57 protein-coding genes (1 of these 57 running past the window's edge) are annotated in these 56,987 nt (G+C 61.4%); 25 read left to right on the forward strand and 32 right to left on the reverse strand.

Features of this window, described 5'->3' with window-relative positions:
• Positions 1–239 precede the first annotated feature (239 nt).
• From PUN71_RS23205 to PUN71_RS15295, 3 genes are read right to left on the reverse strand one after another with little or no spacing between them, the layout of a single operon-like run.
• On the reverse strand, positions 240–707 hold the full coding sequence (locus PUN71_RS23205; protein ID WP_502860813.1) for a ubiquitination-like system serine protease family protein: 468 nt from the start codon (positions 705–707) through the stop codon (positions 240–242).
• Entirely contained in the window at positions 704–1,981 is a 1,278-nt protein-coding gene (locus PUN71_RS15290) for a ThiF family adenylyltransferase (protein WP_277799087.1), read from the reverse strand. Before PUN71_RS15290 ends, PUN71_RS23205 begins: the two co-directional genes overlap by 4 nt.
• Positions 1,956–2,258, reverse strand: a complete 303-nt coding sequence (locus PUN71_RS15295) for a multiubiquitin domain-containing protein (protein ID WP_277799088.1) — start codon at positions 2,256–2,258, stop codon at positions 1,956–1,958. The genes PUN71_RS15290 and PUN71_RS15295 overlap by 26 nt, the downstream gene beginning before the upstream one ends.
• A 197-nt stretch (positions 2,259–2,455) precedes the next feature.
• Here PUN71_RS15295 and PUN71_RS15300 point away from each other — a divergent pair, with 197 nt between their 5' ends.
• Complete coding sequence (locus PUN71_RS15300) at positions 2,456–2,824, forward strand: helix-turn-helix domain-containing protein (protein ID WP_277799089.1); 369 nt, start codon at positions 2,456–2,458, stop codon at positions 2,822–2,824.
• 370 nt (positions 2,825–3,194) lie between these two features.
• Positions 3,195–4,691, forward strand: coding sequence for a hypothetical protein (locus PUN71_RS15305; protein WP_277799090.1), 1,497 nt, complete (start codon positions 3,195–3,197; stop codon positions 4,689–4,691).
• Positions 4,692–4,899: 208 nt separating this feature from the next.
• Here PUN71_RS15305 and PUN71_RS15310 read toward each other — a convergent pair whose 3' ends face one another.
• Both PUN71_RS15310 and PUN71_RS15315 read right to left on the reverse strand, forming a co-directional pair.
• Positions 4,900–5,586, reverse strand: a complete 687-nt coding sequence (locus PUN71_RS15310; protein ID WP_277799091.1) for a hypothetical protein — start codon at positions 5,584–5,586, stop codon at positions 4,900–4,902.
• A gap of 101 nt (positions 5,587–5,687) precedes the next feature.
• Entirely contained in the window at positions 5,688–6,737 is a 1,050-nt protein-coding gene (locus PUN71_RS15315) for a PDDEXK nuclease domain-containing protein (RefSeq protein WP_277799092.1), read from the reverse strand.
• 418 nt (positions 6,738–7,155) lie between these two features.
• Here PUN71_RS15315 and PUN71_RS15320 point away from each other — a divergent pair, with 418 nt between their 5' ends.
• The gene (locus PUN71_RS15320; RefSeq protein ID WP_277799093.1) at positions 7,156–7,833 is read left to right on the forward strand and encodes a helicase associated domain-containing protein; all 678 of its coding nucleotides are present in this window, start codon (positions 7,156–7,158) and stop codon (positions 7,831–7,833) included.
• 3 nt (positions 7,834–7,836) lie between these two features.
• Here PUN71_RS15320 and PUN71_RS15325 read toward each other — a convergent pair whose 3' ends face one another.
• Together PUN71_RS15325 and mobF are read right to left on the reverse strand one after the other, a co-directional pair.
• A complete protein-coding gene (locus tag PUN71_RS15325) occupies positions 7,837–8,328 on the reverse strand; it encodes a hypothetical protein (RefSeq protein WP_277799094.1) in 492 nt (163 codons plus the stop codon).
• Positions 8,325–12,800 carry a MobF family relaxase gene (mobF, locus tag PUN71_RS15330; RefSeq protein WP_277799095.1) on the reverse strand — a complete coding sequence of 1,492 codons (4,476 nt, stop codon included), beginning with the start codon at positions 12,798–12,800 and terminating at the stop codon, positions 8,325–8,327. Before mobF ends, PUN71_RS15325 begins: the two co-directional genes overlap by 4 nt.
• 412 nt (positions 12,801–13,212) lie before the next feature.
• On the opposite strand from mobF, the gene PUN71_RS15335 reads away from it, so the two are divergent.
• Complete coding sequence (locus PUN71_RS15335) at positions 13,213–13,635, forward strand: hypothetical protein (RefSeq protein WP_277799096.1); 423 nt, start codon at positions 13,213–13,215, stop codon at positions 13,633–13,635.
• 63 nt (positions 13,636–13,698) lie between these two features.
• Here PUN71_RS15335 and PUN71_RS15340 read toward each other — a convergent pair whose 3' ends face one another.
• The 8 genes from PUN71_RS15340 to PUN71_RS15375 all read right to left on the reverse strand — a co-directional run bounded on the left by PUN71_RS15340 (position 13,699) and on the right by PUN71_RS15375 (position 17,217).
• Entirely contained in the window at positions 13,699–14,175 is a 477-nt protein-coding gene (locus tag PUN71_RS15340; protein WP_277799097.1) for a hypothetical protein, read from the reverse strand.
• 3 nt (positions 14,176–14,178) lie between these two features.
• Positions 14,179–14,466, reverse strand: a complete 288-nt coding sequence (locus PUN71_RS15345; protein ID WP_277799098.1) for a hypothetical protein — start codon at positions 14,464–14,466, stop codon at positions 14,179–14,181.
• A gap of 252 nt (positions 14,467–14,718) precedes the next feature.
• Entirely contained in the window at positions 14,719–15,006 is a 288-nt protein-coding gene (locus PUN71_RS15350; protein WP_277799100.1) for a helix-turn-helix domain-containing protein, read from the reverse strand.
• Positions 15,007–15,008: 2 nt separating this feature from the next.
• Positions 15,009–15,275 carry a ParB family protein gene (locus PUN71_RS15355; protein ID WP_277799101.1) on the reverse strand — a complete coding sequence of 89 codons (267 nt, stop codon included), beginning with the start codon at positions 15,273–15,275 and terminating at the stop codon, positions 15,009–15,011.
• A 14-nt stretch (positions 15,276–15,289) separates the two neighbouring features.
• A complete protein-coding gene (locus PUN71_RS15360) occupies positions 15,290–15,739 on the reverse strand; it encodes a P-loop NTPase family protein (RefSeq protein WP_277799102.1) in 450 nt (149 codons plus the stop codon).
• 29 nt (positions 15,740–15,768) lie between these two features.
• Entirely contained in the window at positions 15,769–15,969 is a 201-nt protein-coding gene (locus PUN71_RS15365; RefSeq protein WP_166843124.1) for a hypothetical protein, read from the reverse strand.
• Positions 15,970–16,045: 76 nt separating this feature from the next.
• Positions 16,046–16,945: a single-stranded DNA-binding protein gene (locus PUN71_RS15370; protein ID WP_277799103.1), complete on the reverse strand. Its 900-nt coding sequence runs from the start codon at positions 16,943–16,945 to the stop codon at positions 16,046–16,048.
• A 5-nt stretch (positions 16,946–16,950) separates the two neighbouring features.
• Positions 16,951–17,217 carry a glutaredoxin family protein gene (locus PUN71_RS15375; protein WP_277799104.1) on the reverse strand — a complete coding sequence of 89 codons (267 nt, stop codon included), beginning with the start codon at positions 17,215–17,217 and terminating at the stop codon, positions 16,951–16,953.
• 197 nt (positions 17,218–17,414) lie between these two features.
• On the opposite strand from PUN71_RS15375, the gene PUN71_RS15380 reads away from it, so the two are divergent.
• Positions 17,415–17,810 carry a DUF7793 family protein gene (locus PUN71_RS15380; RefSeq protein ID WP_277799105.1) on the forward strand — a complete coding sequence of 132 codons (396 nt, stop codon included), beginning with the start codon at positions 17,415–17,417 and terminating at the stop codon, positions 17,808–17,810.
• 409 nt (positions 17,811–18,219) lie between these two features.
• Positions 18,220–18,447, forward strand: coding sequence for a DUF2188 domain-containing protein (locus PUN71_RS15385; protein WP_277799106.1), 228 nt, complete (start codon positions 18,220–18,222; stop codon positions 18,445–18,447).
• 331 nt (positions 18,448–18,778) lie between these two features.
• On the opposite strand, the gene PUN71_RS15390 is transcribed toward PUN71_RS15385, so the two are convergent.
• The gene (locus tag PUN71_RS15390) at positions 18,779–20,125 is read right to left on the reverse strand and encodes a ParB/RepB/Spo0J family partition protein (protein WP_277799107.1); all 1,347 of its coding nucleotides are present in this window, start codon (positions 20,123–20,125) and stop codon (positions 18,779–18,781) included.
• Between the two features lie 463 nt (positions 20,126–20,588).
• On the opposite strand from PUN71_RS15390, the gene PUN71_RS15395 reads away from it, so the two are divergent.
• From PUN71_RS15395 to PUN71_RS15410, 4 genes are all read left to right on the forward strand, one after another.
• Positions 20,589–21,011: a hypothetical protein gene (locus PUN71_RS15395; protein WP_277799108.1), complete on the forward strand. Its 423-nt coding sequence runs from the start codon at positions 20,589–20,591 to the stop codon at positions 21,009–21,011.
• Between the two features lie 435 nt (positions 21,012–21,446).
• Complete coding sequence (locus tag PUN71_RS15400) at positions 21,447–21,779, forward strand: hypothetical protein (protein ID WP_277799109.1); 333 nt, start codon at positions 21,447–21,449, stop codon at positions 21,777–21,779.
• Positions 21,760–22,086, forward strand: a complete 327-nt coding sequence (locus tag PUN71_RS15405; protein ID WP_277799110.1) for a hypothetical protein — start codon at positions 21,760–21,762, stop codon at positions 22,084–22,086. The genes PUN71_RS15400 and PUN71_RS15405 overlap by 20 nt, the downstream gene beginning before the upstream one ends.
• 46 nt (positions 22,087–22,132) lie before the next feature.
• Complete coding sequence (locus PUN71_RS15410; protein WP_349361813.1) at positions 22,133–23,173, forward strand: ATP-dependent DNA ligase; 1,041 nt, start codon at positions 22,133–22,135, stop codon at positions 23,171–23,173.
• Here PUN71_RS15410 and PUN71_RS15415 read toward each other — a convergent pair.
• The 3 genes from PUN71_RS15415 to PUN71_RS15425 all read right to left on the reverse strand — a co-directional run bounded on the left by PUN71_RS15415 (position 23,143) and on the right by PUN71_RS15425 (position 24,874).
• Positions 23,143–23,718, reverse strand: a complete 576-nt coding sequence (locus PUN71_RS15415) for a hypothetical protein (RefSeq protein WP_277799112.1) — start codon at positions 23,716–23,718, stop codon at positions 23,143–23,145. The genes PUN71_RS15410 and PUN71_RS15415 overlap by 31 nt on opposite strands.
• 86 nt (positions 23,719–23,804) lie before the next feature.
• The gene (locus tag PUN71_RS15420) at positions 23,805–23,954 is read right to left on the reverse strand and encodes a hypothetical protein (protein ID WP_277799113.1); all 150 of its coding nucleotides are present in this window, start codon (positions 23,952–23,954) and stop codon (positions 23,805–23,807) included.
• 32 nt (positions 23,955–23,986) lie between these two features.
• Entirely contained in the window at positions 23,987–24,874 is an 888-nt protein-coding gene (locus tag PUN71_RS15425) for a hypothetical protein (protein ID WP_277799114.1), read from the reverse strand.
• Between the two features lie 149 nt (positions 24,875–25,023).
• Here PUN71_RS15425 and PUN71_RS15430 point away from each other — a divergent pair, with 149 nt between their 5' ends.
• Positions 25,024–28,326, forward strand: a complete 3,303-nt coding sequence (locus PUN71_RS15430; protein ID WP_277799115.1) for a type ISP restriction/modification enzyme — start codon at positions 25,024–25,026, stop codon at positions 28,324–28,326.
• 15 nt (positions 28,327–28,341) lie between these two features.
• Here PUN71_RS15430 and PUN71_RS15435 read toward each other — a convergent pair whose 3' ends face one another.
• From PUN71_RS15435 to PUN71_RS15460, 6 genes are all read right to left on the reverse strand, one after another.
• Entirely contained in the window at positions 28,342–28,932 is a 591-nt protein-coding gene (locus PUN71_RS15435) for a recombinase family protein (RefSeq protein ID WP_277799116.1), read from the reverse strand.
• 498 nt (positions 28,933–29,430) lie between these two features.
• Positions 29,431–30,201 (reverse strand): ParA family protein, encoded by a 771-nt coding sequence (locus PUN71_RS15440; protein WP_277799117.1) that lies wholly within the window; start codon positions 30,199–30,201, stop codon positions 29,431–29,433.
• A gap of 714 nt (positions 30,202–30,915) precedes the next feature.
• Positions 30,916–32,550: a hypothetical protein gene (locus tag PUN71_RS15445; RefSeq protein ID WP_277799118.1), complete on the reverse strand. Its 1,635-nt coding sequence runs from the start codon at positions 32,548–32,550 to the stop codon at positions 30,916–30,918.
• 351 nt (positions 32,551–32,901) lie between these two features.
• Positions 32,902–33,144: a hypothetical protein gene (locus PUN71_RS15450; protein ID WP_277799119.1), complete on the reverse strand. Its 243-nt coding sequence runs from the start codon at positions 33,142–33,144 to the stop codon at positions 32,902–32,904.
• Between the two features lie 102 nt (positions 33,145–33,246).
• A complete protein-coding gene (gene fabI / locus PUN71_RS15455) occupies positions 33,247–34,014 on the reverse strand; it encodes an enoyl-ACP reductase FabI (protein ID WP_277799120.1) in 768 nt (255 codons plus the stop codon).
• A complete protein-coding gene (locus PUN71_RS15460) occupies positions 34,015–35,109 on the reverse strand; it encodes a hypothetical protein (protein WP_277799121.1) in 1,095 nt (364 codons plus the stop codon).
• Between the two features lie 76 nt (positions 35,110–35,185).
• Here PUN71_RS15460 and PUN71_RS15465 point away from each other — a divergent pair, with 76 nt between their 5' ends.
• Both PUN71_RS15465 and PUN71_RS15470 read left to right on the forward strand, forming a co-directional pair.
• Positions 35,186–35,416 (forward strand): hypothetical protein, encoded by a 231-nt coding sequence (locus PUN71_RS15465; protein ID WP_277799122.1) that lies wholly within the window; start codon positions 35,186–35,188, stop codon positions 35,414–35,416.
• A 114-nt stretch (positions 35,417–35,530) separates the two neighbouring features.
• Positions 35,531–36,247, forward strand: a complete 717-nt coding sequence (locus tag PUN71_RS15470; protein ID WP_277799123.1) for an SDR family NAD(P)-dependent oxidoreductase — start codon at positions 35,531–35,533, stop codon at positions 36,245–36,247.
• Here PUN71_RS15470 and PUN71_RS15475 read toward each other — a convergent pair.
• Positions 36,244–36,660, reverse strand: coding sequence for an ArsR family transcriptional regulator (locus PUN71_RS15475; protein WP_277799124.1), 417 nt, complete (start codon positions 36,658–36,660; stop codon positions 36,244–36,246). The two genes, PUN71_RS15470 and PUN71_RS15475, sit on opposite strands and share 4 nt — an antisense overlap.
• 331 nt (positions 36,661–36,991) lie before the next feature.
• Here PUN71_RS15475 and PUN71_RS15480 point away from each other — a divergent pair, with 331 nt between their 5' ends.
• Genes PUN71_RS15480 through PUN71_RS15525 form a run of 10 tightly spaced genes read left to right on the forward strand, consistent with a single transcriptional unit; the run spans position 36,992 to position 47,842 of the window.
• Positions 36,992–38,074, forward strand: coding sequence for a MinD/ParA family ATP-binding protein (locus tag PUN71_RS15480; RefSeq protein ID WP_277799125.1), 1,083 nt, complete (start codon positions 36,992–36,994; stop codon positions 38,072–38,074).
• Positions 38,071–38,430, forward strand: a complete 360-nt coding sequence (locus PUN71_RS15485) for a hypothetical protein (RefSeq protein ID WP_277799126.1) — start codon at positions 38,071–38,073, stop codon at positions 38,428–38,430. Before PUN71_RS15480 ends, PUN71_RS15485 begins: the two co-directional genes overlap by 4 nt.
• Positions 38,430–39,098, forward strand: coding sequence for a hypothetical protein (locus PUN71_RS15490; RefSeq protein ID WP_277799127.1), 669 nt, complete (start codon positions 38,430–38,432; stop codon positions 39,096–39,098). The genes PUN71_RS15485 and PUN71_RS15490 overlap by 1 nt, the downstream gene beginning before the upstream one ends.
• Before the next feature lie 3 nt (positions 39,099–39,101).
• A complete protein-coding gene (locus PUN71_RS15495) occupies positions 39,102–40,580 on the forward strand; it encodes a hypothetical protein (RefSeq protein ID WP_277799128.1) in 1,479 nt (492 codons plus the stop codon).
• 3 nt (positions 40,581–40,583) lie between these two features.
• Complete coding sequence (locus tag PUN71_RS15500) at positions 40,584–42,203, forward strand: hypothetical protein (protein ID WP_277799129.1); 1,620 nt, start codon at positions 40,584–40,586, stop codon at positions 42,201–42,203.
• Positions 42,203–43,774, forward strand: a complete 1,572-nt coding sequence (locus PUN71_RS15505; protein WP_277799130.1) for a putative type IV secretion/conjugal transfer ATPase — start codon at positions 42,203–42,205, stop codon at positions 43,772–43,774. Before PUN71_RS15500 ends, PUN71_RS15505 begins: the two co-directional genes overlap by 1 nt.
• 13 nt (positions 43,775–43,787) lie before the next feature.
• The gene (locus tag PUN71_RS15510) at positions 43,788–45,611 is read left to right on the forward strand and encodes a type IV secretory system conjugative DNA transfer family protein (protein WP_277799131.1); all 1,824 of its coding nucleotides are present in this window, start codon (positions 43,788–43,790) and stop codon (positions 45,609–45,611) included.
• Positions 45,608–46,180, forward strand: coding sequence for a hypothetical protein (locus PUN71_RS15515; RefSeq protein WP_277799132.1), 573 nt, complete (start codon positions 45,608–45,610; stop codon positions 46,178–46,180). Before PUN71_RS15510 ends, PUN71_RS15515 begins: the two co-directional genes overlap by 4 nt.
• On the forward strand, positions 46,173–47,261 hold the full coding sequence (locus tag PUN71_RS15520; protein ID WP_277799133.1) for a peptidoglycan DD-metalloendopeptidase family protein: 1,089 nt from the start codon (positions 46,173–46,175) through the stop codon (positions 47,259–47,261). Before PUN71_RS15515 ends, PUN71_RS15520 begins: the two co-directional genes overlap by 8 nt.
• Positions 47,258–47,842, forward strand: coding sequence for a hypothetical protein (locus tag PUN71_RS15525; RefSeq protein WP_277799134.1), 585 nt, complete (start codon positions 47,258–47,260; stop codon positions 47,840–47,842). The genes PUN71_RS15520 and PUN71_RS15525 overlap by 4 nt, the downstream gene beginning before the upstream one ends.
• 97 nt (positions 47,843–47,939) lie before the next feature.
• Here the strand turns inward: PUN71_RS15525 and PUN71_RS15530 are convergent, their stop codons facing one another.
• Positions 47,940–49,100, reverse strand: coding sequence for a hypothetical protein (locus PUN71_RS15530; protein ID WP_277799135.1), 1,161 nt, complete (start codon positions 49,098–49,100; stop codon positions 47,940–47,942).
• A gap of 267 nt (positions 49,101–49,367) precedes the next feature.
• On the opposite strand from PUN71_RS15530, the gene PUN71_RS15535 reads away from it, so the two are divergent.
• Together PUN71_RS15535 and PUN71_RS15540 are read left to right on the forward strand one after the other, a co-directional pair.
• Positions 49,368–50,609: a UPF0158 family protein gene (locus PUN71_RS15535; protein ID WP_283532412.1), complete on the forward strand. Its 1,242-nt coding sequence runs from the start codon at positions 49,368–49,370 to the stop codon at positions 50,607–50,609.
• A 172-nt stretch (positions 50,610–50,781) separates the two neighbouring features.
• Entirely contained in the window at positions 50,782–51,573 is a 792-nt protein-coding gene (locus PUN71_RS15540; protein ID WP_277799137.1) for a hypothetical protein, read from the forward strand.
• A 376-nt stretch (positions 51,574–51,949) separates the two neighbouring features.
• On the opposite strand, the gene PUN71_RS15545 is transcribed toward PUN71_RS15540, so the two are convergent.
• The 5 genes from PUN71_RS15545 to PUN71_RS15565 form a co-directional block, all read right to left on the reverse strand.
• On the reverse strand, positions 51,950–52,540 hold the full coding sequence (locus PUN71_RS15545; RefSeq protein WP_277799138.1) for a TetR/AcrR family transcriptional regulator: 591 nt from the start codon (positions 52,538–52,540) through the stop codon (positions 51,950–51,952).
• Positions 52,541–52,862: 322 nt separating this feature from the next.
• On the reverse strand, positions 52,863–53,861 hold the full coding sequence (locus PUN71_RS15550; protein WP_277799139.1) for a hydroxyacid dehydrogenase: 999 nt from the start codon (positions 53,859–53,861) through the stop codon (positions 52,863–52,865).
• A complete protein-coding gene (locus PUN71_RS15555; protein WP_277799140.1) occupies positions 53,858–54,682 on the reverse strand; it encodes a sugar phosphate isomerase/epimerase family protein in 825 nt (274 codons plus the stop codon). The genes PUN71_RS15550 and PUN71_RS15555 overlap by 4 nt, the downstream gene beginning before the upstream one ends.
• Positions 54,660–55,658 (reverse strand): hypothetical protein, encoded by a 999-nt coding sequence (locus PUN71_RS15560; protein ID WP_277799141.1) that lies wholly within the window; start codon positions 55,656–55,658, stop codon positions 54,660–54,662. The genes PUN71_RS15555 and PUN71_RS15560 overlap by 23 nt, the downstream gene beginning before the upstream one ends.
• Before the next feature lie 638 nt (positions 55,659–56,296).
• Positions 56,297–56,987, reverse strand: partial view of an MFS transporter gene (locus PUN71_RS15565; protein ID WP_277799142.1) — the 3' portion only. 665 nt of this gene lie beyond the right edge of the window; the window shows 691 of its 1,356 coding nt (coding positions 666–1,356); its start codon lies off the right edge, out of view; its stop codon occupies positions 56,297–56,299.

Genomic DNA, 56,987 nt, shown 5'->3' on the forward strand with positions numbered 1-56,987 from the left:
AGGTTTTCCCTATGGCAGCGGGATGAGTACTGGCGGGAAAAGGGACGAGACCCTAAGCATCCGGACCGCTTCCCCTCGAGTGGTGCTGCCGAATAGTTCCAGATCGAATAATCACCGTTGCCAGTAGGCTCCAGGCGGGGCTCCCCGGCTCGCTTTTCCGGTTGGAATGAGGCCCTGTCAGGCATGGTGCTGTGAGCATGGCTCCAAAGCCAAGTTTCGGACCGCGAGGAGTCCAAGAGTCACCGCGGTGCGCTCGGGCTGTCCGACTGCCGTCCTCGACGTCTAGAACGCACCAGCGTACGCCGTAAGAACGCAATGATCCTGGCCACTATCGAGGGCCTTCGAACGGCTGTCGTCTCATTGGTCTCTAGCGCATTCTGAGCCTGAAGCGCGGCTTGATCACGGTATTGGGCACGACGCGTCTGCTCCTGTGTCATCGGCGCCGCCCACACCACTCGATCACCGCGGATGAAGTAGTGCGAGCGACACGGAATCTGCCCGTTTCCAATAGAAGGGTACAAACTGACGCGTCCATCGAAGGTCATCTTCCAGTCCGCCGGCCCCAGAGGCGTGACCACCCGGTTCCCGCAACCGCAGGGACACAAATGCGAAACAGTGGCATATGCCATCGAGATGTACAGACGGCCGGGAGCCAACAGAGCCGGGACAAACTCGACGAAGCAAACATTGAATTGGGCCACCTTCATGCGACTCTATCCTCGGATTCCGTCAACTCAGCATTGGCCTCAGGGATACCCAAGCCTGCGTGTCCATCTAGGCCTCCGGGAACGGTCGCAGCCACTTCAGACTGACCGAAGCGGTGGCCGAGGGCGTTGTCCTCAATGGAATAAAGAGTGTGAAGCTCTTTCTCGTCGTCGGCGTAAAACCCGAGGTGCTGCTTGAACTGGAGAACAGCCATGGCCGCTGCCATCATATTCAGTTCACTCACCTGGATGTTGGTGTTGTAATCGGCGTCGTCGTTCTCATCGTTCGCCAGAACCCCTGTGCGTTGGATGTGGTCGAAGTGCCCATCGTGACCAGTTGTCACGCGAATCAACCCGCCTATGCCGCCCGGCGTGATTCCCACACCGATCCCCGTGTCGATGAAGGGGAGGCCATGGGCTTCTAGTGTCTCAACTATGGCTGTCTTGTCAGGGCTGGGATCCATCGCCAGGAAGACGAAGTCCGCATCTAGGAGTTCCGACAGGTTCGAAGCCGTTACTGGGACTGGATGAGGGTGGATGTGTCGGCGCATCCGGCCGTAGATGCCTGCGAAGTAGTCCACCTTCTTCACCCTCGCGTCCAGATCGGCAATATCTGCTGCCCCCGGGGCGCGGAAGGCGTTGTGGGTGGCGAAGACGTCGCCGTCGTATACGTGCAGTTCCCGGATCGGAGTCTTTGCTAGAAGGTCGAGAAGGTAGCTCCCCGTCCCGCCAGCACCCACGATGACAACCTTGCCGACGGCCAGGCGCCGAGTGAACTCCGTGATGCGGGCGCGACTGGAAAAAGTGTCTAGGTATCTGAAGACGCTCTCCTCCTCGTCCGTGGTGATGGGCCGGAAAGTGAACGGGGTCACTTCCGGGTCGATCGCCTGCGCGGGGCCCGCCACTATCGTCGAGTACAACGAGACCTTCTCGTAAAAACTTGCATACCCTGAGGGCGGCTTGAGCGAGAAGGCGCAACTGGAGACCATATCGGGGGCAGGGGCAATGCCTTGGACCCCTCCGTTGATGCCGGCGAGGGGCTGTCCATCCCGATCGCAGGGCTGGCCGCCGTGGAACCACATCACGTGGCTCCCCGGCCCACCGTTGCCGTCCCGGTCAAGAGGGCACAGCAAGGAACCCCGCTGGACAGTCTTCTCGGCAGTAACGAAGGGCATGTCGTCGATGACGAGGTGGCCCGCGATGATCCGGACCGCATACCCCTCATTGACGAGTTGAGTCAGGTCAGCGTGTTCAAGAACGGTTCGCGAGGCGGACATTGAACCGCGTCCCCTTCTTCTTGATGGTCACACTGTCGCCCTCGAGCAAAGTGCCAGTGCCTCCGCGTGGTCCATCGGCATGAGTGTAGGTGATCGCGAACTGCGCTTCAGGGGCATGCCCTGGGAATGCCAGATCACCCACCTCGATGTAAGTCAGGGTGTCGTGATCGACCTCGGCCAGAGTGCCATTTACAACCACTTCGTACACCTTCTTAGACTTTTCTGCCCCAGTGATGGGGTTCGAGCCGGCGTGGCCACGAGCGATGGTCTCGTCCATTTGTCTTCCTCTCCTGGAACCCCGCTTCTCGGGATATCCATTGCGTTTCGCACTAAAGTGCTTGACGTTTACTACAGTAAACAGGTCCCGGCCGGCTTGTCAACTGCAGTGAACACGGCCTACTCTGGTGAAGTGACCACCACCTACTTTCATGCCGACATTTACGGCCCCCGAAATCGCCACAACGGGGACACGTAATGGCCGAGGCGACCACTCGAACCCTCGGCCGCGAGTTAGCGCAGCTCAGGACACTGCGCCAGCAGACACTCCGCACCGTCGCGGAGGCTGCCGAAATTTCAGGCGCGTACCTACTCAAACTCGAGAGGGACGACGTCCAGGCCCCGTCCCCGCATGTTCTCCGACGCCTCGCAGAACACTTCGGAGTGTCGTACCTCGCGCTAATGCAGCTGGCCGGCTACGAAGTCACCGACGAAGATCGGCAGGAGTCGAAGCCTGGCGTACTGGCCGATGCCCTTCTAGCCGAACCGCTCACTCCTAACGAAGAGCGGGCCGTCGCCGCGTTTTTGGCGACGTTACGCTCTCAGAGCCGACACTCCTCGGCCTAGCCGCTTGCCCCCATCCTCGAGAACACTTTCAGCGCCTACATCCGCTGTAGGCTGACCGAGGTAGCCACACTTCGACCAAATGGCTCAGAGTTACAATGAAGTTCTCGCCATACGGAAGGCCCGCCGTGTTGACAACGTCAGATTTCAAGCAAGAAGCCCAGATTCTGGGTACACCGACCAGCCGTAGTCTTGCCGAAATTCTCGGCACCACACCAGACGCCCTCGCTGCCGAACTCCGCCCCCGGCTAGATCGGATTAGGGACGCCGAGCGCGAGGCCGAACGGACGACAGCGGAGGTACGTCTCTATTAGCCCCACGAGATGGATCACCCTTCCGGTCGTCTCGCGCACATCCTTGGAAGATCGGATCCGTGACCCTTTCCCTCACTGAATGGTGCCCCTCCGGACAGCAGCCCACGGTCTACGACATGTCGGAGCCTGAACGATGGGACGCCCTACTCGCCGAATACGCCCACGAACGAGCTGCGGCTCCACTGCAGCGCGTTTTTGATATCGCGCGCGCGCACGGGGTCGTCTGCATCGTGAAAGAGCCCCGATACATCGACGCAGACTGGCGCAGCCAGGTCGCCCGCTTCTACAACGGGGCATTCCGGCGCTACCCATCGGTGTGCCATCGTTTGCACTTCTTCACGACACACGTCGACCCGAATCTTGGGGACCTCTCCGGGGTTCAGGAGGCCTACCGCGGTTATACGGTTCTCCGGCCTCTCGCGGTGGCCCCGGTAGGACGCACCATGATCGTGCCCCCACCCGAGTTGGCAGACGCCGTACGGTGTGAAGGCGAGGAGACCATCGACTTGTATGGATGGCCGCTCACGGTCCGCGCTATGCCCTTCATCAGTCAGGACACTCAACTCCTACGGTGCGCCCATGCCTCTGCGTGGATGGTCCTCCGTCACGCCACGATGGTCCACCAGCAGCCAACGCGCCTTCCAGCCGAGATCTACGACGCCGCTCTCGGCGGGGTCGTAGTTGGCCGTCAACTGCCGAGTGATGGCCTGTCGTCACACCAGCTGCTCTCGGCTCTGACCAGCTTGGGGCTTAGCCCGACGAGCAAGGCCCTCCCCGCCACGCCCGAAGCCCAGGCAGCCGCCGGTGGGCTTGGCCTGTTTGCTGTACTGTGCCGCTACATCAACTCGCAGCTGCCGCCGATCGTCATCTCGAACAGCCATGCGTGGACCATCGTGGCATATGAGCGCAAACCATCACCCGGCAATCCGGCCATAACACTGTGGCGACACGACGACGCGTCGGGTCCGTATCTCCGCGTAGAAGATCCTTGGCATGAACCTAGCCCGGCCCACAGTCCTTGGGCGGCCGCGCATCTTCCACTTCTTCCCAAGGCGTATATCGACGCCGAGCGGGCCGAAGCCGTCGGACGGACCTGGGTGAGCCAATTCGCACTCTCGCCCAGCTACGAGGGTTCCACACTTGCCGAAACGGACAGTCGACCGGCCTTCCTCGAACAGTCGACCCTGAGGACGTACCTAGTTCAATCGAGCATCTTCAAGAGGGAGCTCCGCTCCCGGGGGATGCCCGACGAACTCGCCGCTCCATTGCGGCGCGCGGAGATGTCCCGGTACCTTTGGGTGATCGAAGTCGTCGACCGTAAGGCTCGGACCGAGGGGAATCCGGACGTGCTCGGTGAAATCCTGCTCGATGCCACCTTGACTCAGTTTGAGCCGCAGACTGATCCTTCGGCCATCACGGCATTCCACCTCGACAGTGTTGGATGGATCTCGGGGATTGACGGTGCAGATCACACCCTGCTCTCCCTGCCCAGTGGGGTTCGATACCGTACCGGCTGTCCACCGCTCGCGTCAGCTGCGGCCTCGGAGGACGCGTGAAGCCGGTGTGTTTCAGGTCAGCTTGCACGGGAGCATGTACTGGGAGACTGTCATCGTGACCATCGACATCAACGCAACGCTCCACCGGGTCATTGCTAGGTATTCGCCGAGAATTTCATGGTGACCGGCGGCCATGTAGGAGCTGCGCCGATTCCGACCGCACAGCAGTCATCCGAGCGAAGCCCCAGCTTGAAGGTATGGCACAGGGTCACCACTGCACCTGCGGCCCGCAGCTGCCGCAAAGACATATTTCCTGTGTGGGAGCCTCAGTAAGCGCTCCATCCGTCCTCACCCACGTCTCTCGCCAGGCATCAGTGAAACGAAGTTTCGGTTGCGGACCCAGCCCAGTGGCCAACTCAGGTCCCGCTTTGGGGTGCCGAATAGGGACTTCTTCGCCGACCTTCTCGCCCGGCAGGATAGTACCGAGATATCGATTCACGAAGTAATCCCACTCCTTGGCTTGGGCTTCCCGCAATATCTCTTCCATGGTGTCCACGGACTCAAGATCGTCCTCTGTCTGGTCATTCATTTTCGCAGGATCCCAAAGATGAACGACGACGTTGGTTACTGGAGTCGCACTGTTGTTCTGGACCACATACTTCAGTGCCCAGCACTCTTCGGACTGTCCGTCGGGGTGATAGAAGGTGTGCCGTATCCAGCTGGTCTTGAACCCTACCGAGCGCGCCCTAGCCTCGCGAGTCTCTCGTTCAAATTTGTCCTGCTTGGCGAGGGCTTCGATGCGCTGTCGCGTCTGAAGTTGGATGCTTCTGCCTGCAAAGAAAAGGCCGCCTCCTGTGGCCACCGCCGACGCCCACGTTGCCAGATCTCCCCAGACGGGAGCGTAAGGGACAAGGCCGACCATCCAGGCGGCCGTTGAAAGAACGGCGATTGCCAAGAGGACCCACCGGACCAGAGCTGACCGCCAAGTCTTTAGAAAGCTCATTTTCCAACGATTTCTTTGATGGCCTCCGTGTTCGACGTTGCTCTCCGAGCGCTTCACATCGCCTCACGTTCTGGTCCAGCCCAGTCCAAGGCCGCGGCTAGGTGCCGCTCATCAGGAAGCGCTTTTTGCTCATCTGGGGGGAGCTTGTCGTAGGTGTAAGCGGCGACTGCCATGGGTGAGGTGGAGCGGCCGAGGCTGTATCTAACGCTCCGGTCGTTCTTGGTACCGCAGATGAGGATGCCGATGGTCCCGTTGTGGTGGTCGCGCCTAAGTACGTCATCGACGAGCGCGACGTAGAAGTTGAGCTTGCCGGCGTATTCAGGCTGGAATTTGCCTGTTTTAAGTTCGATGACGACGTAGCGGGACTGTTCGATGTGGAAGAAGAGCAGGTCCACGTAGAAGTCGTCGCCGTCAACGTCGAAGTGGACTTGGCGGCCGACGAACGCGAATCCTGGCCCGAGCTCACGGAGAGTTTCGGTGATCCTGCTGGTAAGGGCAGTCTCCAAGTCACGTTCAGCGACTTCACCCGAGAGACCGAGGAACTCGAAGTTGTAGGGGTCCTTGGCTACCTGCTGGGCGAGTTCGGAATCCGGGCTAGCAAGGTGCTCAACGAAATTGGATGGGGCAGCACCCGTGCGTTCGAGGGTCTTGTTCATGATCATGTTCATGAGCACATTACGTGACCAGCCGTGCTCAACTGCGGCGGCGGCGTACGAGTCCCTTGCCTCCTCGTCGAGCCGTTTGTCGAGGATGGTGCGGATGTGGCCCCACGGCAAATGTCCCACAGGCTGTGGGACATTTGGATCGAAGCCCGGCCAGGCCTCGGCGAAGCTGCGCATGTACTGCAGGTTCGACCGCGACAGGCCCGTCATGTCGGGAAACTCGGCACGAAGGTCGTCGGCCAGCCGTCCGATCACCCCGCTCCCCCAGCCCTCGGTGTCTTGGCGTTCGAGGATGGTTTTTCCGATGACCCAGTTCAAGGCGATGGCCTGGGTGTTGACGGCGCGCAGCGCCTTAGTGCGGGCCGCCCTGACCTGGTTCTTGAGCTCGTTGAGGAGTGCGGCATAGCCGACGGGAAGGGCAAGGTCACGGGCGTCAGACATGCGTTCGATCCTACCGACCAGCATCCATTCCCGCTGACCCTGGTGGGTCAGATACGAGGCCGGTTCCAGGCAGTAAGGGTGCACTCAGCTAAGGGGTCCCGCCCGTGCCTTGACCGACCTTATCCTCGCGCTTGGTGCTCCACCGACCATCCCGGCGCTGCCGTCCTGGGCCGCAGCGACTCCCGCACGATACCGGCACTCCTCACCGCCTTTGGGCTCCTCAACCCCCAATGGGAGGACGGCGAAAGAAAGTACAGACACTGTCTGCACAAATACCTGTCCCGCCCAGGGGGCGCCGTTCCCGGTCGCGCAGGTCCACCTGATGATGCCTCTCCCCTGCCGTTGTCCGCTGCCCGCCTGTGTTGGGCGATGACTCCGTAGGCTACCGTGAAGGGCGGAACCATTGGGGGGGGTGACCGTGGCTCAGACGAATGAAACAGTGCCGCATGCACGGCGCTCTGCTCCGTACTGGGAGTGGGTGGAGATGTACCGGAGGGGCATAGAGCCGGCGAAGATCGCAGTAGTGTGCGGTACCGCGGTGACCACTGTCCGCTACCATCTGCAGATCGCGGCGAAAGAAGATCCTGGTCTTCGCGGCCAACATGCCGCAGCTGTGCCTGTAAAGGCCCCGTCGGATACGGCCCTGCAAAGGATGCATGACCTGGTCTCGTTTTACCGCACGGAAGGGCGGCTTCCGGCAGCCCACGCGGAATCCTCCAGTGAACAAGCCCTGGCCAGCTGGATGTACCGTCGGCGCCGGGAATCAGCAGCTGGAACTCTCTCCCCCGCCTTTCGCGAAGGCCTGCGCGTCATCCCCGGCTGGGATCAGTCCTCTCCCCGGAAGGCCGAGGACGAGGCCCGCTGGCATCGGCGCCTGCGGGAAGTTGAAGCTTTCCGTAAGACAAGCGGTGGATTGCCACGGCACCAGAAGACCGATGACCCGGTCGAACGCACTCTCGGGGTGTGGCTGCACGGCCAACGCATCAACTACAACCACGGCAAGCTGGCACCGGAGAAGAAGTCGCGGCTTGATAAAGTCCTGCCGGGATGGCGTGAAGGCCGGCAGCGCACCGGTGGCCGCCCCCGCAGCGAGTAGGGGCTATCTAGGGGCTTGCCCGGGCCGCCATGAGGCATCCACGTCGTAGCCGCCGTCCTCGTGTATGCGGATGGGTGCGATGCGGCCAGGCATTTCGGCGCGGAGCTTCATGAACAGCGGGCCTGACATCTCGTTCAGTGAGCTGTTGTAGAAGTGGACGTGCGGGTAGTGGTCCAGCAGGGCCCGGACCATGTCGGCAGCCCAGCCCTGCCGGTGGTACTCGTCTGGAACGCCAATGCCTTGGAATTTGCCGGTCCGGCCCCTGATGATCGTGAAGTCAAGATACGCGCTGGTCTCTCCGACGCCAAACAGCCCGGCCCGTGTCCCATGCAGCTGCGGGCGCGGGTGCAGCTGGCCACTGAAAACGTTGCCGTCCTGCGCCCTGGGCACGGTGAGTACAAATGACCTGGTGCCCCGGTGCAGGATGATGCGGCGCTGGTGGCGCAGTCGCCACCACGACCGGCTGAGGTTGCCGAGGGGCATCAGGGCTTTCACCGGCCAATCCCGGGGCCGCGGTCTTGGCGTGGCGTGGGACCATCATGTCCGCGCCGGGTTTCCTCACGTCGCGCCTGCTCCTGGGCACGACGGGCCTTGATCTGGTCCAGTGCCTCCTTGACCGCTTCCGGGTTCCTGGAGTCTTCGTCGGCACGTTGATTCTTCGCGCGGTTCTCCCGGACCTTGCGTGCAAGCGCAGCCATTCGTTCCACACGTTCCTGGGCCGGGCTCAGCTGCGTTTCCGTGCCGCGGGTTTCACGCAGGTGGTCAACCACCTGTTCGGCCGGGCTCGGGGTCTCCTTCACGACAGCTTCAACCTGGGCGGCTTCTGCCATGAGCGATGCGTCTGCAGGTGCCAGCGGTTCCTTGGCCGTTTGAGCGCTGTACTTGTGCATGGCGGTGATCCTTGCCGACAGGTCTGCTCCGACCCCTTGGCCCCGGTGGGTTTCGGGCAGCGGCTTAGTTTCGGTAGTCGGGATGCGGTAGGTATCCCGGTAGGTGGCGATCTCGACCGCGAGTAGGCGCCACTGCTCCTGTCGTGACGGGGCGGAGGGGACAGGGCCAAGGGCAGCTGCCCAGGCGGGCGGCTCGGCCGCGAGCTGGGCGCCCAGGCGTGTGACTTCTGTGGCCATGAGGTCGCGGCGGGCCTGCAGCTCCTGCTGCCACAGTGCCGGCGTATCCGGATGGGTCAGGACGTCGGCGGGCGCCATCCATGCCGGCAGCTGGTCAACAGCCGGCGCTGCAGCCACGGGCTGCGGCAGCTGGCGGCGCAGTTCCATTTCGGCGCGGATCCGCCGATGGAGCTGGGCTGCGGTGCGAGTCCTGGAAGCGTTCGCCTCCCGGCGGTAGTTGGTGCCAGCTCCGCGTTCGTAAGCTTCATCCGCGCGCGCCTCGGGATGCATCTGCTCCCGCAGCTGCAGTTCCTTTTGCAGCGATGATTCGAGCCACCGGGCTTTTCGGCTGGCGGCGGGATCGTTGATTGTGGAGTCCGTGCGGGCGTCCTGCTGGACAGCGGTGAGCCGGGAGGCCAGGTCGTCGTCACTGAGGTGTCCGTGCAGGCGCCGCTGCCACGGGGTGTCCTTGTTCTCGGCCTTCCATCCCCGGAGCAGAGTTGCCCTGTCGATAGCGTCGGTAGAAGGGGTGCGGGCTGCGTCCTGGGCACGCCGCAGCTCGACGGCCGACCGGTGTTCAAGCCGGGCAAGAGCCTCGTCGCTCAGTGATTGGAGCGGGCGGTGCCCGGGGTCAACGGACTGCGCGCGCCAGCGCTGCAACCGGTCTTCCACCCGCCAGGCCAGCACGGCCCCTGGGCTGTCGGAAGCCTCGAAGGCTCCCTCTCCTACGCTGTCTTTGAGCAGGTGCGCGATGTTGAAGCCATCGTTTTCCGCGGCGCGGAGATGGGTAGCGATCGCGCCCCATGCATCGGACTTAATGAACGGTGCCGCGGTTCCCTCCCCGAGTTCGCGGCGCGCCACGTTGGCCATACGGAGCTCGTTGGCCTGGTGGTCGATGTCCCGGTAGGCCTCGGACATCTCCGGAAGGCTGCGAGTCTGGGCGCGCGCGGCGTCCATCTGCTCGTGCGCTGTGAGGTTGCCGTCATGGTTAGCGGCAACAGATTCCAGAACGCCTTCCAGCGTTTCGCCTTCGCTTACAACGCCGTAGAGGTTGTTCGCCTGCCGGCCGCGCGAGGCCGCCACGTAGGCCAGGGAGCGGGAAAGCCCGGAGCTGATCAGGGCATGGGTGGTGTCACACGTGATGCCCTGGGTGCGGTGGATCGTGGCCGCGTATCCGAGCATGGTCTTGGCCCGCACGTAGTCGGCGGGAAGGGTGATGGTTCCGCCGTGCTTGTCGTGGCGGACCGTCATGGCACCGTCCTCGTGGACCTCGCGGACGGTCCAGACGTCGTTGTTCTTCACGAAGTCCTTACCGCGGTTGGTGGCCAGACGGCGGTTATTCTCGCGGGTAACGATGATGTCCCCTGCCCGTGCGGTCAGGCCATCGCGCAGGGTTGCCGCCGGACCATCTTTGAGGCTGCCGTTGCCCAGCCGGTATGCCTGTGCCCGGGCGTTCAGTTCGGTGACAGTGGCGTTGTCGTAGGCCATCATGACCGAGTGCTTGCCGTCGTCGGTGTCGCGCTGCCAGGCGGTGAAGACCTGTGACGTCATGGTTTCGGCGTCGCCGCCAACGACGCGCCGGTTCTCCCGATAGAACGTCCAGGGATCGTCCTGCCCGACAGTGGGAGGCTCGCGCAGGGCGAGTGTGGCGGCTGCTTCGGCGTCGTTGGCCGTGCCGTCAGCATTGCGGAATCGGTGCAGGTCTTCGAGGTGCACAGCTCCGACAGTGTTCTTCAACAGGCGCAGGGCACCGCCGGAGCCGACAGCGGACAGCTGTTGGTCATCGCCCAAAGCCCGTACCACTGCCCCGTGCTGGTCGGCGATCGTGACGGCAGCAGCAAACATCTGGGTTCCCACCATGCCGGCTTCATCGATGATGATCACGTCCCCCGGCTTGGGAACCACCTTCTGGGCCGAGTCCGTCTGATGGCCCAGGACGAAGGAGTCAATGGTGGTGGCTTTCGCTCCCAGTTCAGTGCCCATCACGGCGGCGGCCACTGCCGTCGGGGCCAGTCCGATGACTCTCCCGCCAGCTTCCCTGACGGTGTCCGCGGCGAGCTTGAGCGCGGTGGTCTTGCCTGCTCCTGCAGGGCCGACGCCGACCATGAGAAGCCGGTCGCCGCAAGAAAATTCCCTGGCCATGCGCAGTTGGCCGACGTCGAATGTTTTGTCCTGTTTGGCCAGTGCTGCATTGAAAGAGTCGGTGGTTGCGGCGGGGATGACGACACGTTGGGCAGCGGTCAGCAGGCGGTCCTCGCTGTGCAGGATCCCTGACGAGGTGTAGAGGGTGGAGTGGGCCTTGCCGTATTTGCTGGCACCGTTCTTCAGGCGCAGAGCAGCGATTTCAGGCGTCGGTGTTTCCGGTGTGATCCGCAGTGAGAACTGGTCGATGGCGCGGGCCTTGATCTGCTCCAGGAGGGCCGGCGGGATTGGCAGCTCCCCGAGCCGTGAACCGAGACGGCGTCGGACCTCGGCATCAATGTGGTGTTCACCCCAGACGCCACGGCTGCGTTCCAGGGTGTGGATGACACCCTCTGCTTCCTGCGCCGGGTCGATCTCATCGGCGTGCGCGACCATCCATTGGGGGTTGTCCTGGTCTGCGTTTTCGCGGGCATCGTGGCGGTGGGCGCGGGCTTTCTCCACGGCTGCGGGTCCGACCTCTACGCCGGGGATGCTGCCTAATTCTTCGTTCCATTCCGCGACCAATGTTGCGAGTTGGCGTGCTTCCTTCTTGGCCGCACGGGTATCCAGGGTTGCCTGCTGCGCGAGGGCGATCAGCTGCTTGGAATTGGGGGCGTACCCGTGGTCCTCTGTGAACTCCGCGACCAGCTGGTCCAGTACCGGTTTGATTCCCTCACGGCGCGAGGAGGCCGCCTCGATCGCGGCAACATCCACACCGGCAATCTCCACGACCGGCCGGTCGCCACCGACTTTCCGTTCCACCAGTCCAACACCCAGGCGGGCGCAGATCTTCTCCATGACTGTGCGGTTGTAGTGCTCCGATGCGGCAACGTTGAACTGGTACAGGAGACGCCCATCCAGGGATGACCATTTGCCGTCCGCGCCCAGGACTTTGTTCGAAACCACCACATGGTCGTGTAGCTGCGGGTCGCCATTGCGTGAATCGTAGTGGCGGAATCTGGTGTAAATCAGGCCACCGTCAACGTCCTCCTGGCGCACGCCGTTACGGCCGCGGCGGGTGAAGGTGGCTTCCCTCTCCAGGTACTGCATGGTCTCTTCGATCGCCTCGTGATGGGCGGCCTCGATCTCTTTGCGGGCTTCTTCCCCGCCGATTGCCCACAGAACCGAGGCCGATTTTGCCGGGGCAAAAACGAGGTCATACCCGGCAACCGCCTGCGACCCGGGCTTCGTCTGAGCCGTCACGAAACGTCCAAGCTCCTCCTTGTCGGAAGGATTCCGGCCGTTGAGTTCGCGGAAGTATTGGGCGCCCTCTTTCATCCGGATCTGGCGCCGGGTGTCGGCGTCAGGCTCCCGGTGATTCATCCTCTGGTAGTCACCCAGGGCACGGTCGACGCGGGCGCGCAGCTCGTTGTCTTTCTGTCCGTAGCGGGGGTAGCGGGCGCCCAAACGGACGTCCGCCTTGGGATTTTCGGCAAGCACCTTCTCGGCGTCAGGGTGCAACCCCTCGCCAAAAAGGGCGGCCATCTGACTCTCGGTAACCTCGCCGGAAACGCCCAAATGCGAAAGGCCGGCGCCGCCCCACTGCCCGGGAGGGTTGCCGTCCACCGTGTAGTAGTCGCCCAGTGAACGGTCGGCCGCACGCAGTTCGTCCGCGCTGGCGACTTCACGTGTGTAGTACGTGTATCCATCGCCGGCACTGAGCTTGTGCACGGTCATCATGGACCAAGCTTACCCGGCCAGGCACCTCACTTGTCGATGATGCATGAGGTGTGACAGATATTGGCGTTTCTTGTTTTGCAGTTCGGTGGACACGACGGAGGAGGTAGCCGGGCAGCGGAACAAGAGGCGGTAAGATCGGGCCATCAAGGTTTTGATGCGGTTCTGCACATGAGAATGGGCGGTGGGTAACACGCTTTTTCGTTATCCACGGTCCGTTCGATTGTGTGGAACCGTCGCCCCGGTTGGGCGGAGGAGAGAGCCGAGTCCATCTCGGGGGACAACCACGTGGGGTCAGGGCGGGGCAGGGCCAGCCCGAGCGTAAGCGAGGACCGTTGCGGCGAACGCCGCCGGTCGTGGACCCGAGTCGGCGCTAGCCGTTAGGTCCACAACGAACCTGGAGGGGGATCCACCGATGGCAGCACAACGAAAATCCGCACAGCAACTGGCTGCGCGGGAGAAGGCCAGGGCGAAGGCCCGGGAGCTGACGGAACGTCATGAAAAGCTGATCGAGCTCGCGGCCGAGTTCTTCGAGCAGCAGGCTCAGGCTGAGTCCATTTTGGAAGATGCCAGGAAGAAGGCCGCCGAGCTTTTGGCGAAGGCGGAAGCAGATGCCCGGGATGCCGTCCGAAGTGCCGCGGTGACGGTCCAGGCGATGCTGGATTCCGGGGAGTCGCGGTCCGCTGTCGCTGCCCGGTTGGGCGTGAGCGGTGCTGAGCTAAAGCGACTTACTTCGGAGGCCACGTCCGCGGATAAGAGCACCGACAGCGAGTCTCCCAATCCGGTTCGTGACGACGACTCCGATCAGTCCGAACAGGCGCAAGCTCCCGCAGCCTAAGCGCCAGTGACGCGGCACAGCAGCGAAGCCCCCGGCCTGCAGGCCGGGGGCTTCTGCGTGTGGCTAGAAAAGAGTTGGGGCATCAGGATCAGCTCCGGCCAGGATCGCGCGCACCCTCTCTTCCCGGTTCCATCCGTGCGCCCGCACCTCGTCACGCAAGGCCCGTGACTGCTGTGCGAAATGCCTGCGCGCTAAACCGCGCCAACGGAAGTTTGATCCGTTGGTGTCGCGGTTTTTGGCAAGACGATCGAGCATGTTCAAGCGGGCATCACCCACCCAGAGATGTGTGTCAGGGCCGGCGGTTGCGCGCACACAAATGGGTACGTCGCAGTCGTGCATCAGTGCACCGAATCCGTCGAGGTCCACCCCGTACGCGAGATGGAAGGCGAAGCGGTGGGGACGCACCGCTTGGGTTTGCCCGCCCTGGTTCAGCGTGAATCGGCCATAGCCGTCATCCGAGACCGCACCCGTCCAAAGCCAGCAATCCCCTGGGGCTGGCCCCTTGGCCACCTTTGCCCAAAAGCGGTCTGCAATGTCCACTCGTCAGTCGATTCTCTTTTGGAAAGAAACCATCAGTAGAGCTGAAGCGACATAGCGAGTTCCATGGTCATCACGTCGGCCGAACAGGGCGGGCAACCGGTGCGTCGCTGCCGGAACAGGCGTCACCGTGTGGGATGCCGGCTCGACTGTCCAAAGCTGCTCGCCGGCCTGTTCAAATATCGTCACCAGGTCCTTCAGGCTCTTATCGAGGCGTTGGGCGAGCTGGCGAACGGAAGCATCTACCGAGAGTTGCGGGTCGCTGACCGCATACACGGTTTCGATTCGGCTCATCGCTTCCTTCTGCCTCGAAATTTCGGTCCCGGCATGCCGAAAAGGGTGCTCAGGAAAATGAGAACCAGCCAGCTGACTGCGCCGAGGCCCAGCATGGCAGCGGCATTGCCGGCAGACGAGGGATCACCGTGCGAGACAGCATGGCCGATGGCCTGGGCAGCGAGAATCACGTAGATGCCGGCGCACACCCATCCTGCTGCTGCCAGGCTAAAGCCGATAATCAGGCGTCTCAAACAGTGACCCCGGCTCTCACTACTGCTCCTCCTCGACTTCAGCTGCGGGCAGTTGCCCGGAGACGATACGTTCGGCCGTCTTCTCGTATGCGGCATCAATGTACGCGGCCAGATCATCCTGGCTAACCCGCCAAAGCCCCCGCGGTCCCAATTGCACCGCCCGAATTTCGCCACTCCTGACCAGCGAGTAGACCATTGGTTTACCAAGGTTCAGGATCTCCTGGACCTGATCCAGGGTCAGCATCTTCGGAAACGGCACGGCATCGCTGTTCTCGGTCTTTTTCATTTCTTCAGTCCACAACGCCATGGCTACTCCCCCTCGTCCCGTCGCCGCATCTCATCCATAGTCCGCTGTCCGGGCCGCAGTCCGCCGGCAGGCACCGGACGCCACGGCTTACCGCCGTTGTACTTTCGTTGCCGCCGCCTTACTTCACGCATCGTGGCCTGGACAATGAGGTCCGAAACGCTGGCATCCCCCTCGGCTGCGCCGGTTTCAAGAAACGCCGCCCGAACCTGCCCGGCCTGCTCCTCGGTGTAGTACGGCGTGAACGCCGGAACCTTCTTCGGTTTTACCATCAGCGTGCCTTGGCTTAGACGGCGCGCAGCGCCTGCGGCCAGGGGTGGAGGCTGTCGAGTAAGCCCTTCCCCCTGGATACCGTTCCGTCCTCGTGGAAGCGGATATCGGCGTGCTGGTGGCTGCCGCCGGCGTGTGCGATCGCGGCCAGGACCAAGTCCAGGTTCTCACGGTCCAGTCCCGGCACAACGTCGCCCAAAACCACCGGAACGTCCTCAGCCAGGGAGGCAGCCAGCATCAGGAAGCGGCGCTCCCCACCCGAGAGGGCTCCGGCCTCGTCAGGGATGGCCGCGAAGTCGATCCACGCCCTCACCTGACTGGGTCCTTCCGGCGCGGTGCTCGTATGGATCCAGGGATTTCCCGGCGCAGCGAACTTCCCTCCAAAGGCCCTCAGCAGCAGCTCGGTGGCTGCCTCGATCGTGTACATGCCTCGCGCCCAGGCGCGGAGGTCATCTGCGTGCGTCATGCTGTACGTCCTATTCTCGTGGTCTCGGGTTAGTAGCCGGCCCTGGCGGCCCGGTCGAGGGCTGCTTTAGCGTCGCGGATGGCGCGGCGTGCGTCCCGCAGGGCGTCGGCCTGCTCATTGTTGGGGCCAGCGCCCGGGCGCCAGTCGGAGCGGAGTTCATCTTCGACGTCACCCAGGAGCGCGAACGCCCTGGAACGCATGTCTTCGAAGGTGGGTAAGTTCTCGGCCATCCTGGATCCCATCGTTGGTGTTATTGGCGGTGCCTGTCGGGGTCAGCGTATCGGCTGACCCCGACAGTTGTGCTGCTTAGAAGGGCGGTTCTGAGTCGGGTCCGTTGCCCCATCCGCCGGCTGTGTTGCTGGTCGCCGGCACGGCCCAAGGATCGTCCTGCGAGCCGTTCTGCGGCCTGGTGCTACCGTTGCCTTGGACGCCGTTCCCCTGGCCGCCTTGGGTGCCGCGCTGGGTGCGGTTAATCTTGGCGTTGGCGTAGCGGAGTGAGGGGCCGATCTCGTCTACCTCGAGCTCGATCACGGTGCGCTTCTCGCCTTCCTTGGTTTCGTAGGAACGCGACTTCAACCGGCCGGTGACGATCACGCGCGTGCCCTTGGTCAACGACTCGGCCACGTTCTCTGCCGCTTCCCGCCAGACACTGGCCCGGAGGAAAAGTGTCTCGCCGTCCTTCCACTCGTTGGACTGGCGGTCGAAGGTCCTAGGCGTTGAAGCGATGGTGAAGTTCGCTACGGCCGACCCGCTCGGAGTGAAGCGCAGCTCTGGATCTGATGTCAGGTTTCCAATGACGGTAATGGTGATTTCGCCGGCCATGATGGTTCCTTTTCCTCGTGTGCTGGTGATGTTCTCAGTGTCTGTTGTGGTTTCGTTCGCTGGTTCGGTCCCGCCCGGTTCGTCGTGGGTGAGGTCGTTGGGTTGGTACTGGTTCGCGGTGTGTTCGTCCCAGAGCCCGCCCTCCCCGAGCGGGGCGCGGTTGATCGCGTCAAGGTACCGGTCATCCCCTCCCTCGTACGGGATGGCGGAGATACCCTCGTCCAGGTCCTCAATGAGGGGTTGCACTATGGCGGGTTCCACAAAATAGGGGTCCACAACGTCGGTGGGAATCCTGCCGCTGGGGTTGACCTGCCGGAACAGGTCCACGTCCAACGGAATCCGTGGGCTGAGTTTGTACCCGACGACCGGGCGCGGGGTGGTCACGGTCCTCACGCTGCCTTGTGGCTCATGGCCGCCTGGACGAGCTTGTCGCGGCGCAGGCCGGACCAGCGGTCCTGGTCATCGGTATTGTTCACGACGACGGGCGCCTGGGAGTAGCCGAGTTCGGCGGTGATGTACTCCAGCGCTGCCGGCACTTCGGTGATGTCCACGGCCGTGTACGTGATGCCCCTGGAGTCGAAGTAGTCCTTCGTCTTCTCGCAGTTGGGGCAGTCGGGCTTGGTGTAGACCGTGTAAGCGGCCGGTGTTGCAGTCATTTTCAGCACCTGGTTTCGTATCAAAGAAGTTTCGTTCGTCTGGGTGACTTGCTACTTCAATTTTAGCAATCATTCAACTGAATGAATAGATCTTTTTCCGCGTATTTTCAGGGAATTTGAGTACATATGGCACGCCAACCCTGCCCCGTTTATCTGCATGTGGTTATCGTTAGCTGCACAAGATACTGGGGGTAGGAATGGAGCCAATCATTGTTGATGTCGGCAAGGGTACGGTAGTACTCGAAGCTGGAGGCGTTCTTCACCTCGTGTGGAAGCCGGGAACGAAGCTGGATGCAAGTGATGTGCATGCGGCCATTGCAACAATCAATGAGGTTGCCGCCGGTGCCGAGTGCCCGATGTTGATCGATATAACGAACACCGAGGCCGTATCCCGCCAGGCAAAATCCGCATTCAGCACGAAGTGCGCCGCTTCCCGCATTGCCCTGCTCGGCTCAAGCCCGGTCAATCGAATCATTGCCAACTTCGCCATGTCACGGCGGACGCTCCCCTGTCCTACAAGGTTCTTCACCTCTCGCACCGAAGCATTGCAATGGCTCTTCAGCAGTCCGGGGGCTGCTAACGACGTTCCCTGACGAGAGACGCATGAAGGGCTGGTTGCGCCGCCGGTGACTGTGGTCATCCCCGCCGGTTCGCCCCAGCGGCAGCCCCCCTGTGCCTTAGAAGGCTCCCGCTTGGTTCGGTGACGTGCGCGCCCTGGGTGGAATGTGGGAGTGGGTGTGTGGCGTCCCTGCTGAAGGAAGCTCAACCCGTAGCGGGCGTGGTCCCGGGCACCCGGGTCTTGGCCCATGGGGATGGTGGCCGGCGCGCCCGTTCGGCGCGTGAGCTTGAAAAGTAAGCATGCTTGCTATTAGTTTGGTGTCAGCTTCTCCGCCTGTCCCCCATCGGGCGGAGGTGTCAGGAAGGCCCTGCGGTTCCAAGTGCTGCGGGGCTTTCCGCTATCCGCAGTTCCGTAGCAGATCCGAACGGCAGAGGGAGTGTGCAGTGGCTCAGGGCGATATCGAGACGTACTACGAAGATGGCCAGTGGAAGAACAAGCGCGAGGGTACTGACCGCGCGTTCGGGGCCGGCTACGGCACCAAGGACGAAGCGGTGACTGCGGGCCGGGAAGCGGCCCAGGCCGACAAGGTCGAGCACGTCATCAAGAACCAGGACGGCCAGATCAGTTCCAAGAACAGCTACGGCAACGATCCGAGGAACGTCCCGGGCTGAATCGACGCGGGACCCGGGTTCACTTATTAACCCGGAAAGGAGCCGGCCTGTGCCGGCTCCTTTCCGGGTTTCTCTGCAAAGAAATCTGTGGTTCAGTCTAGCTGAATTGATGGCCGCGGACTGTTTCAGCTCCATTGCTGCAGCGCGGCTCCTGCTCTGTTCCTGGTTGTTGCGGGAAACGGCGGTCCGCCGCTGGTGAGTCGTTGCTGTGGTTCGCCCTGCGCGGCGGACCGCCCGACTTCTGGAAGGTTCCTGGCCTTCCTGTGGTGATTCGGTTGGGGCCTGTGCCGGGCGGCGTTCGGGGTCCGCCACCCGGCACAGGAGCCGTGGTCTATCCGGCCTTCTCGGTCTTTTCGCCGCTGTCGATGATGATCTGCTCGACCTCGCTTGCCGTGTATCCCCAGAGGACCAGCTGGTTCAGGTAGTCCCGGTGGGTTTGGCTGGGTGAGCGCCATGAGTCTTTTTGGATGGTCTTTTCATACCCGGCGCAGACCAGGGCAATCAGTCCGAACTCCGGGCGTCCGGTTGTTTTGGCGACGTGGTCTCGAAGCGGGTTCCACGCCCACTGGTTGGATTCTTCGACCTTGGCTCCGATCATTTCGGCGGCCACCTTGCCCTCGTAGCCGCTGGCGGTTTCGGGGTGGTGGGTGATCGCGTGGAGGGTGAAGTACTGCCAGCCCTTGGGGGCCTGCTTCTTGGCCAGCAGGTTTTTGACCCATTCGCGGCGGACGGTGGTCGCTGACTGCATCAGTTTGTTGTTCTCGATCAGGGTTTTCCGTTCAGCCTTCTGCTCGTCGGTCATGGGGCCTTTCGGGGCCGATGAGGTGCCGTAGCCGCTGTAGTAGCGGAGGGTGAAGCCCAGGTCTTTCCAGCCGGTGACGACGGCGACGGCGGAGTGCTGGCCGCGATAGTCCGTCTCGATGCAGACGGCGTTACCGTCCTCGTCGGTGGCCGGTTCCCCATCTGCCCTTTTCAGGGACGTAACGCGGAGGGTTTCGCTGTCCTCCCCGTACCCGCATTCGGGAACAACGATGGTTCCGGCTGCTTCCAGCTCTGCGGTGAGTGCGGCCAGCGCGGCGGCGCGGTCGCGCTTGTCGCGCAGCTGCTGGCTGACGTGCAGGAGCATGTCGGGTTCGTCCATGATGACCGACTCGAGTTCGGCGGTGGCTTCCTCGTCGTCCTCAAACTCAGCCAGAATCAGGGCTTCTTCGATGGTGTATCCCTTGCCCAGGGCGGCGGCTCCGGTCTCGGTGGACTTGGCTTTGAGGGCGGACTCGACGGTGGACTTGGTCCGCCCGGTCTTCTTGGCGATCGCGGCCGCCGAGACGCCGATCAGGGACAGCTGGTGGTAGGCGTCGGCCTCGTCAGCTTCGGTCAGTTCGGCGCGCTGGATGTTCTCCACCACCTGCGTGACGATGCGTTCGGCTTCCTCGGGGGAGTCAATGATCATCACAGGAATCAGGGGCCGTCCGGCTTCGACGGCGGCGCGGGTGCGGCGCTGGCCCATCAGGACGTGCACGCTGCCGTCCTCCTTCCGGTGGGCGATCACGGGTTCCATCACGCCGTGTTCTTTGATGCTGGCGATGAAATCGGCGGTCAGGGCGGCGTCTTTCCGGACGTTGATATCGACGGTCAGGGTTGCCGGGTCGAGCATTTCAAGCGTCGGTGTTGCGGTCATGTTTTTGTCCTTGCAGAGACGTGGGGGTGTCGGGCGGCTCAGGTGACCGGCCAGCTTCCCTCTCCCCCGTTGTTTTTGGCTGCTGGCGAAGCTTGCGGAGCTGTGCCCGTGCAGGCCCGTCTACCCGCAGGGCAAGACCCGGAAAATCTTCGAGGAGGTAAGCGACGAAGGAGCGCCGAAGAAGAATTTCCGTGGCGCAGGCCCCGGAGGAACGGAGGGGCTAGAAGGGCCGGAACGGGCACGTACAATCCGAAGGACAGCAGCCAAAAACGTCGTAGACGCACCGGTCCAGGGGGTCCGGAGCTCTGCGACGGCACGCCCTGGACCCAACAGCCGGCCGCGACAGCGGACGCCCGTCAACTGGTTGGAGCGCAGCGGAAACCAGGGCGAGCCCCGCGAGCCTGCCCTTCACCCCGGGGCCGCCCACACATCCGGTGTCAGGGTTCTCTGGTACCTTGCGGGCATGGACCTGAAATCGTGCGGGTATTGCAAGGAATTGGTCGATCTCAGCGTTGGGCCTCACATCCATGACCCCAAGAAGTGCAGGCAGTGCGGGGAGGTGCTGCCGGCAGAAGCGTTCGACCGCTGGCCGTCCAGCGCCGACGGCCGCCGGCACTCCTGCAGCGAGTGCGTTTCCGGTCAATCGGCGGCATCACGGGCGCAGGGGGTCGCCGAAAAGGACAAGCAGTTCCGGGATGACAAGGAAAAGCTCAAAGAGCACGGCTACCGTTGGGTGCGGCGGGTCGTTCAGCCCGGCCCGGATCCCGTCTTTCGCTGGGCATTGTTGGATCCCTTGGGGCAAGAGGTATCAAAGGAGAAAGCCCTGGGGGCTATTGAGCTTGCGGAAAACCCCGTGCCCAACGACTTCGGATCCTCGGTTTACTAACTAAGAGGAGATATGGCTTTTCGACTGCGAGACTTTCTTGGCCGGCGCCGGACACCAGCTGCATCAGTTCGGCCTGCCCCTGTGGCATCGGCCGTGGAGACGGAACGCCCGGCGCTGACACCAGCCCAGCTGGCGGAGCTGGAAGCGGCTTGGTCGGAGCTTCGACAGGCCGCCCAGGAAGCCGGTGTTAAGTCATTTAGTGCCTGTACGCGTGATGGGAGCCGCTGGGAGGAAAACCCGGAGTCCGTTCGGGCCATGACGCGCATGATCAAGGACACGCACAAGGACACAGCCGAGGTGCCGAAGGACGTGTAGGGACTGCAGGGTCAGACCCTACTTTTGTCAGACCCCTCCCCCATGATCAAGAGGATGGCGGCCATTCCTGGCCGCCATCCTTTTCCGTGTCGCTTCGAATATATGTTCTAAGGTTGTGGTATGTCCTGCGAAGAGTTCGCGGCTGCGCTGCAGGCGCAGTACGCGCGGCGGGCCGGCCCAATCGGGCTGACCGTGGAAGAGCTCGATTTCGAGCACTTCCCGGTCAAGAACGGGTATCCGGGGATCCCGGTGAAGGCGTGGATCCGGTTCCCGAACTGCGCGGAGTTGGTGGACGGCGAAGTCTTTGCCTGGACAGCGAAGGCAGCCGAAGTGACGTGGAAGGACGGGCCGGTCACGTACCGGACCTGGGTGTGGAGTTCGGCGGTGACCCGCCGGGAGGAAATGATGAACAGGAATTTGGGAGAGCGGACCCGTGGCAAGAACAACAACTGATAACCCCCTGGATGTCCCGGTGCAGGTCCGGTTTACCGCGAAGGGCATTCCGCTGGCTGTCAGGTATGACGACCGGATTTGGGCCGTGGCAGCGGAACCGGTGCGCTGGTTCACCCGTGCGGACTGGTGGAACACCGCCCAGCGGGCGCCAGTGGGCTGCGGTGACTTGGTCAGCGTCGAACACTGGCAGGTCCAGGTCCGCCTGACCTCTACCTCTGCGCTGCGCACATTCGACCTGCGCCGCGACCCCCTATCGGAGCAGTGGGTGCTGGCTGGCATCACGGACGCAGGGGCTGCGGCCGCCTAAGCCCGACGGGGCTGGCGGCGGTAGCGTGGCTGTCATGACTGAGGACGTGCCGGCAACGCTGCGGCCGCCCGTGCCCCTGGCTCTGGCGAAAGCGGTTGAATCCGTCCCTGCAGAGGCGGCGCTGCCCGGCGGCAGCGTCTATGAGCCCAAGTGGGATGGCTACCGGGCCTGCGCCCTGATAGGGCCAGACGGGGCGTCCTTGTGGTCTCGGCAAGGCAAGGAATTGTCGAAGTACTTTCCAGAGCTCCTGGAGGCCCTGGAGGGACAGGTACCACCCGATTGTGTCCTCGATGGTGAAGCCGTTGTTTGGTCCGGTGACAGGCTCGATTTTGACGCCCTGCAGCGGCGTCTGGTCGCTTCAAGGGCCGGCCTGCCGGCCCTGGTGCGGGAACAGCCGGCATCGTTCGTTGCCTTCGATCTACTGGCCGTTGCCGGGCACGACATCAGGGACACTCCGCTGCAGCGGCGCCGGGAGTTGCTGGAACAACTAGCGGCTGATTGGGTGCCGCCGCTGAACCTCTCCCCCATCACCCGGGAGCGCGCCCAGGCGCTCAGATGGTTCGAGGAACTGCACCACGCGGGCCTGGAAGGGCTCGTGGTCAAAGGTGCCGGACAGAGCTACCAGGGAGGCGTGAGGCAGTGGATTAAGGTAAAGCGCCGCCAATCCCTGGACGTGGTGTGTGGGGCCGTTATCGGCCCGATGGAGCGACCCCGGTATGTTGTTGTCGGCCTGCCCGTTGAGGGCCGGCTGCGGATCGTTGGGCGCTCTTCGCCCCTTGCTGCGAAGGCTGCCCGTGAGCTGGCCGCATATCTGCGTCCGCCCCATGGTCCCCACCCTTGGCCGGAAGTAATCACAGAAACCATGCTGAACAGGTTCAGCAAGGACAAAGGTCCGGTGACTCTGACGTTGGTGGAGCCCTTGGTGGTCGAAATTTCCGCCGATGTCGCTTGGACCGGCAATGCGTTCCGTCATGCCGTTAGATACGTTCGGTCGCGCCCGGAACTGGCAGCGGAGAGTGTGGAACCGCCGGATCGAAGAGGACCAGGTTTCCAGCCTCAGCCGGAGACGCAACCAGGTCGAGATTGAGCGGCTACTTCGCGACAGCGGACTGCAAGGAATCCGTTGTAGGCCGCGGCAAAGGTGGCCTCGTCAGATACGTCACTGGCACTGAATTTTTGGGATGAGTCGCCAAGGGATGGCGGGAGGGTGCTGGCAAGCCTTTGGTGCGCGCGCCAAGCCTCATCGGTGCCATAGACATAGACCTCGTTCGTTTCCGTCTGAAATTTGGACCTGGCCGTCATAAAGGATGTCAATGCTGCATTGACATCCTGAGGTGCTGTTCTCGCAAACAAGGTGGTTGCGGCAACGTGGTAGCCGTTCGCTGCGTCCAGATACTCGCGGTACGTTACGTCCCGCTGCTCTCTCGCCTGTTTTTGAGCAGCTTCCTGCAATTGTCTTTGCGCCACTCCTTCCGAAGCATCCGCCTGCAATTTAGCTCCAAGCAGCCCGGCGCTGGCGCCAATAAAGCCTGCAGCCAAGGCGACAATGCCCTGGGTAATCACAGGGTGCTTTTCAAAGAGGTTTCTTCGTGTTCCGTGCTGTCCGGGAGTTTCATCGGTGGGAGTGGTCAAGTATTCATCCGTGATCTTGGGTTGAAGTGAATCAGAGCGGGTTCGGGTAGCTACTTGGCCAACCAGCAGCGGAGCTCCGCATGCCTTCAGTAGTTGTCGGTGCGGATGACGAGGAGCTGTTGCCCTTCATTCAGAAGGGCGTCTAGCTTGCCACGGGCTTCCTCATAAGTCGCACCTTCGACGCTGATCTGGTCGTAATTGCCGTCTGGAGAACTGATCGTGCCCGTAACTATCACTCGATGAGTCTATTTCGCATTTTGCAGAGAGATTAGGCCGGATCTTGCTGCATCATGCCCCAGACTTCGTGACGACCCACATTTATGTCGAAGTCCCTGCCCGAAAGCAGTGACGTTACGCGGTTGAGTGGCCACACGGTCAGCGAGCCATAGCGGGCGGAGTAAATGCCCACCTGGTCGATGTCGTACTGGTTGGAGTAGTCAAGGAGCACGTATCCGAGAAGTTGATACACGTTCTCGGCCTTCAACGCATCTGGACGGAGGCCAGCCTTGTTCCTGGGGGCAAGTGTGGTCTTAATGTCTACAAGCAACCCTCCCGCTATGAGGTCAGCTTCGCCCGCGATCCGCTGAGCCGGCCCTGGCTCGGAGAGGTCGAAGGTGGGGCCAAGGCTAAAGGGACCCTTCAGTTGGGGAATGAGACGTTCTTGGGAGAGCTCCCTGAGTGCGATCAGCTCAGCGACGGCAGCATCATCGGCCTGACCGAGCATCCTGTCTGCCGTGAACTGGCCGCTTTGAACCATCTCAGGTACCAGCGGAGCCCAGGCGGGACCAGCTCGGTAGGCATTGACACATAGAGCGAGAGCCCAGGCGGCTCGGGCTGCGACCTCGCGGTCAGCTGCCTCACCTACGAGGGCTGACAGTTCATGGACAACCTGATGGTAGGTGGCATTGAACGGAAAGAGGGTGAGAGCTGACATGGGCGTTTCATCGGGTTCCAGGATTAGGCGGATGATCAGATCCATAGCAGTTCCGACTGTGCCTGCATTCGCGCCCATCGAGTCTATGAGGAGATCCCCGGCGAGGGCCTTGTATTCAGCCTGCAGGGGCTTGGTATTGGGGAAAGTACTTCTCAGGTAATGACCAATCGAGGTCTTGGGGTCTTTTACGTCCTTGCTGAGGAGCCCTGTGGTCTCGTACATGGCTTGACCGTAGCCGGTACCCCCGACAATCGTCGTAAAACGGTTACCGGAAGGGGCTCGCGCGCGCGACTCTCCGCAGTTTCTCCTTGGCCAGCATTCCGAGTAGTGCCCTTAGAGTATTTGCAGCGAGTACGAGAATTGGGGTTTTGGTGGCGAACAAGTGGCTGCAAGAGTACGTTTCAGCGTTCGGCGCCGACTGTAGGAACAAGCTGCAAGGTGGTGTGGGCCAAGCTGAGGCCTCGATCAGGAAACCCCTTGATGTACTCATTACCTCGATCGGCAAGCAGCTAGGTCTGGCCGTTGTAGCTTTTGACGAAGCTGCCGACACTGAACGAAGCGTCCGCCCCGACTACGCAGTTCAGGTAAACGGCGCCGTAAGTGGTTATGTGGAAGTGAAGGCACCAGGCGAAAACCTGGACCCCTCGGCTTTCTCAGGTCACAACCTCACCCAGTGGAATCGCCTCAAAGACCTTCCTAATCTGGTCTACACCAATGGCATCGAATGGCGATTGTGGCGGGGAGGTGAGCTTATCGGTGAACCCGTCCATCTCATCGGTGGCACGCTAACTACGGCCGGGACGAAGCTCTCACCCGGCGAACGTTTTGAAGGGCTTCTGACAGACTTCCTCCGCTGGAATCCTGTGGAGATAACCTCCGTAAAGAAACTGGTCACCACAATTGCCCCACTGACCCGTTTGCTTCGCGGCGAGGTTCTGGACACCTTGTCTGCCGAAAAGCGCGCTCTCAACAGCCCCGGGGGAAAGCTTTCGGAACAAATCTTCCTCGGCATGGCCAAGGAATGGAAACATCTCCTGTTCCCAGGGGCCACCGATGCGGAGTTTGCAGATGGCTACGCCCAAACGGTGACATTCGCCTTGCTCTTGGCCAAGTCCGAGGGGATTGACCTGGACGAAAAGGGCCTGCATGACAGCGCAAGCGACCTTGGCGAGTCCCACGGACTGATGGCGAAGGCTCTCCAGCTCCTTACCGATACGGTGTCCAAGAAGTTCCGGATCACCCTTGATCTGATGATTCGCACGATCAACGCCGTGAACTGGAAGGGCGTACATTCCGGCGTCAGCGATATGTACCTTCACCTTTACGAGCATTTCCTGGCCGTCTACGACAACGAGCTACGAAAGCAGTCAGGCAGTTACTACACGCCTGCTCCTGTCGTTGAGGAAATGACCCGCCTGACCGAAGAAGTGCTGGCCTGCAGGCTGGGAAAGTCCCTGCGCTTGCGGGATCCGGATGTCAGAGTTATCGACCCAGCCATGGGAACCGGAACGTTCCCCGTCCACATCATGGAGCGCGCTGCCGCACAAGCTGCGGCTGAAATAGGCCCTGGAGCAGCGACAGAAGCCATCAATTCAATTGCTCGGCGACTATATGGATTTGAACTCCAGACCGGACCCTACTCAGTGGCTGAACTGCGGTTGTCCGACCTCATTCGTGCCCACAACGCAAAGGTTCCAGACAATGGTCTCAACCTCTTCGTAGCCGACACTCTGGAAGACCCACATGTGGCGGTGGGTCAGATGTCCTACATGACCCAGCTCATCGCCCAACAGCGCCAGCGGGCCAACCACATCAAATCGACAACTAACGTCACCGTGTGCATCGGTAACCCGCCCTACAAGAACAATGCCGAAGGTAAGGGCGGCTGGGTCGAGAATGGTCCTGCAGGCAGCGTAGGCGAAGGCATCCTGGCCGACTTCCGTAAGGAGGGAAACGGAGCTCTCGAGTATCACCTCAAGAATCTTTACGTGTACTTCTGGCGGTGGGCGTTCTGGAAGGTCTTCGAGTCCACGCCGCCACCCGGGGCTTTGGACGGTGATGCCGGCATTATCTGCTTCATTACTCCCTCCAGCTTTATGTCCGGTGCTGCATTCAAAGGCATGCGAGAGTACATCAGACGGAACTGCTCTGAGGGCTGGCTTATTGATTGCTCGCCTGAAGGTCTGCGGCCGGCCGTGAACACGCGCATATTCCCTGGCGTGCAACACCCCTTGGCCATATCCATCTTTGTCCGCAAACCTGACAACAATCCACAGGTCCCTGCCAGCCTCCACTACACGTCGCTGCATGGACACCAAAGCCAGAAGTTCCAGCAGTTGCGCGATGTCACCATTGATGGCCCGGGGTGGCGGCCAGTGCGAGCCGAGTGGACAGCGCCCTTCACAGCCGCTGCTGCGGGAGATTGGGACTCGTACCCGGCCATTGATGACCTCTTCCGGTGGATAACAAGAGGAATCAAACCGAACCGGAACTGGGTCGTGGCACCCACCGTCGAGACCCTCAATTCCCGCTGGCTCGAACTAATTTCGTGCGATGACCGTGCCCGCAAAGAAGAGCTGTTCAAGAAGTCCAGAGACTCTTCGTTGGATAAGAGCAAGCTTCCTCTGTTCGGGGAGGACGTAGAGCAACAGACCACGAAGAGGTTTGCCGACGAGATCCGACTTGAACCGACCGTGGTCAGAGTGGGCCACCGATCGTTTGACCGGCAATACGTTATAGCTGACCACCGGCTCATGGATACACCCCGGCCCGACCTATGGCGGGCGCGAGTCCCGAACCAGGTCTTCCTGTTTGAGTTGCACACTAAGTCCTTGCGCACCGGTCCAGGAGTTAGCTTCTCAGCTCTGATCCCCAGCGAGGATTACTTCAAGGGCAGCGAGGGAGGCCGCGTAGCCGCCATGTACCACCCCGACGGAAGTCCAAACACAACTCTGGGTCTGCTGGAAGCGCTGTCTGCGGATCTGGGAACAGAGGTGTCGGTTGAAGACCTGATGGCATACGTGGCATGCACGGTCGCGCATAGTGCTTACACTGCGACTTTCACTCAGGAGCTTCAAACCCCGGGGGTGCGCGTACCGCTGACCAAGGATCCCGAACTTTGGCGGCAGAGCGTCGAACTTGGGCAAGAAGTGCTGTGGCTCCACACTTATGGACAGGCTTTCGCTGCGGGACGAGCAAAAAGCGTCCTCGCGGGCAGTGCACACCAGGTCAAATACCTGTCAGCAGTGAAGCATCTGGATGATGAGTACTCCTACGATCCTGTAACCCAAACACTGAGTTTTGGCGGCGGGTCATGGGGTCCGGTCCCGCCCCAGGTAATGGAATACAACACCGGCGGCAAGAAGACCGTAAACGCTTGGTTCTCGTATCGAAAGAAGTCACCAGTCGGAAAGAAGACCTCGCCCCTCGACGGCATCGCTGCGACCTACTGGGACGCAGCTTGGTCTACGGAATTGGCTGAGCTACTTACCGTGTTGGCTCACCTCATTAGTTTGGAGTCACGGCAGGAAGAGATTCTTAGCCAGATAATCGCTGCAGAACACTTCAGGCGTAGCGACTTGGAAGAACGCGGCGTGAAGTGGGCCAAGGCCCGCACCGACCGGGCGCCAAGCATCAGCCTCGAATCTGCGATGGCTGGCGGCCACCTGTTCTAAGTAGACCCGCCAGCTCTAAGCCGCTGCGCCTGCGTCCGCCGGAACGTCACTGCGGCTGAGGGCCCGGGTCAGCGAGGAAACGCTCACACTCAGTACCTGAGCTGTCTCTTTCAGCGTCTTTCCCTGGCTGCGCAGCTGCCTGGCGGCCTCTATCTTGGCCGGGGTCATCGTCCTAGGGCGGCCGCCAAGCCGGCCACGGGCCTTTGCCGCCGCTAAGCCGGCCTTTGTCCGTTCAGACAACCGGGATCGTTCGTACTCGGCGAGTGAAGCGAACATATCGAAGATGAGCTTTCCATGAGCGCTGGTCGTGTCTAGCCACGGTTCTGCGAGAGAGCGGAACCCTATCCCCCGCTGTCCCAGTACGGTCACTATGTCGGCCAAGTCAGCCGTGCTGCGGCCCAACCTGGTCAAGTCAGCAACGGTCAGAACATTCCCTGGTTGCAGGTAGTCCAGGCATTCCTTCCATCGTGTTCTTGCCTGCGTGGCACCGGACGCGTACTCCTGAAACACGCGCACGGCCCCGGCAGCCACGAGCGCATCCACTTGCGAATTCAGGGACTGCCCGCGAGTGCTTACCCGGGCGTACCCAATCACGTTGCCAGACACGTCAAAAAACCTCCATCTACGGTTTTGACCAGCTTTCATTTCGAGAACCAGTTTTGACCAACGATAAGAGGGCTTCTTCGACTTTTTCGGAGGCTGGCCGAAGAAGGGTCAGAAACGGTCGTTATTGACCCACCCCTCTGGGTCGCTGGAGTCTAATAATTACGTCTTGACGTAATTATTTTTTGAGCCGATCCCTGACTGCTTCGTCTAAGAAGTCGATGATCGACAGTCCGTGCTCAGCCACATAGTCATCCATCTCGTCTCGAAGTTCGATTTCTATCTTTGAGGAGAACGGCTCCATCCGACGCTTGCTCCGAGGGCGCCCCGGTCCCGGCCGCCTGTTTGAGGTTGACCGAGTAGCATCGCCTAGCGGTTCCCTAGGCTGTGCACGTAGAGGTTCCGTAGAAGGCGCTTGTTTGCTGTCGCTTCGCGAAGTTAAAACATCGACTACGTCCGCAGCGGGCGCCTTGCGGATTGCTGATTTTCTCTCTACTGGCATCAGTTGACTCCATCGATGTAGCGAGCATGCTCGACAAACTTTTCGGTCATGATTACAGCTCCCCTACTGTTGAGCTTTGTAAGAGGCGCCCTGGAGCTAACAGAATCCTGCATTGCGGTCCTGAGCGGAAGGTGCGGACTCCTTACGTTTGGGCCATAGGCAGCCTCCAGTTCGCCAATTTGGAAGGCATGCTCGCCCGTGAGAGGCGAACTGGTCTTATTGATGATGATTCCCAAGAACTCGAGTGCCGGGTTCAGGTGCGGTAGCGACTGCACCTTCTTTACTGTCTCCAGGAATTCGGTGACACCTTTAACGGAGAAGGCCGCAGGCTCCGTTATGGCTAGCACTCGATCAGCCCAGATAAGACCATTGAGCGTAAGACGACCCAGCGCCGGAGGCAGATCTATAAGAATGTGGTCGTATGCCGCCAATTCCTCCGCACCCCATGCGGCAGTTTTCAACCGCAACTCGGGAGTCATGATGCTTTCCGACTCCAGCCGCGCGAGCGATTCTGAACTAGGGATCAAATCAATACCAGGCCAAGAGGTCTCGGTGATGGCCTCACCCAGAGTGCCGGCCTCTCCCCCGTACAACACGTCGAAAATGTCGAACTCGCCAGTGCCTTCAAGTGCTTCGGTGACGTTGGCTTGAGGATCCAAGTCAATTATCAGCACCCTCTTTCCAATCAACTTCAGACCAGTGGCAAGACCGAGTGTCACAGAGGTTTTACCTACTCCGCCCTTTCGGTTCCCTATCGCAGTTACTTTCACAAGTCCCCTCAATCGCAATTAATAAATCTAGCAGTCTGTCAATCCGTCAATCCGTCAATCAATCTATCTTTACGTCATGACGTATTTATTTAGATAGGCTCCGCTTCCGCGGCGCGTGGTGCGCTGAGCCCGCGCAGCTTCTGTCTATCAATCTATCCGTCTATCTTTACGTCATGACGTATTTATCTCGGCGAGTCGCTCAATGGAGTGCTGAAGCGGCCCGCGCACGATGGGGGAGGGGGCATCCCTCCCCTCCCCTCCCCTTTAGAGCGACCGGAAGTCAATCTCCACTTCCACTTTGGAGCACTCCCGCCTTGAAGCAATACATCTATCCATCTATCTGTCCGTCATGACATATTTATTTCAGCGTTACGACCCATGGAAAGCTGAAGTGCCCGGTAATGCGCCTGGATCTGTGCGTATCAAAGCTGAGAGTAGACCACCCCAGTCTGACTGGCGCATAGACCAAAAGGCGTTAGCTGCATGCAATCATCTCCATCCCGGTCGGAGCGGCTATCGCTTGGGCGACCGATCGTCTCTACACTTGTCCGCCAGCGCGCCCAAAATAAATACGTCAAGATTGATTCCCTTGCTCCACCCGACGTTTAGCGGCCGGCTACGAGCGGAGGAAGTCTTAGCCGACTGTCCATAAAGGCCGAGTGCTCGGCCGATGGCCGCCAATATTGTGCCTGTTCGAGATCGTAGAGATACGTCTCAAGCCGCATGCCAAATTGCGGCATCATCCGGCGGTAGCCAATACTCTTCTCGTTCTGCGTCAAACACAACATTCTCTTCGACTTGAGGGGCCAGGAACCGGTCTAGGTAGGCGTGCCAAACAGCACGATCATGTCGGTTACGGCTGATCTGTTCGAGGTAGTCGTCCATGACGCCGAGTCGTGAGGCGAGCATTCGGAGGTTGACTGTGGTGGTCCTCCACGTATGGCCCTGGCGCTGGACCATACCCAGAGTTTCCATCTCTGACAGCGCGGCCGAGCATGCATTCCTGCTGACACCAGTAGCCCGCACGAGGTCTGCGGTAGTGGGGGAGTGGCGGCTACGTTCGATTGCCTCATACACCAGTGCTGTGGCATCGCTTAGTGCCCGGAATACCGGCCGGACGGCGTGAATTTTACCCTTACGCCACGTCAGTTCTCGGGCCAGTTGCTTGTACTGTTCCGGTAGTTGGATGAGGTACACGTCCGCGGCCTTGTAGCGGGCGTCCGCGATTTTTGTCAGGATCCCATCGGAGGCACTGACAAGGATCGGCAGGAGCCGCGCGATAGTGACGTGATGTTTTCCCATTGCGGCTGCCAGGGTGCGACAACCAACGTCAAGGACGTCCGTTTCCTTGGCCCTCATGTAGCCCAGTAGACCGCGAATGAGCAAGCGCAGGCTAATGCCTTGGCGGCCCTTAGCCTGCAGCCGGTGATCAAGCACGGCGTAGAGGATATTTTCCAGATCGTTCACGAGCTGGTGAAGGCCGGCACTACTGAGTTTCCCCGCCCCCCCTGTGGTTAAAGTTCGGCTTGTGTTGTTAATATGGGCACTCTTTTCCCCGTGTTTCCTGGGGCGTGGTCTCTGCGCTGCTTGTGTGAAAGTAAACGCTTGGACTTTGGTCCACTCGTAGGGCAGGAGCCGCGCCCGGCGTTCCGGGGTTCCATAGAGGGCTGCCAGACCCGGGAACTGGCCGTGGAGCTCGTTCGCAACCTGGTTTAGGGACCAGCCGCAGGCGCTGAAGTGACCCAGCACGGCCATTCGAGCCTCGGACGGGCTCTTATACCGGGCCGTGTCATACAGCCCGGTACGGGCAACCCTGCGCAGAGGGGCCTCACTCGCCGAGGTCAAGGAGAGGTGCGGCAGTGTGCCAGTGCGCTGCGCGGCGACTGCCTTGACTGCCCGGGCATTGAGGGCTCGTTTCCGGGCCAGTTCCGGCGCCAAAGCAGCACGAAGCTTGAGCAGAGCGGCGACCGGGTTGCGGCGGCGCATGATGTCGTACGCCTTGGATAGAGGAGTGATCAGGGTTTGGTGACCACCAGACTTGTGCACCGACCCGGGAACACGGATACACCCATCCGTAATGTTCTGGTGCGGACTAGGGTCAAGACTCATCGCCATCAACGCCAGTGCTTCCACCAGCTCCCTGGCTTCGGCCGCGTCCATCCGCTCCGCAAGGGGGATGTAGAGGTGTCGGCCGCCGCTTGGGGAGGAGTCTTCAACGAACGCCAGGCCGCAGGCCTGCAGGAGGTGCCGCAGCTTGGCCGCATCGGCGTTGACAACTTCTTTGAGCGCTTTAGAGGTGTCAAGGTCCAGACAGAGCGTGGCAACGTTGCCGTCCGAGCCATGAATCATGACTGCAGCGGGGGCTTTCGGCAGTGACCGGGTAATCTCTGGCGGGTTCGTTGGGCGCGGGTACTGGAACCTGGAACCGATCCAGCGACCGGTCCTGTAGGTAGATTGGCCGGCGATCAATGGAGCAAGCGCCCAAGCTTCAACCGGCGCCGGTTGTGGTGTATCTTTCGGTCGCGTCGTTGTTGACGCAGGTGGGTAGGGCTGTACCATAGACAGCAGTTACTCCTCTCCGGAGGGTACGAAAAATCCACCCACCAGGGTGGGTGTTGAAAAGTTCAGATCGTGTCCCGCCAAGAACGAGATCTGAACGGCTTACTTAACGAAGGCCCGCCATGTGCGGGCCTTCAGTTCTTAACTGGCCTTTGCGATAGGCAAGGCCTCCTGTAGAAGTTCGTCAAGATCCACGGTGTCCAGCCACTCAAGAAACACGTTGGTCACGTACGGACCAGGCTTCTGCCCGAACAGCGCAGCGAGCTGCCGGAGCTTGTTAGCCTTCTCTGGATCTTCAATCTGGAGGGCAACAGTCCATGGCTTCGAACTCACCTGAGACTGTGGCACCACTGGGCGCGTCGGCTTGGGCAGGTTAGGGACCATAGTGTGATTCTTGCGGTTAAAAAATAAATTAAGTGGGAGGCGCCGTCTCGGCGTGTCGCCGGGCTTCGTAATTAGCTCCGCTGTTGTGGTGGACAACCGGGTTCACATCCCCATGACGTGATAGCCGCCATCAACGTGCAGTATCTCGCCCGTGGTGGCCGGAAACCAGTCGGACAAGAGTGCTACGACTGCCTTTGCCACAGGTTCGAGGTTGGTCCTGTCCCACCCTAAGGGGGCGCGTCCCTCCCAGACTCCATCCGTGCTCTCGATGCCATCTATGGCTGCCACTGTGAAGTTGTCCAGGGGGCCGCACGCCACCAGGTTTGTTCGGATTTTTCGTTTGCCTAGGTGGTAGGCGAGGTAGCGGTTGGTTGCTTCGTATGTAGCTTTCGCAACTCCTGCCCAGCCGTAGATTGGCCACACCGGCGTTCCGTCGAGGGTGACGCCTACGATGCTGGCTTTGTCGTTGAGGACGGGGAGGCAGGCTTTGGCTACCGCCTGGAGCGACGCTCCAGAGATCTGAAGGCTCGTGGAGAGGTCGTCCCAGTCGGCCGTCATGAATCCTGGGCCGACTGCTTCCGGTTTGCTGGCGGAGATGCAGTGGATGACGCCGTCCAGGCTGTTTGTATGTTCAAGGATTCGGCTGCTTAGTGAGTCCAAATCGTCTTGTCTTGTGGCGTCTAGTTCGAGGACTGGACCGGGGGAGGGGAGGCGTTGAACTATCTTCTGTGTGACCTTGGATCGGCGGCCGAAGCCCGTGAAAATGAGGGAGGCTCCTTCTTGTTGGGCAAGTTCGGCCGCGGCGTACGCGATGCTCCGCTCGGTGAAAATTCCGGTGACAAGGATGGTTTTCCCATCGAGAATTCCCATTTACGCTCCTGTTCCTACCGGCACGAGGCTCAGCATGAGGTATCGGCTTAGATCTTCGTCAGCGCTTATTGGTGCGACAGCAACAGCGAACTCCTGCCATGCTTCAGCGGTGGTTCTGAGCCGAACATTAGTGGATGCCTCCGGCCCTATTTTTCCGGCAGCTGCCGCTGCCAGATGGCGCTCGAACATGAACTTGTCCTCGGGGTGGGCTAAAGCCGCCACATTGCCTTCAAAATCTGGTTGAAGTCCAAAGTGGGACCACTTGCTTGAAGTCCTGAAAGTAACTTCCTGTTGCAAGTCAATTGCGGCAAAAGCCCTGTCAGCAGCAAGCGCGAAAAGGGCTTCAGCTACAAGGCCGGCCGAGACGGGGGAAAGCCCAGGCGTGACAACTTTGGTAGGGGAATCCACCTCGCGGCTAAATCCCCGAAGCATGATCGCTTCGGGGTAATCGGGATCGTCATAGGCTCTGGCGGACATTGCGATCTGCTTTTTCCCGGGGTTTGCACTTCCGTAGCCGTAGACGATCTCGTAGGAGAGCAAGTGTCGGCTGCGGTTGTTGACTGAGATGCCGCTGTCGATGACCAGTTTGATGGTGTCTCTGTCTTTTGTGGAGATGAGCTTTGCCAACCATTCGCCGGCTGGCCCACGCTTGCTCTCGACGGTAGCTGGATCGATTCCGTAGATCTCGAAGAGGTTGGAGTCCCATAGTGAGGAGTCGTCGCCAATATTCTTGCCGGTCTGCTTGTGGACGCGCCATTGCCAAGTGCCCAGGAGGGGGGCTGCCGGGACAGGACGGCCCGGGTATTCGAAGACCCCGTAGGCACCGACGATGCGATTGCCGTCGGGGGACACGATTGGGTGAGCGATAACGGCATATTCAGAAGCACCGTACCGGACAATGCCATCAAAGGCCTCCCCGGAAGTGAGTGCCGTCCTGAGCTTTTCGAGCAGTACGGTTCTGGTACGTTCGTCCAGCCAGTTCCTCGGGCTGATTCCAGGGTGATTCTCACCGCCCACGGCCAGCAGAGAAACTCCGTCTGGCGTTGTGTCCAGGACGACCCAGCGTCCCTTTGCATCGATGCCTTGTTTAGACACGGGCAGCCTTTCGTTCTTGACGGCATGGGACCGGGGTAGCTGGAGGGCTCAGTGGAACGCCGAAGAATGAACTCAGTTGGACACCAAGATGTACCTGTCCGTCAACGGTCTTTACGATCCCGGCTGCCTCCAGCTTGGAAAGTTCGTGAGCAACGACGGAGAGGCAGAGCTCAAGCCCCTCGGCGATTTCCTCTGGTCGCTGCGGAACTCGAAGGAGGTTCAACGCGCGGAGAATCCGGAGGGAGGGGGTAGAAGCAGCGACGCATACGGCAGTGAGTGCATTGGGGTGCATGACTTTAAGCCCTAACGAATTGAGGGTTGGAAGCCAGCACACCACTGTCCAGCAGCACACTTGAGGTATGTGAGGTATAGGCCTAGAAGCTCTCCGGACCACTTTGGACCCTACCTGTAGAGTGCAAAGGTGGGCAAGTTTATGGTTGAGTCTCCAGTCGCATTTGTTATCGGAGCAACACGGGGGATTGGTAAGGCAACTGCCAGCCGATTTTTGGAAGAGGGCTACGTTGTGGCTGGCACTCATCGGGGAAGCGGCGTTGGAGACGGTGTCCACGGAATCGAGTGCGACGTCACGGAAGCTGCGGCAATAAAGGCAGCATTCAAAGAGGTAGTGGCCACCTTCGGGAGGCTCGACACCGTCGTCTATAACGCGGGCATGGCTCGTCAAGATCTTCTCATCCGAATGAGGGACGAAGATCTGAGGCTAGTTATGGAGACGAACCTTTTCGGTGCCTTTACCGCCGTCCAGGAATCCCTGAAGTACATGGGCCGTGCTCGAAGTGGATCCATTCTGCTTATTTCCTCTGAGTCGTCTCGGACTGGCATCCCTGGCTCTGCTCACTACACATCATCGAAGGCTGCTCTCGACGGCCTGGTGCGCTCCGCGATGTGGGAGGCCGGTCCGCGTGGAATCCGAATAAATGTTGTTGCCCCGGGACCTACGAAGACGGACATGTTGGCTCGAGTCGAAGAGGCTGACTTGGAACGGCTCATCGACAGTTCACCCTTAAAGCGGATAGCAGAACCTGAAGAAATTGCCGATGCCATTTTCAAGATCAGCACCCTGTCCTACCTGACTGGAGCGCTCATTCCCGTCACTGGAGGCGAAGGCCTCGGCTACTAGCCTTCCAAAGGTTCTTGTCCGGGCTGAAGCAGGTCAATACCAAGGAAGTCGTAGAGGGCTTTGGCCATTCGGTTGTACCGCTCCTTATTGACTTCCCATCTCGTTGAGCGTCCGACACGCTCCCCCCTCGGCGGGTCGCCAATGAGAATGCCTAGATCTTCAAGCTGATCAAGATTTCGTCCTACCAGGCTCGTGTCCAGCGACAGTTCCTTGATGAGCGTCGCCCGTAGTGTCGGCCCGTTCGCGTAGAGATAACCTACAATCGCCAAGCGGCTGGGCGTGCTGATGACCCTCTGGGCCAGCAGGAGATCCTCTGACCAGTTCTCCTCTGGAAGGGCGTATTTAGGCACGGTCCCCATTTTGCCCCTAAGCAGAGCGATTTTCATATTTGATTCGCTCTCATCAGCTCCCACAACCCACTTATAGAAGTTTTTAACAGATTCTTCAGTGCATTTAATGCGTTCATCATGTTACCTTTCTATCAGCAATGAGGGCATTAAACGAGTTCTTTGGCCGCGCCACTTCAGCCGCAGAGCCGCAGGCTCCCTCCGGTAGAAGGCGCTTCGGTCCGCTTCCGATGGGGTTGCGGGCCGTTTCAGAGGACGCATGAACCGCAACGGATTCATGTCTAGGTGAACGAGGAAAGGTGGGACCTCTGCGATGACAGAACTGAATTTTCCGGGCGCCCGGCGCTCGGACTTGTATGTAGAAACGGAAGAACGGCCCGAAGCAGCGTCTGCGGCCATGGCATTCGAAGAGCTGGCGGATCCGTTCATGGAGCCGGCTGAACCTGGGACCGCCGCCCCGGTCCGGGGAACGGAAAGCGGAAAGACCGCGTCGGCGACAACAGCAACGACAACAACCGCCGTCGTAGACTCACACGATGACGACCCCGAACCCATCGCACCTGCGAAGGAGGGTTTCGCGGGTTTCCTGAACCAGTTCTTCGGCGGGGCGTTCAAACTCGCACCATCAGCGAAGGAATTGGAGGCCCGCACTGTGGCTGCGGCTCAGGGCCGTTTTGAAGACCTGATCCGGCAGTCCACGTGGACCCGCGCTGTCGGTGTCCTCGTGGCAAATAAGAAGGGCACGGCCGGAAAGACACCGCTCTCGATCCTTCTCGGCGGAGTCCTGGCCGCGATCCGTGGCGGATCGGTGGCGATCCTTGAAACCTCCGATGACAAAGGCCAGCTGGCATACCGGGCTGAGGGGGATCCGCAGCTCGGGATGGGGGAACTGGTCGCCAATATCACCAATGTCCGCACCCAGTCCCAACTTCGGGGATACACGGTGACGCAAACGAGTTTTGCCTCGGTCATCGGCTCCACACCCAAGTGGCGTCCGCCACTGACCCGGGAGAACGTGCTCGACGTGGCCTCGATCGTGGATGAGCACTTCACTATCCGCGTCATGGACACCGGCAACCAGTACAGCTCAGGCCCTTTCGGGGCCGCGGTGGAGGTAGCTGACGTCCTCATCATCCCCACGATGCTTGCCCAGGACGCGGTATCTGAAGCCGTGGAACTGCTGGAGTTCCTGGAACACCAAGGGGCGGAAGCTGGCCGGCTGGCACGGACGGCAATTGTGGTGATGATGTCCGACGGCCGGCCTGAGTTCAAGCCGGCCAAGCTGAAGAAGCAGTTCGTGGACAAGGGCATCGCGGAGGACCACATCTACTCGGTCCCGTATGACTCCCACGTCGCCGAGCGCGGGGCGCTGACGCTGGAAAAGCTCGCCCCGGTGACACGACAGGCCCTGACCGCGATTGCTGCTGGCGTGGTCGCCCAAACGAACCAGAACGTCTTTGAAAAGGATCAGAACCGATGAGCGTCATCCTCTCTACCCTTGCCGAACTGTCCACAAGCGTTGACCCTGCCACCATCCTTCAGGCCGGCCCTGTGCCGATGATCGACAATCCCTTTCCCGGCATCCCGGACTTCACGTCCTTGGGCGGAAAGTTCACCGAATGGTGGCAGCGGCTCTTCGCCGTGGGGTGGGGCATTGCCCTCATCATCGCCGGCGCTTATCTGATCGTTGGCTTGGTCGCCATGGCCAAAGCGGATTCGAACAATCCCCACGCTCACGCCGAGGGTAAGAAGAAGGCCATGGGGGCCGGTATTGGCCTGTCGTGCTTGGCGGGATTCGCTGTCATCGTAGGGGCCATCCTCGCGGTGGCGGGCTGATGGTTCGCCGAAGCTCAACTGCCGATGCCCGGCGCGGATTCCCGCGCTGGGCATGGTTCGTTATCGGTATCGCGGTGGTCATTGCCTTGGTGGCCGGGGTGAGCGCCTGGTACCAGGCCGGCCCTCGGGCGGCCGGTCCGACTGCAGCTGCGCTTGCCACCACGGACGCGGCCGCGCTGCCTAACGGTTGCCTTGCGGGCGCGTCCAACGAGGCGGCTGGGCTTTTGAAGGCCCAGAAGGAAGCCCCGCACAGCGAAGCCGGGGCGGTTGGTCTTGCCGCCGCCGTCCTGCGTTGGATTGCGCAGTACCCCCGGCCCACTGCCTGGGACGGAGCCACCGTTTCCACGGCCATCCTGGCTGAGGGAGCGACGGGGACCGTCGCCAGCTTGGCATCAAACCTGGCTGCAGCCCAGCCGCTGCCCGGGGTAACGTCCGGGTCCTTGAACTTTGCTGACGGCCGCTATGTGGTCGAGGAGGCAACCCCCGACATGGTGCGGGTTACCGTTGGCGGGGCCGAGGTGCGTAACGGCAAGCCCACGGATCAGAAGATCGCTTCCACCATCACGCTCGTGTGGGAAGACGGGGCTTGGAAAGTCCGCAGCGACGGCAACGACCGGGCCCTTGATGACCTCTTCGCTACTGGTTCCTCATTCGCCGGGGGGTGCTGATTCATGTTCATGCTGATCCCGATGGAAGACAAGCCGGGCCCCGGCGGACTTGTAGGCGGCCTGATCGACGCCGCCGTTGGAGCTGTCAAAGCTACAAAACCTGCTACGGACGCCATTAGCGGTGCAGTGAACTTCGCTGCTGATCCACTGGGGGCGATCTTCACCGCAACTCGTGCGGGCGCCCAGGGGCTGGCGAAAGACCTGCTACCGGCCCTCGCTCACGCAACGGAACCTGACCTGACTGCCGATTGGTTTATCAAGGCATACGCGATCAGCTTCGCCCTATCAATCGTGGTCTGGGGCTTCCTGCTGCTCTTCCAATTCGTGGCCGTAGCCCGGGGCACCCTTGCCGGCCAGGAGTTCGCAGAAGTCCTCACGACGAAGACCGCACTGTTCTTCGGAGGCGCCCTCTTCGGACCCCTCATCGGCGTAATGACGGTCAAGACTCTAGGTTCCCTGTCGGACAGTCTCATCTCCTGGGGGATCATCTCGTCTTCCGACCGGATGCTCCAAACCATGGATTCGATGCTCAAAACCGACGCGGCCGCTGTGCCGGGTGGCGTCATCGTGGGAATCCTGCTGATGGTGTGCATGATCATCGGGCTGTTCGTCGTGGTCATCATGCTCGCCGTGATGCTGGTTACCTTGTACTTCTCCGGCGTCATGGCCCCGCTGGGGATGGTCTGGTTCACCTCATCCAAACATGGCTCCTTCGGCCGGAAGATCCCGCTTCTGTGGTTCGGCATCCTCGCTTGCCACCCGCTGCTGTTCTTCATGCTCGGGATCGCCTACAACATGATCGCCGCGTCCGCGTCCTGGATGAAGTGGAGCGATGGTCTGGGCACCCTGATGAACATCATCGCTTCCTTTATCGCGCTGATGATTGCAGGGCTGGCGCCGATGATCTTGATGAAGTTTGCGCCGGTCATCCCGTCGGGGGCCGGAGGTCAGAATGGCCCCTCCCTGACCCCTCCCCGGAAGGAGTACGGGCCCCAGAGCATGCGGGACGTGAAGGACTTGAACCGCGGCGGCTCCAGCGGCTCAACCGGGGTTGATTCGACACCGGGCGTCCAGGGCTCATCGCAGGACCAAGCGGCTGCTCCGGAGGAGGGATCCCTTGTCCGCAAGCTCCGTGAGCTGAACAGCGGTTCGCACGCCGATGCAGGGTCCACTCCGGGCGGCGCAGCCGGAACTCCTGCAGGGGCCAGCACTGCTGCACCCAAGCCCGGCGCTGGGGTTAGCGCACCCGCGTCCGCCGGCGCGGCCGCGCGTGGATCTGGTGGTATGGCTGCAGCTGGTGCAGCTGAATCCGCAACCGGAGCCGGTGCGGCAATTGGCGTTCCCACGCTGCTGGCCGCTGGTGCCGTGGCGGCAGCCGAGAAGGCCAAAGACCTGGGCGAAAGCGCAGCACGGCTCGGCGCTGCTGGTGGAGAGTACGCCGCCGGTGGCATGGACGACGAAACCGAACGGTACGGGGGATAACCGATGGCGACACGATTCATTGGGGGGGAATCCGGGCACCGGAGCTTCTTTGGCGGGATCAAGTCAAAGAGCCAGCTGATCGGCCTGGCCGGGTGTGTATTCATAGGCTTCTTCGGCATGATGTTCACCGGCTGGCCGGGCCTCTTGGTCGGTGTGCTGTCCGGCGTGATCGTCTACCTCATGACGGCCGCGACGCACCGCGGCTCCTACTGGGACCGGCGCAAGAGACGGCTGCGCTGGAAAGAACGCCAGAAGACCGGCACCGACCGGTTCATCCCATACAGCGCAGCGGCCTGGGAAGAAGCCAGCGCTCTGGCCAATATGGTCAAGAGCAAGGAAGAGAAGGCCAGGATCATGGGCGCCGTCCGGTCCCGCCCGGATGGAGCCGACGGTATGGGCTGGCTTGACTCCCGGACAGGGAAGCCCGGTATCGCCTGGCACGCCCCGGTGGGGGAGGAGCCTTACCTTTCGGTCGCCTTCGAAGTCTCCGGGCAGCTGCGCGGGGCCGAGTCACCGCGCAAGCAGGAGCAGGCCCAAGCAGGGTTTGGGTCCATGCTCGCGGGCTTCGCCCCGGCCTCGAAACTCATCAGCGGAATCCAGTCCATCACCCGGGTACTTCCGCCCGATCTGGCTCTGAATGAAGCCTGGGTTGAGGATCATCTGGCCGCAGATGCCCACCCTAAAGCTGTCCGCTCGTACCAGGAGGTGCTGGAGAGGACCGGCCGGGACACTTTCGTCCAGCGCCACCTGATCGTCGGCCGCTGGCCATTGACGCCCGACTTCTACGCCACCGCTGCCCGGTACGGCGCGGGACGTGACGGCTGGCGCCTGTTGATGGCCGCCGAGGTCTCCTCGCTGGCCCGTTCCCTGCGTGCGGCGAAGCTGGGGCAGGTACGCCCGCTGACCGCCCGGGCGGTAGTGGCCATGATGTTGCACCAGCAGAATCCGTCGCGGCCGCCGTTGATGGTTTCCGGCGTCAAGGCCGACCAAATGGGCCTCCCCTCACAGGATCAGTGGAACTCCACCTGGGTAAAGGGAACCGATCCGATCACTGGCGAAGAGGTCGTCTGGGGCCACCGGACGGCGATGATCAGCGCCGAGAACATGGAAACCGGTGAGCGCACCCCGTACTGGCTGTTGTCTTTGCTCCACAACGCCGGCTCCGGAGCCCGGACGCTGAGCTTCCAGCTGGAGACCGTACCGGCAGACCAGGCGCGTTTGCTGGCCTCCAGGGACGTCGTGCGTGACATGGCCGCAGTAATCGCAAAGCAGAAGAAGGGCCAGCTGGTCGATCCGACAACGGACGTGAACCTGACATCGGCCAGGGCGCGCGGCAATGACCTGCTGCCCGGCACCGGGCACCACGGCGTGAACTGGGTGGGTTTCATTACCATTTCCGCCCGGACGCAGGCAGACCTGACCGAGGCCGCACGTCGGCTGGAGGAGACAGCCGGAACCTCAGCCGGCATCCAGAAGCTCGAATGGCTGGACACCTATCAGTCAGCGGCGGCCGGCACGACGTGGCCCATCTACCGGGGCACGCGCCCGGCAGCCCCAACGATTGGAGCAAGGATGATGAACCAGCTTGCAGGACGTGGCGAGAAGGAAGAGAAGGTTGCCTGATGGGCGCTGTCGAAGAACTCAGCAAGGAAGCCATTACGGAACCGCGGGAACAGGGATTTCCGCTCATTACCGAAGCGGAGCAGGCAGTGAGCATAAACGATCCCTCCGCGAAGGGTTCCTGGATCCGCGGCGTCCCGGTGCTGCGGATATTCGCCGCACCCGAGATCGAACAGGTACAGGTTGTGGAGTCGGGGGAGTGGCCCCCTTACACAGAGCAAGGGACCCGGTTGAGGGTCAACGAGCGGAGGGCGAAGAGCGGCTTCTACGCCCCGGCCTTCCAGGGCGCGCCGACAACCACGCGGCAGGCCGAAATTCTGAACACAGCCTTGATCGCAGCACCTACCGGCGTCGAAGGCGTCGCTGCAGGCCGGGACGTCTTGTCGCAGACAGCCATCAGCAAAGACCCGTTCACGGACTACAACTCAACTCCACGCCGAATCACCTCTACCAACGTGCTCGTCGTCGGTGATGTGGGGGCCGGCAAGTCGGCCTACACCAAAACCGTGTACGTGATCCGTCCCCTGATCCTCCGGCACCGCCGGGCGGTTGTCTTCGACAAGAAGAACGAGAAGGGCGAGGGTGAATACTCGCCGATCGTCCGGGAGTTCAACGGCGATCACATCAAGTTCGCCATGGATGGATCCGGCGTCATCTTCAACATCATGGACCCCGCCATTTCAGGGGTGAACGATGACGGTCTAAACAACCAGCTCGTCTACCTGAACACGATCCCGGCACTGATCAGGGAAGGAAACGGCCCGGACGAATGGGAACGCAAAGCGCTGCGCCTGGCCTACCGCTCCATGATGAGGAACTTCGAGGGCGGGCGGACCCCAACAACGGCGGACCTGCACGACCTCTTGGGCGTCATCGACCGTAACGACTCCACTTTGGCTGGTATGAGCCCGGGAACCTTGGAGCGGCTGCACGAGAGCGGCATCTCGATGCGGTTCTGCTTCAACGAGCTATTGGAAACATATGGCTCGATTTTTGACGGTGAGACGTCCAAAAAGGTGCGGTTGAACAAGAACCTGACCTCATTCGATATCTCCCAGCTGCCGGACACCGGCCCGGCCATACCCATGGTGATGGGCCTCGCGAACCTGTGGCTCCTGGGCACGGTTCGCCGGCCTGAGTACCGGGGCATCCGGACCAACGTGATCAACGAGGAGGCAGGCCACATCCTGGGAGGCCCGCTGGCCGTCCAGCAGCGGTCCAACATCAAGCTTTCCCGAGGCCTGGGCCTGTCGAATATCTACAACATCCACAAGGGAGCCACTGACGTTCCGGCGGGATCCCCGGGCATGGCAGTGATCGAGGAAGCGCAGACGGTGCATATCTTCCGCCAGGACAAGCCCGAGGCCGCCCAGTGGTGCGTCCGGACATTTGGCCTGAATCCGGAGTCCGCGAACGACATCATGGTCCTCCGGAACGGCCACCACCTGCTCAAATCCGGCGCGGACGCACCCGAAGTAGAGATTGAGCACGTTCGTTCTGCCTGGGAAGTGGAAATGACCGACACCGATTCGGCGCTGCGCGAGACCGACTCCGCTTACGCGGAAGTGGCCTAAAGGGGGGAAGACCATGAGTGAAAACGTCACCGTAGAGAAGCACAACCCGTCCAGTTCGACGGTCAAGAAGACCGAGCGTGAACTTATCGTCCTTGCCATCCTTTCCGGCGCCCTGTGGCATATGGCCCTGGTTTGGACGACGGGCCTTGCCTTCTCGAACTGGCCTGCAACCTGGAAAGCACTGATTGGTTCGCTGATCGGGTTGGTGGCACCGGAAAAGGCGACGTCTCCGGTGGCAGTGAACGGTCACCCCTCCAACGAGTGGGGCTGGCCGCTCACCGTCTGGATCCTCCTCGTGGTTCTCCTGATCGCGGCGTACATCGGGCTGTTGTTCGGGGTCACAGCGCTCCGTGCCCGCCGCCGGAAGGCCAAGACCGGGGAGAAGGGGATGAGCACCGCCAAGAGCTTGAAGACGCGCATCGAAGGCGTCGACGGTTCTTCCCTGGCCCCGGCCGTGTACGTCCTTGACGGCAAGCAAATCGCCATCCGCACGGAAGATACCGCCTGCACAGTTGCCCCGCCCAAGTGGGGGAAGACCACCTACATGGTCGCGGGCATGGTGGCCGACGCCGCCGGGGCAGTGATCACCACCAGCACCCGCCCGGACGTGCTGCGCCTGACGGTAGGTGTGCGGAAGGACCTGGGCAAGGTCTACGTCGCCGACTTCGACGGACTCAGCCAGTACCCCGACAAGCTCCGGTGGAACATGGTGGCCGGCTGCGATGACCCGCAGATCGCCTCCGAACGGGCCTCGGCCATGGTTAACGCCATGCCCCGGACCGGTGCACCGTCCTCGGCAGACCGGTACTTCGACTCCGGCTGCGTCATGATCCTCGAAGCACTGCTGCACGCCGCCGCCCTGAAAGAAGGCGGCTCGATGCGGGATGTGCTGCGGTGGTCCCAGAACTTCACCGAGCATGAACCGGCGAACATCCTCCGTGCGAAGTCCCCGACGGTGAAGACCTGGGCCGGGAACCTCGACGAGTGGTGCCGGCAAAACAACCCGGACACCATCGGCAACACCAAGACCACCCTGGGCAAGATCACCGGGCCGATGAAGAACGAGAACGTTCTGTCGATGCTCTGCCCCACGGCCGATGATCCAGGCATCGACGTCAACACCTTCACCGAGGCGGCGAACACGCTGTACTGCCTGACCCGCGTGTCCATGAACGCCTCGACGGCCCCGATTGTCACCGCCCTGGTCGAATCCCTCGTCCAAGCGGCAATCCGCACATCGGGTGCCATGGCGTCCGGGAAGCTGGACGTGCCGCTGTCCGTCATCCTGGATGAAGCGGCAAACACCTGCGCCCTGCCATCGCTGCCGTCATTGATGAGTGAAGGTGGCGGCAACGGCATCCACACATCCGTGTTCGTCCAGACCTACTCCCAGCTGGTGAACCGCTGGGGCGAGGAAGGTGCGGAAACGATCTTCGATTCCGCAGCAGCCAAGACAGTTTTCGGCGGCATCTCCGACGTGAAGTTCCTGACCAAGATTTCCGATCTGATCGGCAAGCACTGGGTGGAGCACACCTCCACTTCCTCCTCGACCGGCAAGGAGGGTGTGCCGTCCGTCAACATCTCCAAGTCCAAGCAGCTCGATCAGAAAATGCGCGTCGACGAAATCCGCAAGCTGCCCCAGGGCAAGGTCTTGCTGATGTACCGCGAGATTGAAGCCGTCGTCAACGTCGTGCCGTGGTGGGAACGGCCTGACAGCGCAAAGTTCAAGGACTCCCGCGTATGGTGCCTGAACAAGGAAGGCATCACGGCCGAGACAGCGGCGAAGGCAGCGGCGGCCGAAACCGCTGCAGAAGCGAACCTGGCGGCCGCCTCGTGAGCGACGACCAGGCAAATGCCGCCCCGGGCGCCGAGGTAATTCCTGATCTGCTGGACAGGCTGGACAACGTAGAGGAATTGGCGGCCCAACTCTTTGAGGAACTGAGCAGCTACCCGGCCGGCGGGCCTTGGTTCTGGGAGGAACTTAAGCCCGAACAGCGTAAGGAACTATGGGCCGACCTGGCCGGGTTTGTCGTCTGGTTGCAGAACAGGATCCTGCGTCACTCATCCAACTCCGCGGGCTGGATTCCCGGATGCTGGTACCGTCACCCTGACGCCGTGGAAATGTTGACGGCGCTGATGGTGGCACACAAGGCCGCCTACCGGGCCAAGTCGAAGAAGCCCTCATTCGAGCTCACGGAGTGGTTCAGCCGGGCGCTGTGGCCGACGATGGACACCTTCTCCCAGCGCAGCACTTTCAAGAACTGCCTGGAGAGTCTATCGCACTACGACGCCACCGGTTCCGGGCTGGAGCTCAAGGCTGAGACCACGGAGTTCGCAGCATTTGTTGCGGAGGAGACCGCCACAGCGGGCTCCGACGGCGACGGGCCGGTTTCAGCCGATGCGTAAGACCGGCCTGTTCCTGCTGATCCCCGCGCTGCCGATACTGGTCGTGATCGGCCTGATCGGAGTCGCACTGATTTCCGTCGGCGGCAACGCATCGCCTGCCCAGGCAGCCGCGTGCGTGAGCGTCAACGGGGCCAGCTTCAACGAGAAGGACGTCCCGAACGGGTGGGGGCCGCTCGTTTCGAAGGCTGCCGGTCTTGCCGGGATCCCCGCGTCCGTCCTTGCCGCCCAACTGGAAGCCGAGAGCAATTGGAATCCAGGAGCCACGTCCCCGGTAGGAGCGGCCGGCCTTGCCCAGTTCATGCCGGGAACCTGGGCCACCTACGGTGACGGAGGTGATGTGACCAACCCCGCCCATGCCATCGCTGCACAAGGGCGGTACATGGACGCGTTGGTGAAGGAGCTGCTTCCGGTTGCCAAGAGCAGCGGCCAGGACGTCATCAGGCTCGCCCTGGCAGGCTACAACGCAGGCCCGGGGGCAGTGCAGTCCTTCAAGGGAATTCCCCCGTACGCCGAAACCCGGGCCTATGTGGACAAGATTATGGGCACAGCGCAGACGAAGTACGGTGAATCCTGCCCGGCCAGCGGCATCGAGATTGGTGCCCTGACGGGCAAGTGGTCCAACCCGCTGCCTGGGTCTACGTTCACCTCGGGATACGGGCCGCGGCCTACCCCGCCAGGGACGCAGGTCATTGGCGGGAACTTCCACTACGGCATCGACTTTTCAACGCCCGGGGCCGGCGGGACCGTCGTGGCCGTGATGGACATGAAGATCGTCATCGCCCACGAGCTGCAGTCCAGCAGCGGTACCTGGGTGGCCGGGGTGAGCCTTGACGGCAAACTCACCGCGACTTATTCCCACCTGGAGCAAGGATCCCTGCGCGTCAAGGAAGGCGACACCGTCTCCGCCGGGACCCCGCTTGGCACCGAAGGCGCGACCGGCAACGCGGCAGGACGGCATCTGCACTTTGAAATGTACGAGGGCGCCCCTGTTGATCCCCGCCTGGGCGGGGTCGATCCCAAGCTGGGCGAAGTGAAACCCATCGATCCAACACCCATCCTGAAAGGCAAGGGCGTTCTATGAGGCTCCCCAAGACACTGGCCGCCATCGTTCTGACGGCCACACTGCCGCTGGCCGGCTGCGCACAGGCCGGCACTGAACAACCTGCTCCATCGCCTTCGTCCACGGCTACGCCGAAGCCTGCGGCCTTGTCCGTCACGGTCCAAAAGCTTCTCGAGGTGGACCGGGCGCATCCGGATAAGGTAGCTGCCACGTTTGCTGACATCATCACGCGGTGGGACGTGGCGAACGACAGGACGGAATCCGCGGCTGCGGTGCGCGCCCAGCCTTTGATGATCCCCGAGCTGGCGAAACGAACAGTGGAGCCGGAGCGCAATGCCTCGCAGGCCTTGTGGCTGGAACTGGCCCCGCTGGGCGCGTTTTCCGAACCGACGATCGGACCCGGAGTACCCGTAGACGGGGACGAAGGAACAGACACCGAAGACGTGGCCTACCGCAACCTCACAGCCACGTGGACCTGGCGGGACGCAGACGGCAAACACCTCAAAGATGACCAGCGGAAGCGCAACATCTTCCTGGTCCTGACCAAGAGCAACGGTGTCTGGTCCGTGGCGGACTACGTTACTGAAGACCTGCCTGCCTAACACCCATAGTCTCGGAGGGCCGGCAACCATCCCACCTTCTTGCCGGTCCTTCGTCTCCTCTCCCGACCCGGGAGAGGAGTAGAGACCGCCGTCCCGGTTACGGCTGGTAGCCGGGACGCCGGTCTCTTTGCTGCTGCGGGGCCAATGCGGTGCGGCTCTCCGCCTCGGCCGCGAGCTGGCCGCGCAGCTGCTTCAGCGCTGCCGTGACCTTCGCCGCACCGTCAGGTTTCATGATGGTTTGTGCGGCCTGCGCCAGTGCCGCCTCAGTGCGGGGTTGTGAGGGCATGTTCGGCTGGCGGGACTGCTTCAGGTAAGCGTTCGCTGCCGCCACGAGACGCCGGGGTTCGTTAGTGGCCACCGCCAGGGCCACCTCCTGGTCGATGCTCTTCCCGGCAGTGCCGGCGATCCGCCGTATGCGCGCCAGTGCTTCGCTTTCGGAGCCGTCGAACACTACACTGGAGGCAGAAGCAACAGCGGGCCCTCTGCCCCGGCCATGGCCGGATTCATGGGAGACAGTCTGCTGGGCCCCCGGACTTTGCTGCGGCAGATGGGGGTTGCTTCGTTTAACGGACACGTCAGCCCCATCTACGTGCAGCACGGTCGAAATGTCCTGCAACGGTGCGAACCATTGTTTGTCGCCGACGGCGAGGTTGCGCCGGAAGGCCCACACACTTAGGTCAGCGGCCCACAGCAGGGGTTCCTTGGCCGGTGAGGTGTGGTGGACGTGGACATGACGATGAACGGTGCCGGCGGATCGTAGTTGTTTGATCACGCGGGCATCGTCGGCGTCCCCGCCCGGATGGGACCGCGCGTTGCGCGACTCGACAACGAGCAGCCGGACAGCGTTTGGCCCGGATCCGCGCGTCAGCTCCTTGGTCAAGGCGCCCAGGCATTCATGCCGTGCCGTCTTCATGGCTGGATCGTCCCGGCGGATCTGTGTCTGCACGGTGACGATGTTGTACTCGGCTGCTCCGGCAATATAGTCGATCATCTCCTTGATGACCCGCTTCCCAGCAGGAGTACGGTACGCCTCGGTCGTATGCCAGTAAGTGCTGCCGGGAATGTCCATCAGGACATCGCGGACGAGCGCCCCCTGGTCGCGGCCGACGATGACGGCCGACATCGAATAGAAGGGCCGTTCATCCGAATGCAGCGGTTCCCGGTAGGACTCATCGATGAACGCCACCGGCCCTGACGTTGTCCGGTACAGATCGGCCAGCGATCTGTCCTTCAGGCCGAAGCCGTGCATTCCCCCCATGGACCCTGCCTTCTCTGTCGGAAGCCTAAAGCCTATAGGGGTGCCATGACCTTCCAGAAAACCCGCAAACCATCACATCAGGCTGCATCTCGGCCCACACACACCGTTCTCTGACTGGGGTGTCCGGAAGTCGCGGTGTTGCTGCATCGTGGAACCTGCTCGCCCTCGTTCCCTTTCCTGGGCGAGCCGCCCTCCTTCGGGCTGCTCGGTCCCGCCGCCGTGCAGTAACGCGACGAAGGGCGACCGGTTCGTGCCATCCTGAGGGGTATGGCGCGAACCTGGTTATCGGTGACGGTGGAACTGCTCGGTGGTCGTGGTGAGGAGCTGTGGCCCTGGCCGGGGCGGGTCTTCGCGGTCGGACCGTCTCACACTTTCATGGATCTCGCCAACGCCATCAACGATGCCTTCGCCCGATGGGACCGCTCGCACCTGTCATTGTTCACCCTGGATGACGGCCGGTTAATCACCGACCAAGAGACGGGATCCGAGATGGCCGCCTCCCGTGGCGGCCCGATCATCACAGCAATCGACATCGCAGTTACCAAGGTCGCCCGGACTCTGGAGCCGGGGTCTGAGTTTCAGTTCATGTTTGACCTCGGTGATACCTGGATGCACCGATGTGTCGTCGCGGAGGCCAAGGTCGACCCGCTGGAGGTACTGGGCGTTCGCCCTGATTCCCCGCTGCCCTACTGGGGCTGGGGCCGCATCCCAGACCAATACGGGCGACGGTGGGCTACCGATAATGGGGAGAGCCGGGTCCCGGCGAAACCGAGCACCCCACATCCGATGCTGCTGCACGCCTGGCCCGCACAGGTCCAGGCGCCGAGGCTCGACCTGCCCGAGCTGCGTCAAGCCATCGTGGCAGCAGACGCGGGTCGTTTCCTCTCGGCCCTGACCGGATGCTACATCGATGACACCCTGCAGCAGGTGGGTGCCGGTATACCGATGGCTCTGGAGCACAGACGCCAGGAAGCTGAGCCGGTGGCACTGGCGGTCATCAACCGGTTGACCGGGCGCGGCTGCGCCGGGGATCAAGTGCTCGCTGAGGACCTGTTGGCATCTCTGCGCCGCGTGCCGCTGCCCGGCCGGGTGGTGCCGGTAGACCTTGACATGCTCAGCACCATCCTCGAGGGGGACCCCGATCTGTCTACCGGTGGCTACCTCGACGTGCACACCGGGCAGGTTTACGACGACACTGCCACTGACCCAATAATCGTGGGGCACGACACAGCGATCGACGTGGAGGAAGAGCCGGACCGGTGGCTTCGACTGAACCGCACAGGTTCTGGGAACGGCTGGCAGGACATGGAGGCCTTCGCCGCGCGGCAGCACGATGGAACCCTCCGAGAGCGGCTGGAACGGGCGATCGAGGGCAAGGGCGCCTTCCGCCGGTTCCGCGACCTCATCCATGCCGAAGACTTGACCGAACACTGGAACGCCTACTCCACCGACCGCCAGATGGGCCGTGCCCGCGACTTCCTCGCTGACAATGGCATCCGCGTGGGCTAAGAACTGGGCTCGGCCGGGTGGTTCCCCGGCGTACGGAATCTCCCAGGCCAGCTTGGCCACCCGGATCCGGAGGGTCTTTACTGTCACGTCAAGTCCAGTGTCGGGTACGGTGAATCCGACACACCCCTGGAACATTCAGATCACCCCTGATGGGGAGCGGGCAGGAAAACTCATGGCCGGTATCGAAATGCACCCCGACGACCACAACGAGATCGGCGACGCCCTTGAGTGGATGCGGCTGACCTATGCGCTGGACTACCCGGCCCGGCCCGACTCCTGGGAACGGCCCGAAGACTACCCGCAGTCCTGGAGCGTACGCGCCTACATCGAGGCGGACATCCTCGAACCCGACGACGACACCCTCGAGGTCGAGGCCGACGCCCACGGCCGGGTCACCGTCGCGGAAGCCCACGTCTACCTGATCCCCGACATCGGCGACGTCAATCTCTTCGACACCTTGGACGCGCACAGCGCCGAACTGTCCCAATTCGCCGAAGCGTTCATCGCCGCAGGCTCCGAGCCCTGTCAGCTCAGCATCGAGGGCGGACCAGTCCTCGACGGGGACCTGATGATTGTCTCGTGGGTGAGCGTCCAGCCGCGGTTCCGGGGGCACAGGGCCGGGCACCAAGTGCTCAAGGCCGTACTCGACGCCATAGGCCGAAGTACCGTCGTAACCGTTCTGCGGGCGGCGCCCGGGCTCCAGGACGGCGTCGACGAAGGATCCGCAAAACACCGGATGGAATGCCGCGGCCTCGCCAAATACTGGGGTGAGCTTGGGTTCCGTCCCCTGGACGGCAACATCATGGTCCTGACCTACGAGGACATGCTCGTTATGCTCGAGGACGATGACCCGGAAGACGTAGATATCGACGAGCTGCGTGATGTGCCGCTAATGCAGCTCTCCCAAGAGCAGCGCGACGCGGTGTTCAGGAACCTCCGAACCAAAATCGACGAATTGCCCTGACGCCAGGAGTCCAAGGCTCAAAGGTGGGGACTAGAAGCTGTCCAGTAGTTGGGGTCAATCCGGGTTATCCACGGCTGGAATTGGGAGCCCTTAGATAGCTCCCTTCGCAGCAGTAGCGGTGGATAACCCATCAGGATTGTCCCCGACTGTGGGCAGCGGAACGGCCCTTCCCCGTGCAAGCTCCTCAGCGGGTCTGGCTGTCAGGTTTGAATCTAAGACAAAAGGGTGGGGGAGTGTAAAAACCGCCCAAGGGACCCTATTCTGACGCGCTTTTTCCTCGCAGCTGACGTCAGGTTGGGGTGTACTTATCAGGTATGGCCCACAGTAAAGTTCTGCCGGGGGGCCCTGCTGATCGGACATGAGATATGTTCCGCGCTTACTGGTTAGTTGTGCGCGGGCGCAGGATCAGGTCGCTGAACCGGCTGGCGGCGGTAGAAACATCGATGGTGGGATCGATGAGCCACTGCAGCCGTAGCCCGTCGATGACGGCGAGCATGAGGGTGGCTCGGGTGGACGGGTCAAAGTGTCCCACTGCGAGCGTGTCAGTCCGCTGCGAGAAGTCCTTCACCACACGCTGGAATCCCGCCTGCCGCCGCTTGAAAAATGCATGGGCGGGATGCTCCGGGTTACTGGAGGCGACGGCCAGTGCCAGCCAGTTTTTGGTCGCTTCCCGGTCTCGCGTCTCAATCTCGAGAAGCAGCGCCAAGGCTTCCTTGTCGGTCGCGCCACCGGAGATGGCTAGCTCCAGTTCCAGTCGTTCACGGTGTTCCTGGTCTTCCAAAGCACTGATCAGGAGTTCGGCTTTACCGGGGAAGTGGCGAAGAAGACCCACATGCGTCATTCCCGCCCGGGCTGCTATATCACGGAGCGATGCCCGTTCGAACCCGTGCTCGGCCACGCTCGCTATGACCGCGTCCAGCAGAGCATCCCGGCGGGACGAAGACCGCGTTGCTGGCATATTAGTCATCTACCGCTCCTAGCTGCGACTTCCCAAGGTCTCCGGGTTTTGCATTCTCGATTCGAGCGGCATTGCCCTCTTTCAAATGGGGGAGGCTGCCACTCCCTCCTCGTCCTCTCTAGCCTATTCCACGAGGTGGTATCGGTCCGGTCCGCGCTTGGAAAACGCGGAGCCCGTGGGTATCTTTTCTTGCTGCTTCATCTTGAGATATGGCATGCCGAAGGGGCAGGCCCCGAAGAACACGGGAGACCTCATCCGCTACGAGAGGTCCGAGGGCGTCACGTTCAGAAGCCGGCGGGAGTTGGGGGAAGTGGGGCCGCCAGGAATCCGTCTAAGCCCTGAGGACGACATCCTCCCCGGCTACGGCATGAAGGAGCGGTGTTGCGGTGCAGAATCGATTAACTTCGTCCGCTGCGAGGCGTCCAAGAGCTAGGCATTCGGAACCGACCGACCCTGCGGTATGGCCGGTGAGCATCACATTTGGCAGTCGATATAGGGGTGAGTCATTAGCCGGTGGCTCGGGCCATGTCACATCGAGTATGGCGAAGAGGTCCGGCCGGTTCGCGAGGACTTCGATCAAGGCCGGCTCGTCCACGATGGCGCCCCTTGAGGTGTTTATGAAGGTGGCACCTTCCGGCATAGAGCTGAAGAGTTGCTTACTGACCAAATTTTCAGTGACGCCCGGTATTAACGGTGCGTGAACGCTCACCAAGCGGCTTTCACTGAAAAGCACCTCCAAGCTTTCAGCCCGACGAACCTCCGATCTGGCAAAGTCCTCGTCCGACACATAGGGGTCCCAGACGAGGACGTCTGCGTTGAGGATACGAAGCCTCTCCCGGAGTTTCCGGGCGATGGAACCGAACGACACAAGCCCAATGGTTTGCCCGTACGAGCCCGGTCCAGCGGAGAATCCAGGAAGACGGCCGTGTGCTCTCATACTTTCCTGCGCCCGGTAGGTACCTTTCAACGCGAGCAGAATCTGCGCCAGAACGAAGTCGGCCACGTATTCATTGTTGGCATCAGCAGCACTGACTACTTTGATATCCCGGGCCCATACGTCCGTAGAAATGAGCTCTCGGATTGAACCTGCGGTGTGGAAGATGGCCTCCAGACGAGGCATTCCCGCAAGTGCTAAGTCGTCTATTGGAGGTGTTCCCCAGCCCGTTATGAGGATTTGCACGTCAGGGTTTGGTTTCCATCCTGAGGTCCACAGCTGTTCCGTGGGACGCTGGAGATCAGTGGATTCTTCCAGGATGCCCATGGCCGCGGGATCAAGGACGAGTTGACCGACGCGGGGATGAATGGCCAACAGGGCAACTTTGCTTTTCACGCGGCACTTCTTTCCATTGCGTCCTCAAGCCAGGTCTTGAGCTGCCGCGCCTCCGAGGGCAAAAGGGAAGCGTCGTCATTGGGTAAAAACTCGAGGAGCAGATCTGTCACAGAAGGCAGTTGCACCGTCAGGCGAACCGCATTTCTCCACATCTCTGCCCTCGTATCGAGCAGATGCCGGTCGAATTTGCTGCCCCACGAAAAGACGTGCACAGTGGAGACTTTGCTACCCAAATGTTGAAGATCTTCAAGTGCTTCCTCATCAGTGGCACCGATACGGGGTTGCCAGTATGTCGTCACTTCGTCGCCGAGGTCATGGAGGAGTTGGAGGGTGGACTCGGCGGTATCGGCGAGGGTGCCGAGGTGGAATTCTACTGACGTTTCCAATCCAGCTTTCGCTGATTTCGTGCAGAATGCCTGGAGCGACTCTGTGATCATTCGGCGCTCGTGTGGATCTGTTTGCCCGGAGCCCGTTGGTCCGGCCCAGACCCGAATCCGAGGTGCACCGAGCGCCAGTGCGCTCCCGATGACAGCGTCTGCTTCTTCTCCGGGGGGCTTCGACCATGGGAATCGAAAATAAGAACCGTAGGAAGAAACCGTTAGTCCCGCAGCGCGCGTTTGCGCGCCTATAAGTGCCGCCAGTGCACTGTCACCTGCCGGTACATGTACATCTGAGCCCCATTCAATGGAGTCCAGCCCTGCCTGGGCGGCGAGTTCTATTACCTCTTGAGGTTTATGCCCTCTAAGGGTTACTGAACACAGTCCCACGCGCGGGCGGCTGCCTTCCAGAGGCATTTCTTCAGGTGAGGGGACAAATTGCACGTTGTACCTCCAATAGATCGCGTGCTTCACCGAGGTCAACGCCGAATGCGAGCGTTTCAGACTCAAGGTCGCCCTCGAAGTCCATCCCGGCCCTCGGGAGAATCGAGCCGGGCTTGCTCAGCCCCGTGATGCCGGCGGTAAGCGACCGGGGAGCTACGTCCGTAATGTCCATGCATAGGTTGTTGTCGTTTGACACATGGATTCCCCAATGCACCGTTCGCGCTCCAAAGTATGGGCCTGCATCCCTGGCGCCCCCGGGGACCGCGTCTTTGTTGTTGATGGTGATGGCAGTTCTGAGGTTCTCGAATGGCATTTGGCGATGGGAGTCAAAAGTTCCGGTCTGCATAAGGCCCCGGCGGTAGACATTCCCGCTGGAAAGACCTTCGACGTTGATTCCGTGGAGGTAGCTTCCCTCGACCGCGGGAGTAGTGCATGGCTCCAATTCAAAGTTTTCGATCAAATTGTCATGGGACTGGGTGCGGCATGCCACAAAGTGATGCATGGATCGGCCTCCTGCGGAAATGCCTGTCAGGGTGCACGACTTCGCAGAGGTCAGGCTGAAGGCACAGTCTGCGTTCAATACGTGCACCTCGGAGGCCCAGCAGTCGTAGACGGCTTGGAAGCAGACCCCGTTGGATCCGGGGTTCATGTTGTGGGTCGTTTGTTTCCGTAGCGCGTTTTCGATGGTGAGTCCCTCAACACCGCTGTTGTATACGGTTGGCCCCAGGGCTCGCAGTCGCGCCGGCATGTCAGCGTCGATCTGTATCTTCAGCGGCTGTTCGAACCGGACTTTGCCCTCAAGAACCTCCAGCGCCTTGACAGGCCAGGACCAGGTGAAGAAGTCATCGCCCCGGGATGGACCAGCGATGGTAGCAGCGCGGGTTTCCCAGTCATAACCTTCGGCCCCGTGCACGTCTCCTGCCATGTGCCGGAGAAGACCGTAATCGGCTCCGATTTCCCATTCCAGCAGGATCATGTCACCGGGGACTATTTTTGAGGTGTCCGAAACCGGAACTAGGTGAGATCCCCGTCGGGCAGGCCCGGCCTCAGCCAGGATCTCGCCAGCGACCCAGCCTTCCTTGTGCCCTCCAGCGCCGGCCCAGGCCGAGCGCTGAGACAACTCGAACCGCTCACGCGCAATGATGAAGATTTGTCCGCCAGTCCATGACCAGCCGCTTGAGGCCCCGTCAGGTGCCAGGGCCGGTCCTAAGTGATGGCTTAGAGGATGGGGAAATACAAGGGTGGTCCTGTTCTTTCCGCCACCGCGGAGTACAACATTGGAATCGTGTATAAATAGGGGTCGATGCAGCACGAAGCGCCCTGGGGGCAGCTCCAGCATTCCCCCTCCTGCGGCACCAATCTGGTCCAGGGCAGCCTGTATCGTGGCTGACTGGTCATCGTCGATGTTTGGTCTGATTCCCCATTCCGAGCCCTTGGTGACAGTAGCCTGGCCAGAGCCGGGAGCCCCCATTCCGCGGTTCCATCCAACTCGCCGCCAGTCGCCGACGGTGGGATGGGAGGAGGGTGACGAGGCCCAGGCCTCAATGATTGCCGCTACGTCTGGCGCGCAAGGCAACGAGGTTGTGTCGCGGGGAACCGATGTCTGGACGCCCATTACCGCACCGCCTTGACCTTCGTCAGAACGATGAGCCCACCGATTAGAGCCAAGGCGCCACCGACCAAGTACAGGATCGTATAGTTCTTCTCGCCGCCCGCGGCTCCAATGGTGATGAGTAGTGTCGCACCGAGGGGGGCAATCGCACTGGGAATCTTCTGGGCAAAGGTCACGATGGCCATGTAACGCCCCGCTTCGGCCCGGTTCGGCAAAACTGCCAGGGTGATCGCTTGATCGACCGCATTGAAAACGGCGATGGCAAGGTTCATCAACAGCGCCCCGGCGACGAGGGACGGGAAAGAGTGGGCGAAGGCTTCAACACATGCGCCTGCACCGAACAGTGCTGCACCCAGCATGGTGAACAGCTTGCGGCGGCGCAGCTTATCGGAAAGGAAACCGGCGCCGATAGCGCCCAGGGAGGCGGCCACAATGCCGAGGGCGCCAATGAGGGCTACTGTTCCGGCGACTTCAGCCACGGGAAGGTTCAGGCGTTGGGCGTAGAAGAAAGTCCCAAACGTCGTGTTGGCATAGAGCCCCAGGAAAAACACGAACCGCCCGAGCAAGTTCCAGGCAAAATCCTTATTTCCCCGAACATCAAAGACGTACTTGCTCATAAGCATCTTTACGGTCACAAGTTCGCCGTCTAGTGCAAGATTACGGGAGTCCCTTTCCCCTCCCCACCCCAGAAAA

The sequence above is a fragment of the Arthrobacter sp. NQ7 genome (assembly GCF_029581595.2).
GTDB classification, from domain to species: domain Bacteria; phylum Actinomycetota; class Actinomycetes; order Actinomycetales; family Micrococcaceae; genus Arthrobacter; species Arthrobacter phenanthrenivorans_B.

What these genes read in the sequence shown, in the direction of transcription:
- PUN71_RS15560 (WP_277799141.1), bottom strand. Translation starts at nt 55,658, where the DNA reads ATGATCCTGCTGGAATGGGAAATCGGAGCCGATTACGGTCTTCTCCGG.
- PUN71_RS15345 (WP_277799098.1), bottom strand. Translation starts at nt 14,466, where the DNA reads ATGAGCCGAATCGAAACCGTGTATGCGGTCAGCGACCCGCAACTCTCG.
- PUN71_RS15380 (WP_277799105.1), top strand. Translation starts at nt 17,415, where the DNA reads ATGGAGCCAATCATTGTTGATGTCGGCAAGGGTACGGTAGTACTCGAA.
- PUN71_RS15350 (WP_277799100.1), bottom strand. Translation starts at nt 15,006, where the DNA reads ATGGCGTTGTGGACTGAAGAAATGAAAAAGACCGAGAACAGCGATGCC.
- PUN71_RS15300 (WP_277799089.1), top strand. Translation starts at nt 2,456, where the DNA reads ATGGCCGAGGCGACCACTCGAACCCTCGGCCGCGAGTTAGCGCAGCTC.
- PUN71_RS15485 (WP_277799126.1), top strand. Translation starts at nt 38,071, where the DNA reads ATGAGCGTCATCCTCTCTACCCTTGCCGAACTGTCCACAAGCGTTGAC.
- PUN71_RS15490 (WP_277799127.1), top strand. Translation starts at nt 38,430, where the DNA reads ATGGTTCGCCGAAGCTCAACTGCCGATGCCCGGCGCGGATTCCCGCGC.
- PUN71_RS15315 (WP_277799092.1), bottom strand. Translation starts at nt 6,737, where the DNA reads ATGTCTGACGCCCGTGACCTTGCCCTTCCCGTCGGCTATGCCGCACTC.
- PUN71_RS15545 (WP_277799138.1), bottom strand. Translation starts at nt 52,540, where the DNA reads ATGACTAATATGCCAGCAACGCGGTCTTCGTCCCGCCGGGATGCTCTG.
- PUN71_RS15520 (WP_277799133.1), top strand. Translation starts at nt 46,173, where the DNA reads ATGCGTAAGACCGGCCTGTTCCTGCTGATCCCCGCGCTGCCGATACTG.
- PUN71_RS15480 (WP_277799125.1), top strand. Translation starts at nt 36,992, where the DNA reads ATGGCATTCGAAGAGCTGGCGGATCCGTTCATGGAGCCGGCTGAACCT.
- fabI (WP_277799120.1), bottom strand. Translation starts at nt 34,014, where the DNA reads ATGGGAATTCTCGATGGGAAAACCATCCTTGTCACCGGAATTTTCACC.
- PUN71_RS15540 (WP_277799137.1), top strand. Translation starts at nt 50,782, where the DNA reads ATGGCCGGTATCGAAATGCACCCCGACGACCACAACGAGATCGGCGAC.
- PUN71_RS15525 (WP_277799134.1), top strand. Translation starts at nt 47,258, where the DNA reads ATGAGGCTCCCCAAGACACTGGCCGCCATCGTTCTGACGGCCACACTG.
- PUN71_RS15530 (WP_277799135.1), bottom strand. Translation starts at nt 49,100, where the DNA reads ATGGGGGGAATGCACGGCTTCGGCCTGAAGGACAGATCGCTGGCCGAT.
- PUN71_RS15290 (WP_277799087.1), bottom strand. Translation starts at nt 1,981, where the DNA reads ATGTCCGCCTCGCGAACCGTTCTTGAACACGCTGACCTGACTCAACTC.
- PUN71_RS15365 (WP_166843124.1), bottom strand. Translation starts at nt 15,969, where the DNA reads ATGGCCGAGAACTTACCCACCTTCGAAGACATGCGTTCCAGGGCGTTC.
- PUN71_RS15295 (WP_277799088.1), bottom strand. Translation starts at nt 2,258, where the DNA reads ATGGACGAGACCATCGCTCGTGGCCACGCCGGCTCGAACCCCATCACT.
- PUN71_RS15335 (WP_277799096.1), top strand. Translation starts at nt 13,213, where the DNA reads ATGGCAGCACAACGAAAATCCGCACAGCAACTGGCTGCGCGGGAGAAG.
- PUN71_RS15495 (WP_277799128.1), top strand. Translation starts at nt 39,102, where the DNA reads ATGTTCATGCTGATCCCGATGGAAGACAAGCCGGGCCCCGGCGGACTT.
- PUN71_RS15400 (WP_277799109.1), top strand. Translation starts at nt 21,447, where the DNA reads ATGTCCTGCGAAGAGTTCGCGGCTGCGCTGCAGGCGCAGTACGCGCGG.
- PUN71_RS15510 (WP_277799131.1), top strand. Translation starts at nt 43,788, where the DNA reads ATGAGTGAAAACGTCACCGTAGAGAAGCACAACCCGTCCAGTTCGACG.
- PUN71_RS15390 (WP_277799107.1), bottom strand. Translation starts at nt 20,125, where the DNA reads ATGACCGCAACACCGACGCTTGAAATGCTCGACCCGGCAACCCTGACC.
- mobF (WP_277799095.1), bottom strand. Translation starts at nt 12,800, where the DNA reads ATGATGACCGTGCACAAGCTCAGTGCCGGCGATGGATACACGTACTAC.
- PUN71_RS15535 (WP_283532412.1), top strand. Translation starts at nt 49,368, where the DNA reads ATGGCGCGAACCTGGTTATCGGTGACGGTGGAACTGCTCGGTGGTCGT.
- PUN71_RS15395 (WP_277799108.1), top strand. Translation starts at nt 20,589, where the DNA reads ATGGACCTGAAATCGTGCGGGTATTGCAAGGAATTGGTCGATCTCAGC.
- PUN71_RS15445 (WP_277799118.1), bottom strand. Translation starts at nt 32,550, where the DNA reads ATGATTCATGGCTCGGACGGCAACGTTGCCACGCTCTGTCTGGACCTT.
- PUN71_RS23205 (WP_502860813.1), bottom strand. Translation starts at nt 707, where the DNA reads ATGAAGGTGGCCCAATTCAATGTTTGCTTCGTCGAGTTTGTCCCGGCT.
- PUN71_RS15500 (WP_277799129.1), top strand. Translation starts at nt 40,584, where the DNA reads ATGGCGACACGATTCATTGGGGGGGAATCCGGGCACCGGAGCTTCTTT.
- PUN71_RS15450 (WP_277799119.1), bottom strand. Translation starts at nt 33,144, where the DNA reads ATGGTCCCTAACCTGCCCAAGCCGACGCGCCCAGTGGTGCCACAGTCT.
- PUN71_RS15355 (WP_277799101.1), bottom strand. Translation starts at nt 15,275, where the DNA reads ATGGTAAAACCGAAGAAGGTTCCGGCGTTCACGCCGTACTACACCGAG.
- PUN71_RS15505 (WP_277799130.1), top strand. Translation starts at nt 42,203, where the DNA reads ATGGGCGCTGTCGAAGAACTCAGCAAGGAAGCCATTACGGAACCGCGG.
- PUN71_RS15360 (WP_277799102.1), bottom strand. Translation starts at nt 15,739, where the DNA reads ATGACGCACGCAGATGACCTCCGCGCCTGGGCGCGAGGCATGTACACG.
- PUN71_RS15425 (WP_277799114.1), bottom strand. Translation starts at nt 24,874, where the DNA reads ATGTACGAGACCACAGGGCTCCTCAGCAAGGACGTAAAAGACCCCAAG.
- PUN71_RS15375 (WP_277799104.1), bottom strand. Translation starts at nt 17,217, where the DNA reads ATGACTGCAACACCGGCCGCTTACACGGTCTACACCAAGCCCGACTGC.